This is a genomic window from Labilibaculum manganireducens (assembly GCF_002843385.1).
GTDB lineage: Bacteria > Bacteroidota > Bacteroidia > Bacteroidales > Marinifilaceae > Labilibaculum > Labilibaculum manganireducens.
On record NZ_MVDE01000037.1, the window covers coordinates 1 to 48,756 of the forward strand.

The window sequence follows — 48,756 nt, forward strand, 5'->3', positions numbered from 1 at the left end:
TACACCAGACATTTTGTCTAAAATATTTTTTATATGATATTTGCTATTGGATTTTCCTTTGAGAGTCATACTTAATAATTGCTTCGAAAACAAACATTAAGATACTGATTCTTAAGGGATTATCCAAGCTTAAACACTGCTTATTCTTCTCATTTTCAACATTATAAGTCAAAACTTAACGAACTATTGTAATAGTAGATATGAAAAAATATAAATCATCCGTGATAAGGCTTTGCCGCTTCTCTTTTTATGCCCTGTTTTTTGTCTTTGCCGCATGTCAAAAAAATGACAAGGCTGTAGAAATGGATTCGTTTGTCAGTTCATTACTAAATAAAATGACATTGAAAGAGAAGCTGGGGCAGCTTAATCTGGTTACTCCGGTAGCAGTAACAGGCCCACTATCTTCAAAAAATGTAAAAGAAAAGTTAATGGATGGCACCGGGGGCAATGTCTATGCAGTGATGCAAGACCCTGAATTTGTTCATTCATATGTTGTGTTAGCTGATAGCTCAAGGCTTAAAATCCCCTTATTGAATGGTTTGGATATTATTCATGGTTACAAAACGGTTTTCCCTATTCCTTTGGGCTTATCATGTTCGTGGGATACTGTTTTAATTGAAAAAACTGCAAGAGTAGCCGCTATCGAAGGTTCTGCCGAAGGGTATAACTGGACATTCTCGCCCATGGTTGACATTACACGCGACCCACGTTGGGGAAGGGTTATGGAAGGTTCAGGTGAAGACCCTTACCTGGGTTCTGTAATTGCACGTGCCATGGTTAAAGGTTACCAGGGATCAGATTTAACAAATGAGACATCACTTATGTCCTGTGTCAAACATATTGGGATGTATGGTGCTGCCGAAGCTGGAAAAGATTACAATATCACCGATATGAGTCGACTAACCATGTATCAAAATTATTTGCCTCCTTATAAAGCAGCCATTGATGCGGGTGCCGGAAGTGTTATGACTTCCTTTAATGAAGTAGACGGAGTGCCGGCAACAGCGAATCAATGGTTGTTAACTGATTTACTAAGAAGTGAATGGGGGTTTGATGGATTTGTAGTTTCTGATGCCAATGCAGTAGCAGAATTAGAGGCTCATGGGGTGGCAGGAGATTATAAGCAAGCAGCAGTATTGGCTCTAAATGCAGGCGTTGATATGGATATGGCCAGTGAAAGTATGATGGCTTCATTGGAGCAAAGCTTAAATGAAGGTAAGGCTGATATAAAGCAGATTGACGATGCTTGCCGCCGGGTGCTGGAAGCAAAATATAAATTAGGGCTTTTTAAAGATCCGTATCGAAATTATTCGCCAGGAAAAGCGGAAAATATTGTTTTATGCCAAGCGCATCGCCATTTATCAAAAAAAGCTGCTATAAAATCTATGGTTTTGTTGAAAAATGCCAATCAGGTATTACCCTTAAAAAAGGATGCTAAAATTGCCCTTGTAGGCCCATTTGCTAACGATAAAGGCGAGATGTTTAGTATGTGGGCACTTAGAGGCGAAAAGGATAGTGTAATAACTATTTTAGAAGGCATCAAAAACCTAAATACTAACGTTCAATATGCAAAAGGAACTCAAGTGATAGATGATAAAAAGTACAACTATAAAACTCGCTTCTATTTTGATGAAGATGAACAGCAAAAAATGGTGGCAGAGGCTTTAGAAATATCAAAAGGTGCGGATGTTATTGTTGCAGTATTAGGTGAGTCACGCAGAATGTTTGGCGAAGCAAGAAGCATGACTAATATTGAACTTCAGCATTGTCAGTTGGCGTTCTTAAAAGCACTCAAAGCAACCGAAAAACCTGTTGTGTTGTTGCTCTCAAATGGTCGCCCGTTAGTTATTAGCGAAGCCTATCAATATGCTGATGCCATTTTAGAAACATGGAAATTAGGTACCGAAGCCGGAAACGCAGTGGCCGATGTATTGTTTGGCAACTATAATCCATCAGGTAAGTTAACGATGACTTTTCCTGCTTCATTGGGGCAAATACCAATTTATTATAATCATAAAAATACAGGAAGACCTTATCCTTCAAAAAAACGGGGTATGGGTTATTTCTCAAATTATATGGACGAATATAATGCACCATCATTTCCTTTTGGGTTTGGATTAAGTTATACTTCGTTTGACTACGGAAACATTGTATTGAGTGATACAATCATTACCGGAGTTGAAAACAAACTGACTGCTACAATTAGAATTAAAAATACAGGCAAATATGCAGGAGAGGAAACAGCACAGTTGTATTTGAATGATCCTGTGGCATCAGTAACGAGACCTGTTAAAGAGTTAAAAAAATTTCAAAAAGTGTTCTTACAACCGCAAGAAACGAAGCAACTGACATTTGAGCTCACAAGTGAAGATCTTAAGTTTTATAATAGTAAGCTAGAATGGGATTGGGAACCTGGGGAGTTTGTAGTTTATATTGGAACAAATTCTCAAGAGGTTGAAAAGGTTGGATTTGTTTGGAAGAGATAAGTATATAAAAAGCAACAATGAAATAGGCTTAATCCTAGTGAATTAAGTTTAAGTAGATAAGAGCTGTTTTTTGTGGTGAGTAGAAAGTTAGACTAAATTAGAATAGTTTAAATTGTAAAATTATGAAAAAATTATGCTTATTATTAGTTTTTAGGTAGAAAATATTAGTAAAAAAATAGAAGCCCCTTAAAATAAACTATTTAATGATGAAAAAGAAGAAAACCATAGCGTTGGTGGCTCATGATAACAGGAAAAAAGATTTAATGGACTGGGTTGCATACAACTGGAAAGAATTGGTATTACATGATCTGGTATGTACCGGAACAACAGGTTCGTTAGTCGGTGAAGTGCTGGAAAAAAAATGTGAGGAAAATAATGTAGTTCCCCCGATAATAACCAGGCTTAAATCCGGGCCATTAGGGGGAGATCAGCAACTAGGTTCATTAATAGCAGAACAAAAAGTAAATATCTTGATCTTCTTTTGGGATCCGATGCAGCCACAGCCGCATGATGTAGATGTAAAGGCCTTGTTAAGAATATGCGCACTCTATAATATTGTAACAGCAACCAACAGATCAACAGCAGATTTTGTTGTTTCAAGTCTATTATTTCATCAGGACTATAAACCTATGTTGAAAGATTATACTGCCTATATAAAACGGCAAATTGATCCGTCTTCTTAAAACCGGTTTGCAGGATAAAAAGTCATTCCTGCAAATAATGAATTTTGTTGTGCCATGAAAAATTACATTTGGATTACTGATGATTTGGAAAATTCCTTGAAACAAAAAGAAAAGGTTTCCAATCAATTAACAGTGCAGTTAGAGTATGCAATTGGCCATTGCAAGATTGCATTGAACAAATTGCGGGAACATGTTATTGAGGAAGGATTCCCGGATAAAGCTTCTGAAATCTACTTTTTCAAGAAAATCAAACCGGGAGTATACAGTAAAATGTTATTCTATCAGGCTGTTTTTGAACTGGAAAGTTTTCGAATGATTGCGAACAAGGATTCTTACAAAAAGCATCTGGATACTGAGATGGATAAGATTACGGAATACTTTGAGAAAAATCATGTCAAGGTTCAGTATTACCAATGTAATTTTGAGCATCTGGATGAAAAATATTTTATCCGCAGTGAACCGGAAATTCCTGTTCAGTTGAAAAATCACTTTTCGCTGATTGACGAAGCCTTTTTTACCTGGCACGATCATACCTTTTCAGTAATTATGGCTTTTTACTTGCTTCTGGAACATATTTGTAATGAGTTGCGAAGCCTGAATTCCGGAAGTGAGTTATTATTATCGGAGAAAAAGTCACAAATGCATTGGACAGGAAGCAAGGTTGCCCTTGTTGAATTAATATATGCCTTGCAGGGAAGCGGAATGATCGATCACGGCAATATTGGCATCAAAGAACTTGCAAATCGGTTTGAATGTCTGTTCAATACAGACTTGAAAGATTATTACCGTTCCTGGATTGAGATCAAACAGCGAAAAATAGAACCAACCAAATTTATCGATCTGTTGCAAACAGTATTGCGTTCGAGGATTGATGAATCGGGGAATTAATTTAAATTATTTTGAAACCCATGTTTAATATTTTTGTAATTGTAGTAATATGAATGAATGAAAATGATCCCGATTGGGATACTCTTAAAATATAAAAAGCGTTAGCTTTTTATTCTTGCTTCTAAAAACGCCAAATAATTAAAATGCAACAAGAATAATGAGATGACGCTCACGTTTGGCGTGGGCTATTCTTATTTGTTGCATGGGTGATTGGCGTTACCTGGGAGCAGTAAGTTATGGTTCCACGCCTCTTTGTTTACATACGCATTGCTGTTTTTAACCCAATAAAATTTATTGAAATGTTATTTAATCATCCAAAGTTTTGTGAGAATGCCGATTTGGTATCCGTAATTTCCCAATGTCCTTTTGATTCTCCCGTAGATAATTGTCCTTTTAGACAGTATTATATGCTTCAAAACGAGATTTTACAAATTCAGGAATTACTCTATGTTCCAGAAAATCAACTTGATAAAATGAGGGATTTTCACCGGGAGTGTTTTAAAAAACAAATTCATAAAAAGAAGGTTAGGTTGGATAAAGACTGGAAGTATGCAGCATCCATATTGGAAAAGTAATTCCTGTTCATCAATAAATAGTTCCCAGCATGGGAAAGAACTGTGAACTAATCAGTTTAAAGAGTTGCAATTTGTGGTCAAAGTCATATTGTTTCATTTAAACAAGAATCTTATGCCAACAGAAATTGTGACCACCGATGATTTACGGGAATTCAAAATCGAATTACTCGACGAACTCAAAAAAATCTTAAAAGAACACCACGGACAGCCCTCTAAAAAGTGGCTGAAAACCTGTGAAGTACGTGAATTGCTGGGGATCTCCCCCGGAACCCTTCAAAACATGAGAACAAATGGGACACTTCCTTATGCTAAAGTAGGAGGCGTAATGTTCTATGACTATGAAAACATCAAAAAGATGTTGGATAAAAACCAGGTGAAAAGCCGTTTTCCCTCTGAGAGCCTTAAATGAATTACATTCGCCATTTGAATGGGTTTTTTCAACGCTTGGAGCAGGATGAAAGAATGACAGCATATCACATCAGCCTGTACCTGTCCTGTTTTCAGCTATGGAACCTGAACCGGTTTAAAAATCCCATTTCCATTTGTCGCTTTGAAATGATGAGACTCTCCAGAATTGGCTCAGTAAATACCTATGCCCGTTGCATGAAGCAACTCAGTCAGTGGGGGTATCTTGAGTATTCTCCTTCCGCCAATTTGCATTCTGGCAGTATGCTTAGCTGTATCAGATTTGATATTAGTGTCGAGACCACAGGAGATACAGCAAGTGATACACTTTTAATAAACAATACAAACAATAAAAAGGAGAGTAAACAAGACGAATCTAAAAAGAGACAGGGAAAAACAGCCAAAACCAGATTAAATGTCAGCACCGACAAAGATTACTCCGAACCCCTATAGTGAGGCAGCCAGTTTCAGAGATGGAAATTACCAGTTTAATTTTTCAAGCTGTTTGAAATGGCTGGAAAAAAATGGTCAAAATGCCTTTGGTTCTCACTTTACAATCAGCAGGGAAGATCATGAATTGATTTTCAAACTACTGGTTTATGCAATAGGGGATAAAGACTGTTGCAAACAATGGGGAATAAGCCTTTGCAAGGGGATTCTATTGATTGGTCCAATCGGCTGTGGTAAAACCTCTTTGATCAGCTTGGTGAATAACTTCTTTCCTGTTGAAAAACAATTTCAAATGAAATCATCCCGGGAAATCAGTTTTGAATTTGAAAAGGAAGGTTACAGGGTGATCAACCGTTACGGCAGCGGGTTTGTACATTCCCTTGGAGGACGAATCCGATCCGGAATTATCTGCTTCGATGACCTGGGGATAGAACAATCACAAAAATACTACGGCAATGAATGCAATGTTCTGGCTGAGATACTATTGAGCCGTTATGATCTTTTTGTGCAGAGAAAGATTCTAACCCATGCAACCACCAATCTTTCTGCCTCGGAGCTGGAAACACTTTATGGAAATCGCGTTCGCAGCAGGATGCGGGAAATGTTTAACCTGATCGCTTTTGATAAGCATTCCAGAGACAAAAGAAATTGAAGGTTTTCCCTTGTGTTACAGCATATTCACTTCATCTGTTCAATCGCTGTTTTTCCCTGTTCGTTCCTCCCTGGGACTACCGCTTTCTTTCACAGGTTCAGTAAAAAAGAAGTATCACACCCTACAGCAAAAGCTTCCTTTCAGTCAGGCTTTTCTACTAATTTTTGTGTTGAAACATGAATTGAAGGGAAGAAGAAAATGAGCAGGTATGCCCCGTGCAGACCCATTCAGCTCATTCATTCATTCTTACCGTAAAATACACCACTGCTTTCTTTTTGGAATTTTATCCGGTATTCATTACTTCCCTAAAAGCGTCTTTCACTCCCCGGATCAAGAGTATGCTTTCACCTTAATTATACCGTTTAAAAAATCAAATATCTATCGTTATTACAAGCATACACCTGATTTTTCCACCGCATAGCATCCTTTTGCCTGATTGAATAAAAACAATCAAAGAAAGCAAAAAGAAAGCCCAATGTAGCCCGGAGTCCCGCAGGCTTCCGCATTTTAAAATACAAGGCCGGGCAGGGTACCCCTTAGATTTACAAGAGCCTGTTTTAAGCAGGCATAGTTTCGGGCAGCCTTGTATTTTATCCCACTCCAGGCTCTGTAATGACTTTCTTTTCTTTTTTTGTGTCTTTTTTCTCTTCTTTTAATGTAATCAGGCAACAAATAAAACCAAAGAGGTTCATCTGGTAACCCAATTGGAGGTGAAATGGATTGGCACCTGTCAATTGGTTTAAAAAGAGGTTATTTTCCTTTAAATAAACTGATTTTAATTGATCAATAAAAAACACCCAGCTTGTTCCCAAGCTGTGAAATCAGCCCATTTCAATTTCAGAGCTTTGTTTCATCGAATCCGAAATGATCCGGTTCGAAAATTAGTAATTCATAAACGAAATACAATAGCTAATGTTTGGATTGGAACAAATTGCCTGGTCTGATTTTCTTAGCCTGATTGCTTTGCTGTTTCTGTTTTGGTACCTGTTTTTGCTTCAGCTTGCCTGGAGAAAAGACAAGACAAATCAAAAGCAAGCCCTTTTTGAAAATGATGCCGGGCTGGACTCTTCAGGAAAAGAACTTTCCCTTTTAAAAGTTTCAGCAGGTGATTTTACATCACAGCTGAAAGCTCCTGTTTCCGAAGAGAAACTTTCATTGGTTTCCTCTTTCTATGAAGAAACCGGCATGGATGAAGGCTATGAACTGGATTATTTCCTGGGAGGGCATGACGCTTCCCTGTTTACCATTCTGAGCTAGGTACAATGTGAATAATAACCATTAAAATACATTTCTTATGAAACGAATGACCCGAAAGATTTTTCAAAACCTGTCCAGCCTGCTGCTAGGGCTGTATGGTTCCCTTTCCCTGCTGATGGCACAAAGTTCAACCGGGATTGACCAGGCCACCACGGAGATCAGTTCCTATGTCGATCCGGTTTCCAACCTGATCATTGCCATAGGCGCAGTGGTTGGGCTCATTGGCGGAGTGCGGGTGTACATCAAATGGCAAAGCGGCGACCAGGACACCCAAAAAGCCATCATGGGATGGTTTGGTGCCTGTTTGTTCTTAATCCTTGTGGGAGTTGTCATCAAAGCATTCTTCTCCTGATGGAAAGCTATCACATTCAAAAGACAGACACCAGCCTCTACGTCAAAGGCTTTTCAGGGAACCTGGTTTATCTGGCACTGTACAGCATCATCGGAACATTTATTCTGTTTGTCTTGCTCTACATCCTGGCTGGAGTCTTTACCGCCCTTGTTGTGTGTACCCCCTGCTTTTTTACCCTTCTCTACCGGCTCAGCAGAATTCAAAAGAAATACGGACACAATGGATGGAGCAAAAAAAGACATGCCGGGAAACTCCCTCAGTTTATCACAGTCAAAACAAGAATCTGTCAAAGTTAAATCATGAAACGAACATGAATTTTAACATTCTAAAATACTCACAAAAGAATGATTAAAATTCATCGGGAGTTCCATGTGGCAAATGAAAGTAAATTTTAAACACATGAAAGTAAAATCTATTGATAAAACCCTGGCCCTGCTTGGATTCAACGGGAATTTTCTGGTTTCCAATAACCTTGATTTAAGTTTTGGACTGAAACTAAGCCTGCCGGAGCTGCTGTCCTGCAGTCAGGAAAAGCTTTATGCATTGCACGATACTTTTAAGCGTATTGTCAATTTGCTGCCTCAGAATACTTTGTTTCACAAACAGGATTTTTTCTTTGTGGAAAATTTCGAATCTGCCCGTGCAGGCAGGAGAAAAGACGGAACCTCAAATCTGGACAGCAGCTACACACAACACTTCGAAGGAAGAGAATTTTTGAAACACGAATGTTACCTCTATTTCAGTTTGCTGAACAAAGGCCTTTTGAAAAATTATCTGAACTCATCACTTCTTTTTTCACAGAAAGCAAAGAACTCAGAGCTGAAAATGAACGAAAGAGCCCTTGAGTTCCGATCCGGTTTGATTGCTTTGCTCCAACAAAGCGGGATCAGCTGTCAGGTCATAAGCAAAGAAGAAGCAGTGGGAACAGAAGCCTCACCCGGACTAATCGAGAGGTACCTGACGCTCAACTTTGGAAAAGGAAAACCATTGCTGGGAGGAATCGATTTCAGGGACCGCCTGCGGGTGATGGATCAGTTTGTGGAAATCCTGAGCCTGAGTGATTATTCCCATGTTCCTTCCCGGGTGAAGCCGGCCGGAGAACACCCCGGGACGGGACTTCCCTGTTCCTTTGTTTATCCGGTCACCCATCACCTTCCTTTTTCCCATATCACCAACCAGTTTATTTACATGCCCGGACAACAGGAAGTAAAATCCATGCTGGAAAGCAATTACAAAAAAATCTACAGCCTTTCCCGCTTTTCTTCGGAAAACAAGATCAATGCAGGACTCATCGAAAATTTTCTGGATACTGTTCAGACCACAGGAGAAAAGATTGTAAAAACCCATTTCAATGTCATGCTGATGGATGAGTCCATCGGGAAACTAAAGCAAAACAAAAGTGAATGCTCTTCCGCATTTTCACTGATGAACTGTTTCCCCTACCAGCATACCTTTGACTTGCCATTTCTGTTTTTTTCCTGTGTTCCCTTTTCCACCCAGTTACCCGAAACAGAACTGTTCATTACACAAGTACCACAAGCCTGTTGCCTGACCAATTTTGAAGGAGAGATCAGAAACTCGGATTCGGATTTTACCATTCAATTGTCCAACCGTCAGGAAGGCTGTCCGGTTCGTATTGACCTTTCCGATGAGCCCATGGAGAAGCATTTGATCCACAACCGAAACAAACTCATCATTGGCGGATCAGGCTCGGGAAAGTCCTTTTTTACCAATCATCTTTTGCGGCAGTATGCAGAAAGCGGCAACTGTCATGTGGTCCTGCTGGACGTTGGGCGAAGCTATGAAATGCTGACCCGTTACCTTGGTGAAAGTTTAAAAGATCAGGGCGGTGCCATGATGGTGGAATTCACAACAGAAAATCCCATTTCATTTAACCCTTTTGTCATTGAAGGAGAGCTAAACGTAGAACGGAAACAAACCATTCTTTCGGTGATCTATACCATATACAAGGAAGATCTATCGGATATGGAAAAAGATGTGATTGCCCATTCGGTAACTGACTTTCTGAATACCCCGCAGCTGGAACGGTCTTTCAACGGCTACTACCGTTTCTGTATGGATTACATTCCTGATCTGGTGGAACGGCAGTCTCTGGACTTCAACAGCAATGAATACTTTTTTATCCTGAGCAAATATTTTGAAGGAGGAGAGTACGCTTACCTGCTGAACAAACCCATGCAGACCGATGAATTCTTTGCCTGTCCCTTTCTGGTCTTTGAGTTGGATAACATCAAGGATCATCCCGTGATTTTTCCGGTGGCAACCCTGATTATCATGGACATTTTCCTGCAAAAAATGAGAAAACTAAAAGGAGTCCGAAAGGTGATCTGCATAGAAGAAGCCTGGAAAGCCATTGCCACACCACAAATGGCCGCATACCTGAAATACTTTTTCAAGACCATCCGGAAATTCTTTGGAGAAGCCATGGTGGTGACCCAGGAGGTCGATGATATTATTTCATCTCCTATCATCCGGGATGCCATCATCAACAATGCAGACACCAGAATCCTGCTGGACATGAGCAAGTTCAAAAATAAATTTGATCAAATCAGCCGGTATCTGGGGCTTACGGATTTTCAGAAAGAACAGATCCTTTCCATCAACAAGAACCTGCCCGGAGACAGGAAATTAAAAGAAGTATTCATCGCACTGGGATCCTATTCAAGGGTATTTGCCCTGGAAGTGAGCCGTGCAGAGTATTTCTGTTACACTACGGAGCAGAAAGAAAAGGAAATGATCCTCAACAAACTCTCCGGGGAGAAATCCCTGATAGAAATTTTAACAAACATGTAGTATAACCATTAAAAATAAGTGGCATGAAAACAACAATTATCGCATTTGGAATAACAATACTGCTGTGTGGAGTCAAACTTCAGGGCATGGCCCAAACACCAGTCACCGATGTAGGAGCAGGAATACAAAGAGAAGCCTTATGGACACAGGAAAAAGGCATCCTTTCCAAAATCAACTGGTACAATGTTCTGATCAAAGCACTCAGCGGGGACATCAGGGGATTGACAGGAGAAATTCTGGGCATTGACCAGAAGATGATGGAAAGCCTGGAGAAAGTATCCGCCCTGATCAAAGACTACAAAAGAGTACAGGAAACCCGGAAGATGCTGGATAAGGTGATGGACATCTACACAGAAAAGTTGCCAAAACTGGTTCAGGATGGAAACTTTACCAATCAGCAGGCGGTAGTCATCGTTCAATCCTTTGATTTGATACTGGATGACAGCAGGCAGCTGGTCAACACCATCCTGAACACCATCCTGAAAGACAACCTGCTCATGATGGATGACAAGCAGCGTTACGATACCATCAACGAAGTTTACCTGAGTGTCAGACGGCATTACGGAACCATCTGTTACCTCTACAACAAATTGTTGTACGCCTCCTATTTGAGAAGCTATGAAAGCAAAAACCTGGAAGGCTTTGCCCTGTATTATTCTTTGTATCAATAATTCTCAGACCATGAAAAGATTCAAATTGATAAGTATCCTTTGCCTGACTTTCCTCTTGCTGCAATCAGCAGGCATGGCAAATGCCCAGGCCGTTGCCATCAAAAAATGGAAGGGGAGGTACCCCAGGATGAACAACAACTATCCGCAATCCTTTATTGCCTTTCGGGGATGGCTGCCCCCCAAACCCCATTTGTTCATTAAAACACCACTCACTCATTACTATTGGAAAGTCAAGTCCATGCCGGTAACAGATTCCGGGGAGGTTTTGGGAAAGACAAAAACAGGATTGCTGCGCATCTTTTCCAAACTCATGGAACGCACTCAATTCAAAGGAAGGTACGAAGAAACCGAAATGATCAGTCTCATGACTGAATCGCAAAAACAGATCGGACGAAAGCTGTCTGACAGCAGGAAGGATCAACTGGCAGACATCTACGGGCTCACAGCTTCCTTTCTGGAGCTTTACCAAAGGCTGGATGATTTCAAGCAGGTAGATCAGGGGAAGGAGGTCAAAAAGATATTGCAAAAAGAGACTGATGAGCTTGTACAGCAATTTTTAATGGTCAATCTTTTGGCAACCGACCATGGAGAGAAATTCAAAGCCTTTTCAAAAATAGAAAGATCGCTGATTCTGCTTTCAGGCGAGGTAGATTATAGTCATAATAAAATGAACTTTTTTAATTCCTACGGAAAATATCATAACAATCATTACGCTTTTTTAACCCAATAAGACATCGACATGTTATTACAAGTCCTCACAACAAATGAATTTTTTACTTTCACAGACAGTTTGGTGGAATCTGGAATTGATCATGCCCGGATCCTAGTGGACATGGCAAGAGCCATAGGAGGAATCGCAGCCTTTTTCTACATTTCCAAACGAATCTATGAAGAGCTGATTGCTGACAATCCAATCTCCCTGCTGCCCTTGCTTCGTCCCTTTGCCTTTGTGTTGGTGTTGAGCTTCTGGGGCGTGTTTGTGAACCTCCTGATGGTACCCACCAAAGGACTGGCTTCCCTTTCAGAATCCATATATGCCGACAAAAAACACATTGTCGCACAACGCCTGGAGGAGAAACAAAATGCCATGCTCGCGTCAGACCTTCCGATTTTCTATGAGAACCAGGAAAAAGAAGCCGCCTTATGGGACAAGGGAATCAACCTGTTGCTGACGAGCTATAACATCATGACCGGAAGAGCCATTCAAAACCAAATCAATTTTTACATCATGGATGCCATCCGTCAGGTTCTGGAATCCATATTTGAAGCCATTGTTTACCTGATTGCTTTTTTACGAACCATTTTTTGCGTTTTGCTTGTGATCTTTGGACCACTGGTTTTTGCCCTCTCCATTTTTGATGGCTTTCAGGACAACTACCTGCAGTGGATCGCCAGGTTCATCAATGTAAATCTCTATCTGCCCATCGCACTCTTAATTCTCTCACTGGTACAGGAAATACTCATTTACATGCTGGAATGGGAGATCCTGAAAATCAACAGCATGCTGATCTATCAACCACAACTGTTCTATGTGACCAATTTGGTCGTACCCATCTGTGGCATAGTCGGAATGAGCCTGGTTCCCAAGATTTCCTCATGGATTGTTCAGGCCTCAGGCACAAATTCCGGAGGAGGAAGAATGTTCAGAACAGCAGCCACCATGGCCGTTACAAAAGGAATGATGAAATAAAAACAGAAAACATCATGAGAAAACAATTCGACATCCAAAGAAAATTCCGCTTTACAGTTTACGTACTGCTGATTACAGCTTTATCAATGATGGGAGTCAGCGTATATACCTTTACAATCTCATCAAAGCTGGTAGAGCGCTCCCGACAGAAGATTTATGTGCTGGACAATGGAAAGTCCCTTTTGGTAGCCCTAAGAGAAGACATCACGGAAAACAGAAATGCCGAAGCCAGGGATCATGTAAAGCGCTTTCATGAACTGTTTTTCACTATGGAGCCAGACAAAGACTACATCGAAAACAATGTCAGGGAAGCTTTGCATTTGGCAGATCGTTCTGCCATGGAGCAATACCAGTCCTACAAAGAGAACAATCTGTACAACCAGGTGATTGCTTCCGACATCAGCATGACCCTTCAGACAGATTCTGTCCGGCTGGACTTTTCCGCTTATCCCTATCGTTTTCATTTCTACGGTAAACAGAAGATTGTACGCAAATCCAACATCACCATTCGCAGTTTAGATACATCCGGAACATTAAGAAACATCTCCAGAACGGACAACAACCCACATGGCTTTTTGATCGAAAACTGGCGCATTGTTGACAATAAGGATTTGGAAAGCATCAAAAGGAAAATTTTTTAAAACAATAGATTCTTAGATTTTAGAAATGAGATATTAGACTGACTTACAAGATGCTTATTTTCAGACTTTTATGACGGGTGTCTTTTAGGTGAATCATGCTAAAAAACAGATACTTACAAGAGTTTAACGAACTATCGTTAAAAGAAGAAGGAAATATGAAAAATAAGACAGAAATAACTAAAGAAAGAAGCTTCAAAGGCCGGTTAAGAAAGTGGATTAATCGAGCAGATACCCGGGACAGGTCTCTTGATTCCAAAATCCGCATAAGAAAATGGATACTCATCCTTGGTGTATTGTTTGTCCTGTTTGCAGCCTCTTTTTTTCAAAACCCTGTGATTGACCTGTCACAAAACAGCTTTGCACCGGGAGGAATGGAAACAACAGAAAACGAAGCTGTCATCCCCTCTTTTGAAATGCCTGTCGATTCATTTGAACTGTATCTAAAACAACACATTCATGAAAACTTATCTGAAAAAGAATAAAGCCCTATTGATACTGCCTTTGGTGTTGCTTCCTTTTGTCGTTCTGATCTTTTATATTCTGGGAGGAGGAGAGAAGGCAAGCCAAAATCAAAACCAGACAGGGCACAGCAGTAATGAAAAAGGAGCCAATTACCTGCTTCCGGAAGCTGAAAAGAGCATTGAGATTTTTGATAAAATGGAAGCTTATCAAAAACAGAATTTGGCTGTCAGAAGCGGCACTCAAAATCCTTCCGTTGAAAGCAGCGAATCATCTAACGATACTGACCTGGACTTAACAGATGTGAATACCGATAGTTTAAAAGCATTGCTCCAACACCAGGTCAAAGCTGATGTGTCCGGTCAGTTGCTGGCCCACATCAAGCAAAAAGAGGAATTGGTACGGGAAGATCTGGAAAAAGAATTGTCTGAAAAAGAAAGCTCTTCCAACAGGAAAATAAAAAAGGACAAAGCACCTGTACTGCATAAAAAAGAGAAAAAAAGCTTACAAAGGATGATGGAAGATCAACAATCCGGATTTGAAGAACTGGAACAGGTCATTGATGAAAACAGCAGTCTGAACCGGGAAAATGATTCTTTGAAGTATTACCTCCAACAGGCACAGGAAAAGCTGTCAGACTTGAATCAGAAAAAACGGATGAGTTTTTCTTTGGAAAAGAAACAGCGGGTTGGGTTCAATGGAAAAACGCCATCCAATTCTATGATCAAAGCAGAAATCTATGAAACAACAACAGTCCTGAACGGGAACCGCATTAAAATGCGCTTGCTGGAAGATGCCTGGATAGATGGCAAAAAAGCCGGAAAAAACACCTTCTTCTATGGAATCTGTAAGATTAATAACGAGAGACTTAATATAGAGGTTCTCAGCTTTCCGTTGGCGCAAAATTTTCTTCCTGTCGAATTGCAGGTTCATGACCTGGACGGGCTTCCCGGCCTGTACATACCCGGTAATGCCGCAAGAAAAGTCAGCAAGGAAATAGGCAGCCGCACCAACACTTCAGCCCTTTGGAGTATGAGTACCGATCCTCTTACCGGTATCGGAATCAATACCGCAGACCGTACCGCACAGGCACTCATCAAAAGAGTAAGACTAAAGAAAATCACCATCAAAAAGAACAGCCTGGTCTATTTAATCAATCAAAATCAGCAGCCATGAAACATATTTTAATCAGCCTGTTTTGTCTTTTTGCAAGCATTGGTTTGGCAGGACAAAACAGGATCACCATCAATGTAAACAAAGTTGTTCACCTGATCTCAAAAGAGAAGGTCACTTACCTGCAGACAGGGAATCCAAATTTTGTGCTGGCAGAAATAGTACCGGAACACCCAAATCTTGTTCGAATCAAGGCAGTGGAAGTCTGTGAAGGAGAATCTTCAATAAGCCTGGTATCAGATGGCAAATTGTACTCCATTAGCTTAAACTATGGCGAACCCGGAGAGATTTCCTACCCGCTGGATGGCTTTGATGCCATGAAGGCTGATCTTTATCAGGGAACCTTGATGAGCCTGGAAACCCTGAAGAAAAACTGCAGATACCTTCTCTCTCAAAAGAAGAAACACATTCGAAAAAGTAAATCCGGAAAAGATGGAATCAACATTCAGATCAGAAACATCTTTCTGTTGAATGAAGCCCTGTTTTTTGAGCTGGAGATTGAGAACAAAACCAATATGGGCTATGATGTGGAAAGCTTCCAATGGTGGATCGATGACAAAAAAAGGCTGAAAGCAAGCAATACACAGGAATACCGGATTCAACCCAAATTTCAATACCGTGGATTACAACGAATCCCTGCCAAAACCAAAGTGCGGGAGATCTTTGTCTTGCCAAAATTCACCATTCCCGGGAAACGTATTCTGCGAATTGAAATGCTTGAAAAGGCACTGGGCAATACCGGAAGAAAGCTTTCTGTGGAGCTTAAAAACAAACACATCCGAAGGGCTGAACGTTTATAATATCCAACAAAAGAAAGGAGTAAAGATGACTGGTGAATCAAGAGAACTGGTGAGACTGCATGAAGGATTTCGGTTCTTCTCTTATCTCTTGCTGATCATATCCCTGTATTTGAATCAAATCCTGTTTTTCAAAACCCTGGGAATATACATGATCGAATTGGAAGGGCTGATCACAAAACTGAAAAGCCTTGATTTTTTATCCCATCCTGTCTGTTCAAAGACGGTTTGTATGGGCTTTTTGATGGTCACCTGTATCGGAACAAAAGCCAAAAAGGACAGGGACCTGAAAATTTCCGCTTTGCTGTATCAACTCCTGTTTGGCCTTTTGCTTTACTGGGGAAGTCTGCTGATTGCAAAATGGCAGGCAGGCCTGTATTTGCTTTTCTCCTTTTGGGGCTTTGTAGTACTGAACATCGCTTTTGACAATATTTCCAAACTAATCAATGTAAACCTGATGAAAGACCGTTTTAATCACGAAAATGAAAGCTTTGCCCAGGAAGAGGAATTGAAGGAAAACGAGTACTCCGTGAACCTGAAAAGCAAATATCAGCTTCAGGGCAAGGAACATGACGGCTGGATCAATGTGATCAATCCCTTTCGGGGAAGCATGGTGATTGGAACCCCCGGATCAGGAAAATCCTTTTCCGTAGTCCTTCCCTTTATCAGACAACACCTGGGAAAAGGCTTTTCCATGTGCATTTATGATTTTAAGTTTCCCGATCTCTCGGAAGTCACCTACAATCATTTTCTGAAAGCCAAAAAGAGAGGAAGACTGCCTGAAAAGTCTGCCTTTTACATCATCAATTTTGATGACATCACCAAATCATACCGATGCAATCCACTGGCACCTGAATTTTTGGAAAGCCCCATTGATGCCTTTGAATCTTCCCGGACGGTGTTGTATAACCTGAACCGGGAATGGATCCGCAAACAGGGAGAGTTCTTTTCCGAATCCGCAGTCTCCTTTTTTGCAGCCGTCATCTGGTTTTTGAAGCGATATAAAAACGGAGAGTATTGCACCTTGCCTCATGCCATAGAACTCCTGCAACTGGATTACGAGGATCTCTTTGAAGTACTTTCCCGGGAAAAGGATGTGGTCAACATCATCAACCCTTTTATCAATGCACATCAAAGAGGAGCCCATGAGCAGCTGGAAGGTCAGTTGGGTAGTCTGAAAATTGCCATTTCCAAGATCATCAGCAAGGAAATCTACTGGATCTGTTCCGGTAACGACTTTTCACTGGACATAAACAATCCCAGTCAGCCCAAAGTGCTTTGCCTGGCCAACAATCCCCTTCGCATTGAAATGTATGGAGTGGTTTTGTCCCTTTTTATCACCAGGATGCTTAAAGTAATCAACCGCAAAGGACAGCACAAATCATCATTGATTTTTGATGAGCTGCCTACTATCTATTTCCGGGGACTGGATACCCTGATTGCCACAGCGAGAAGCAACAGGATTTCAACCTTACTTGGTATTCAAACCATCGATCAGTTGATCCGGGACTATGGCAAGGAGCAGGCCAATGCCATTCTGACCAACATCGGAAACATCTTTGCCGGTCAGTCTGTTGGGGAAACGGCTAAATTCATACAAAACAGGATGGGTAAAATCCTGCAGGAACGGCAATCCGTCAATATCAACCAGAATTCCCAATCCACCTCCTTTTCCACACAAATGGATTTTCTGGTGCCGGAAGGAAAGGTTGCCATACTGCCACAGGGCTGTATGGTGGGGCAGGTCGCTGATAATTTTGGACAGCAGATCAGGCAAAAGAATTTCAACAGCCTGATTCATGTGGATACAGAGCAGGTGGAGAGAGAAGAAAAGAACCACAAGAAGATACCAAATATTTACCAGTTTGATGACCTGGACAAAGTTATGGAAAACAACCGCACCGGAATCTGTAACGACATTCAAAAGATTCTGATTGAATGCAAGATCAACAACAAACAGCAATTGTAATAATCATTAAAATTTTAAGACAATGGAAATGGAACAAACAACACGGATTGCCAAAGATGAAATCCCTTTTGAAAAATTGGAGAAGGTAGGCATCAAAAGAGATTTTGTAGACCGAATGGAAAGTCAGGAATTGAAAGATTTTTTAAATGGTTTTCGATCAGCTAAACTCTATACGGTAAATGCTAAAATCAATGAGGAAAACTTTCGGATTCCCACGAAAATTCGCCTGCAAAAACTGGAGAATGGAAGCGTGAACATTAAAGTGCATCCCATTCAAAGATTACATATCCCGGAGGAATATATGCAGCACAAATTTACCAAGCAGGAAAAAACAGCCTTACTTGAAAACAGGAATCTGGGTAAAACTTTAGAATTAAAAGGAAGAGATGGAAAGAAGGATCATTATTATCTGTCCATAGATCCCAAAACCAATGAACTGATTCCACTTCGGACAAAACACATTCGGGTACCGGAGAAAATAAAAGGAGCTTCTTTATCAGAAGAGCAAAAACAGAAACTGGCAGCAGGAAAGAAAATCACTTTGGATGGGATGACCGGGAAGAATGGCAAAAAGTTTTCAGCATCTCTCCAGGTAGATGCCGCCAACCGAAGCATTAATTTTTCCGGATTCAAGCAGGAGAAAGAACTGGAGCAAAAAGCCGAAAAGAAGAAAGGAGCCAAACAGAAAGTTGGTTAGAAAAATGAAGGTACTTGAGTTCGTTTGAGGAAGATCGTTCCAACGAATGGGAGGCCTTCCTTTTTTTAAGAATATAAAACCACAAAACAGACTTAAAAAGAATCTGTAAAGAGAGGCATGCAAGATGTGTTTTTGTAATACAAAAACTCTTGTGCCTTCTGGCAGGAACCTTTCATCTCAGATGAAAAGCTTGATTCTGCGAAGGCTAATAAATGAAAAGATATGAGACCCAAAACAGCAGATCATGATAAATTGGGTGAAGGGGTTCGGATTCGATTGACGGAACTGGAAAAGAGATTGCTGTTGAAAAGATCTCAGAAGGAAGGCTATCGGACCATTAGTGATTTTTGCAGGGCAAAGCTGGTTAAGAAACGGGAAATCAAAAAAATAGAGGTCAGCAAAGAATTTGTGATGATTACCAAAAAGCTGGACTATGATCTCAATAAAATTGGCGTGAATCTTAACCAGGTTTCCAGAAACATTAACGCTCAACATGTTTATCAATTCACAGCTTCAGATCGAGACGTTTTTATGAAGGTTTTGCAAGAACTTCGAAATTGTTTTTCAGTTTTGCAGAATTACATGGATATGATAGAATAAAGCTAAAAGTCTTTCACATGGTCATTGTGATCCATCAAACCGCAAGTACTGATAATGCTTTTCTTTATAATGAGAAGAAAGTGGAGGAGAAGCATGCTACATTTTTCCATAGTCGAAACACCAAAGCTATTAACCCCTTTTTATACGATAAAAAGCACCGTTTAAAAGAGTTTACAGATATTGAAAAGCTAAATCCTCGGGTTAAGAATAAATGTCTTCATATCTCCTTTAATCCATCTACAGATGATTATCTAAAATTAGGTGATAAGATAATTCGGGAGGAGATGGATAAGCTGATGCAGCATATGGGCTATGGTAATCAGCCTTACTTTATCTACAAGCATAAAGATTTGGATAGAGTCCATTTTCATATCGTTTCATCAAGAATTGATCGTCATACAGGCAAGAAAATCAAAGATAATCATGAGAGACAAAAGGTTCAAAACTTCATAAAGGAATTAGAGCTTAGACATCAGTTGGATAATAAAAATATGATTGAGAAAGCGGTATTCAAGTTCTCAGCACGAAGTAGAAATATCAAGCAAAGCCTAGAACATCTTTTTTATCATTTGAATCAACTGGACATGTTGCAATCTAAAGAGCAGTATGAGCAGTATCTGAAGCTCTTCAATGTAGAAATTAGAAAATCGGGAAGAGGGCATATCGTTGTCGTTACTGATGGGAATGGTAAAGTGATTCGTTATCCGATTCGATTGTCAAAATTCAAAGAACAACCCAAATTCTATCAGAAACAAAAAGAAAAGGTTGATAAGAATGAGCACATATCAGAAGAAAGAAAGCTCAGAAAGGCCGGCTTCAAAACAGATTTTTTGAAAGAACTGCTTTGGCAGATTAGAAAGAGAGATCAAAATCAAGAGCTAAAGAAAGAGTATCGTGTGAGAAGCAAGAGAAAGAAGAAGAGGTAGAAAATGGTATTTTTCTATACTATCTTGCAAAGAGAAAAAGTTATTTCCGATTTTTCTTTTGAGCTAAATAATGGCTCCAAAAAAATCAGAATAACTTTACTTACACACGTTATGCGATACTGCTTAAAATTCCTTTAAGAGCATTTCAAGACGCTTGAATTGCTCTTGATAAATCGTAAACTTATCATAAATATAGACATTAGGGTTATTATCTTGAGCAACTCGCCTTTTTGTTTTTTGGCTTAAAAAATATTCACAGATATATTTCAATCGTCCTAGTTTTTCTTTATCAGAGATTTCTTCAATCATATCTAATGCGAGAGTGTTCATATCTTCTGCTAATTGTTTTGGAATACCTCTAACAAACCCTGTAGGGTTGACCATTATATCAACTTTACTTTTTTTCAAACATTTATTCAAATAACTTTGATACATTAGTATTTCAAACTTTTCTTTTTCTTCTTTTGTCAGAATCATATCTTTTACTATTTATGGATACTATGCTTAATGCTTGTATATCTGAACAGTAATAAAATCAAACTAGTATTTTGCCTCCTTCCTATAATATATACTGTCCTAAAACAAGTGCTCTTTTCTAAATACCTCTAATTATTGAGAATTGGATTGTGAGATACCGATCATTGTATAAGAGCTTTAAAATTATTCCAAAGAATTGTTTGCATTGCTATATAATCTTGATTCAAAACAATTGCTAACTCTTTGACGATATTATTAATGTTTATAGGAGTAAAAGGTTTATCATTATACTTTACAAATGGAGCGTCAGTTTCCAATAGTAATCTTTCTAAAGGAATCATTTTAATTAATTCTTTGCCAGAATTAGAATTTACCATTGAGTAGTTTATAGAAAAGTAATACCCATTTTCAATAGCTTGTTCAAGTATTGTTTTATTACCTGAATACCAATGCAAAATTATTTTACCATTAAAATTTCCACCAATAATAGATACGACTTCTTTAGAACTCATTCTTGAATGAATAGTCAATATCTTATTCCCTATAATATTACAGCGATCAATGAGTTCTGTAAAAAAAGAAATTTGCAAATCTTTAGACCCCTTACTAGTTTTAAAATCCAAACCTACCTCACCTATATATTTTGCCTCATTAAGTAATGTCCACATTTGAGGAATATGATGCTCATATTGAGATAACAATTCAGGATGAAAGCCCAATGCAGGTCTAATATACTTACTTGATAAACTGTTCTTTAGTTTAGTATATAGAATAGGTAAGTTAGTAACTGCTATTGTGTAAATTTCATTTTGATCAATCTCTCTGATAATTTCTTTCGATGATTTGAATAAATCTAAATGAAAATGAGTGTCGTATAAATGATTAGCCATTGTACTTATCTAATAATGTAGTTAGTTCATTCATGCCTCTTCTATACAACTTTTTAAAATTATCTTGATTTGAGGCTATGGGACCAGATTCTTGAATTTTAAAAGAAGTATTAGAATTGGTTGTTTTATAATCAAGGATTCCAATTTTGTAAGAATTTAACTCAGTAACTGCTTTACCAATATTAAAGTCTTTATCTCGATAAACAGAACTATCTGCTCCATAGGCTTTTTCAATTGATGCCCTTCTAATAATACAAGGCAAACAAGTACCACAATGAGATGGTGCATTCTCCCTTTGGTAACGACCTAAATCAGGATGTGAACAAGACATAGTTTTAGTAATATTCCTTTTAATGAAAGCTGGCACTTTACAATTTTGAATCATCTCTCCTTTAGTAAAGAATTGATATGGGTTTACTAATTCAATCTTAATATCCATATTTGTAAGCAATAGTTGTAATAGATTCATATAATATGGGTGAGTTGTTCTAGTACTACTACTACCTAGTCGAGTATTTGTAAGTGGTATATTTAACGAAATCAATCCGTTTTCAGGAATATAAAGTTTTATATCTTTATCAACTGCTGAAGCTAGAATAATAGCATGTGCAAAAAACATAAAGGAGCGGGTTCTTGTTGAATCCTCAATACCTTTTATTGGAGCTGCAAAGAAGTTGAAAAATTGCTTTTCATCTAAGTCAAATTCTTTTGTAAGTTCTGACTTTACATTGTTTTGATATTCAAGTACACCTTTGCCACCACCATAGTGTCCTACGAAGGCAATGTTTTTATTTTCACTCAATAAATCTATTGCACCGATAAAAGAGTCGAGTCCGCCAGATAGCATACAAAAAGCATCAGGAGAATACTTCTTTTTTGTTTTTATAATACCAGCTGATACCTTTTTCTCTTTTTCATTTAATTCTCTTTTTCTAAATTCAAATTGCCATATATCACCACTTAAAAAAGAAATCATTTTTTCAAGTAAAAACTTGTTTTCATTCCATTTATCGAGCTCTAATACAGGCATGTAAATTTTCATTTCTCTGGTCCAAGCATCATAAGTACCACTTCTTAATACTTTACGGTCAGCATAATATACCATTAAAGAAATGTAAAATAAATCGAGAGCCTCATTTGAAAAGAATTTAGGAAATTGAAAAAGCCTTCTATAATATTGATAAAATGTCCAATGGTATGATTTTTTATCTGTTAGGTTGACTTCAAAGACAGATCTATCCACAGAAAAGTCATCACTATTATTCAATTTGCAAACCATATGATTCATAGCATATCCTCCATTACTTTATAGCATTGATTATATAGGCTTTCCACCTCTTTACTTACATTTCCATTAAAATCAATTTGTGAGAAATCATTACCTTTTAGGGTCGTTTCCACTTTAGAATTAATATATTCTTTTAGTTCCTTTTCTTTGCTAATTGCATCTGCTGGAGAAGATGATTTAGTTTCAATTCGACTGCCTAAATCATTAATTATACGCTCATATATGTATGATTCTATTTGAATTGGAATCATATCATTCAATAGCTCTTTATCAATTTTATCTAATGTAGAAATATCTTTGTTTTCATCATCAATTCTTTCGTAAAGAACCTCCATTGTTCTAATTATAGCTTTTCTCGCAACAGAGTCTTCTTTAGTTACAGGTACTGGTGCTAAACGGTTAATTACATCATTCAGAATATCCTTTGCAGCCCTTCCTTCATAATCAATTTTATATTGAGATAATGTTTCTCTAATTCCTTGATTAGAACTATTGATTAAGAACTGTCCGAAACTTGCAGTTGATTTAATACCACTCGAAGCTGATTTTGCTGCTCTTTTCGCACCACCATGAGCTTTTACGTAAGTTGCAACTGCTCTCTTATAGTTGTTTGAAGTTCCTGATGCGTATCGAGACATATTTTTCTTAGCTGTACTCCAGCTAGAATCAATATTATTTGAGTTTTGTTGATTCTCTTGGCCATCATCACCATTATCAGATTCATCATTCCCGTTTTGAGTTTCTTCATTTGATTCTTGTGGATTATCACTTTCCGGTGAATCAGGGAATGAAGTATCTTCAAAATCATCTGGTAATAGAGGATTGCCAGAGGGACCATTGTACATGCTTGAGGTTCCCATATTATAATTATTTTAATTCAATACTAATAGCGTTTTTCAATCTAGGATTATCTTTCTTCCATTTTCCAAGTAGCTCATTTATTTCTGTTGTTTTATTTGCGATAGTAGCAAACTCTTTAATACGCGGAATAAATGAGGCCTTAACAATATTACTCGGTATAGCATTTAAACAGACTACCGTTTCCGTATAGATTTCCTCTCGACTCCCCCCCCAAGAAATAAACGACTTAAACAAATCGGCAGAAATATCTGAGGCAATTTCTATTTCTGAAATAATTGCTTTAAGAACTTGTATTGCCTCAAAATCACTAATCTGTTTAGCTTTCTTAAGAGATTCTCCTCTTGCAGAATCACTACCCGATAATAATCCTTTCAATATGTTTTCGGCTTCAAAGCTTAGTTGTTGAATTTCTGAAGTACTCCTTAATTGAAGACTTTCTCGTGAAAAATAAAAGTATGGTTGCAAATTGATTCCACTCAACTTTGGTTCTATTTTTATCCAATTGATAAACCAATCATCATCTTTCCACAGCTTAAGTTTGTCGACCACATCCCATTCATCATTTTCAATTGATTTTATTTCTCCTGGCAACCCCTTTTCAATTGATTGCATTTCACCTAGCTCTTTGAATACATTATCTTTGAAATATTCAAGCAGCATCAGTTTCGATAAAACTCTCTTATCCAAATCTATCCCTTTTATTCTTGCCATTGTAATTCGCATAGAAAGTGAATTCAAAAAGCGTTTACAATGCCTAGGATTGCCATTCAATCCCTTTGAGAGTACCCCTGATAATTGGTTAGATAAAGCAATTACCTCTTTTAGTTTTTCTTCAATTACAGGGAATTTACCTTCAATTAAGCTAAATGACATTGAAAAGTTTAAGAAATCTTTTTGCCTTTCTTCTTGAATAAATTTCAAAACATCAACATGTTTTTCTTTTAATTCGAACTTTAATAAAAGACACATAATATAAAACTGTACTTCTTTATATCCAAGCTGTGGTATTTTAACAGGATATTGAATTATTTTCTCCAAGTATTCTTTACTTATGTCTATGTGATTTCCTTTTATTTCAGGGAACTTTTTACGAACAGCATACATTACTTGACGCTCATCAGAACCAATTATAAATGAAGTCCCTTTGGCAAAAAGGAATAGACGAATAGCTTCGAAAGTTTCAAGTATTGTATCTGGATTACATCTATCTAATTCGTCAATGAATACAACTAACCTTTTAATCTCTGTTTTCTCGAGTAATTCAGCGAAATCACTATGAAATGATTTCAGGTTCTTTCTTATTTCATCACTTTTAAGAGTTTTTCCAAGAACTCCTTTTATATCTTCTTCGGAAATATCTCCTGCTTTTTCTTTTGCTTTGGATAAAACTGATTGCAAGGTTATATCTGCAATGGTTCCAATACCTCCAGTCAACATAAAATCTAGCCCATATTTAGCCCCCTTGCTAGCGAGTTTAAAAAAATCAATGTTTTTGTATAACCTTTCAATAATATCTTTCGCGTTATTAGCAGTAGTTACCTTTTTGTTTATTTCATCTAATATTGTACCAATTAAAGCTGTTTTTGCATCCTCATATCCTTCAAATAACCAACCATTAAATTTTAAACACAAATAATCCTCGTTGCTTGATAATTCTTTTAAAGTCATCTCTATAAGACTTGATTTACCACTACCCCAATCTCCATAGACTCCAATACTTGAAGGAGATAAATCATCGTTTTCAATGATATCTTTTGTTACACCTATTAAATAATCAAAATCTAATAGATCTATATTGGTTTCACTATCTTTCCACATAAGGTTATTTTTGAATAAAGTCTCTGTCGTTTGCTTTGTATGTTGGCAGAGATAGTTTCACAAAACTCAATTCTCTTAGGTTAAACTCCCATCAGATTATCTTTTTTATTATCAAGGATCTATTCTTAGTAATCATAGGTATGAGAATTTGTATACTATAACATACAGAAGTCAAGTAAAGTTATTAAATATAATCTAAGATTAATACTGTCAAGTCTGTCAACTTTATTATATAGATAAATTATATTTAAAAGAGATCAGTATTTCTATAATGAATACCATATTTTATGGTGATGTTTTTTTTTCATAAGTAGTATACTTTCGTAGTAAACAGCGATCTAGTAAATACAGTAATATTGTATATGAGATAGTTTTTTTATACATTTGTTCACAAATATTAAACGTTCACGTTTCGTGAACACTATAAAATTGTGAACATGGAATTTATTATCCAACAATTAACTCAGAATCTCATTGATAATAATGGGATTCAAGCCTATTGGGAAAGTGGGAGGGACTTGGATGGGATATTATTTCTCAATACTCAAGGACATGAACTAAGTTGTATCATCGAAATAAAACAAGAAATTCGACAGTATCAACTTGAAAGTATTCGATTAAACAATCAGAAATATGAGAACTATATGATTGTGGCTCACAGAATATTTCCGGAAGTAAAGAAGCAGCTGAGAAAACAGAATATTGCCTATCTGGAAGAATCTGGTAATCTATATTTGAGCAGAGGGGAAAAGCTGATTTGGATTGATACCAATAAAGTGAAGCCTGATACAAAATCAACAGGAAACAGAGCTTTTACAAAAACAGGGTTGAAAGTTCTATTTCAATTACTGATAAAAGAAAACTTATTAAACAAGACACATCGTACTATTGCTGAAACCACCAATGTTGCATTAGGTAATATTCCTCAGGTGATAAATGGTTTGAAAGATACCGGTTTTGTTTTAAGACTTAACAAGAGGGAATTAATCTGGGACAATAAAAAAGAGTTGTTGGAGAGATGGATGACTGAATATGAAACTACCTTAAAGCCTATTATCTTTCGAGGAAAATTCAAATTTCGTAAAGATTGGCAAGAAATAGAGTTTGAGGACAATGAAACACTTTGGGGAGGTGAACCAGCAGGTGATATACTAACGCAATATCTGAGACCAGAAAAATTTACGATTTATACTAAAGAAAGCGCTAATAATTTGATACGGAAGTATCATTTAGTTCCAGATAAAAATGGTAACGTAGAGGTATACGATATGTTTTGGGAAAATAAAGAAACGAATAAAACGGTTCCTTACTTATTAGTTTATGCTGATTTGATCAGTCAAGACAATAAACGTTGCCGTGAAACAGCACAAATGATTTTTGATGAATACATCCAACCAAACTTATAAGGAGCTTGCAATACCTTATTTTAAAGAAGTATTTGATATTATTGATGAAGTAATGAGACTTCAAAAGATGCCTTATTACTTGATAGGAGCCAATGCTATGGCTTTAGAGTTGTTAAAAAAAGGAATCCCACCTTGTAGAGGTACCAAGGATATCGATTTTGCTATTATGCTCTCTTCCCTCTCTGATTACGACGATTTAATTAATCTTTTAGAGGAAAGAGGATTTAATAGGGTGAAAGCACCTTGGACCGTTTATTCCGAAAAATTCAATGTTGCAATTGATATTCTTCCTTTTGGTGAAATTGAAGAGCATGATACGCAAGATTTTATTGATCGTAAATCCGATTTACATCTTGTAGGTTTTAAAGAAGTTCTGGCAGCCTCAACTCAAGTATTCATTGAGGATAAAATTGCTCAAATTCCACCATTACCTGGAATGGTAATTCTAAAGCTGGTCGCATGGAGTGATCGCCCTGAAGAAAGGGATAGTGATCTGTATGATATCTTAACGATAATTGAGCATTATTTTGATTTCAATTATGATGAGATCGTAGAGTTTCACAATGATACCTTTCCTGAAGGTGATAATGAATTTGATCAACTAAAAATTTCTGCTAGAATTTTAGGTCGAAAAACAAAGCAATTCCTTCAAAAGTCGGATCCACTTAAGGTAAAAATCATACAATTAATGGATGGGAATTTAATTTCACCCGAATCTTCTGTGATTGCTAGACATTGGACTTATGACCGTGAATGGGACATCGAATACGCCTATCAAATCTTGCAAGAGTTAAAAAGAGGAATTTCAGAATAATATAAAATATTGTCTTTCCAGTAAAGGATCATGTGATATCACAATAGAGTCTTAATAATTCACTTATCTAACACAGGTTTATAGACTATGTGATAATTACTTTTATCGAAGCTTTCTTTTAAGTTTACTCATATCTTTGCTTACTTTTTCATTAACTACTTTTGAATAAATCTGAGTGGTACGAATATTCTTATGACCAAGCATTGAACTGATCGATTCAATGGGGACACCATTGGCAAGAGTAATTGTAGTAGCAAAAGTATGCCTAGCGATATGAAAGGTTAAATTTTTATTAATTGATGCAAGATCCGCTAACTCCTTTAAATAAGCATTTAGTTTTTGGTTGCTAAAACTCGGGAAGATATGATGCTCTGTTTTTTTAGCAGGATGATCGACATATTTCTTAATTAAATCGTGTGCTTGTGGAAGTATAGGGATATTTGATGGTGTTTTTGTTTTTTCGCGTTCCAACAAAATCCATAAATTGCCATCTATTCCAATTCGTATATTTTCCTTGGTAAGGTTTGAAACATCAATATAGGCTAGACCCGTATAGCATGAGAAAACAAAAATGTCTCTGACAACCTCTAATCGAGGAAAGGATAATTTTAGGTTTTCAAGTTTCTGTAATTCATCTTTAGTAAGGTATTCTCTTTTTACCTCTATTAATTTTGTTTGATATTTTGCAAATGGGTCTTTATCCAACCATTCATTTCTAATTGCAAGATTGATAACCTTGCGCATATTTTTCAAATATTTATAGGTGCTGTTATTATTGCATTTTCTAACTGTTTTAAAATAGTGTTCAAAGTCAATGATAAATGAATATTTAAGACGTGTTAATGGGATATCATTTATTTTGTATTGATACTTTAGGAATCTTTTAACATGGTCAAGCGTCGTGATATATCTTTTTACAGTTGCTTCAGCATATGAAATGCCCTGCAATTCTTTTATTTGATTGTTGTGATATTCAAAGACCTGGATTAAGGTTCTTTTGTTTTCCTCAATACCCAAAAAGCGAGCTTTTAACTTCTTTGCAGAGATTAGATCACCATTTTTAACCATCTCTGTGTGGTGGTCATAAATGCTATTTTTTAAGACATCCAAAAATTTATTGAGTTGTCCAGCACCTTTCTTCTTAGTTATAGCTTTACTGAGCTTGCTATCCCAGTCTTGAGGATTAATAGATCTACCTGTAGAGATTTCAACACGTTCATTGTCTATAGAGAAACGGATGTAAATAGGGGCTTCTCCGAGCTTATTAGATCTGTTTTTTCGAATGAGAAAACTAATGTTTAGTGTTGAAAATGTATTCATACTATGATATTATTATTAGATCATTCAGGGCAGTTTTTAGTAGGATTTGTAGGATTAAAGTGGTGATGTTTAGTAAATCTAATGAAAATTCAGCAGTTTTGAAAATATATTTTCAATCCTAATTTTATTTAAGCTGTTTTGATTCAGTTTGTTATGATGAGATTGGTGAACAAAGTGGATTCTGAAATTTGTTCACCGTAGAGTACACCTTCCTATTGACTTTATATGTAATAGAATGAAATGGCTGAAAATAGAAAAGACTGTAAATCAGTGGATTTACAGTCTTTTGGATTAGGATGATTCCTAAATTGCGGAGAGAGAGGGATTCGAACCCCCGGTACGTTGCCGCACAATAGTTTTCAAGACTACCGCATTCGACCACTCTGCCATCTCTCCAATATACTTTGAGCTCTAATTGCTCTGCTATCTCTTGTGATAACGGGTGCAAATGTAGAATAAAAAATACTTGCAGCCAAACATTATTTTACTTCAGAGAGTAATTTATTTGAAATAGCTTGATCTTCAATTCAATTATTTTTAATTACCCATGAATATCCAACTCATTCATCATGTAAAGTGAGTGTTCAATCGTCTTAAAAATCTCCGGGCAGTATTCATTTACGGCTTTTGGACTGCCAGGCATGGTATAAATTAGAGATTTATTCATAACACCTGCAATGCCGCGACTAACCAATGCATTTGGCTTTTCCATTCCATATTTTACCCGAATCAATTCCATAATTCCGGTTATTTCTTTTGTGATGTGTTTTTTTACTACATCAGGCGTAATGTCATTTGGTCCAATCCCGGTACCACCTGTGGTGAAAACAAGATCGAAGTCCTCTTTTTTTGCTTTTTCCAGTAAATTGGTAAGATCAGATTCTTGATCAGGAATAATGAATTTTTCTATTTGATAATGGCGGTTTTTAGATTTGAAAAACTCTTCAGCCATTTTCTCCAGTAACGGACCACTTTTATCTGCATATTCACCTCGGCTGGCTCTGTCGCTAAGAGTGATTACCATGGTTTTTATTACTCTAGGATGATAGCAAAGAACATCACCGGCTTTTAAATTACCTCCGTTTAAAACTCTGCAAAAAATGCCTTCTTTTGGCATTACACAGTTTCCTATTTCGCGAAAAATACTGCAATTGTCACCGTGACATTTTTTTCCAATTTGAGTCACTTCCAAAATTATGTCACCTATATGGAAACGATCAAGCGGAGCAGTCAGATGAAGTAAAAGTCCTTCGGTGGTGATATTCTCGGCAAATTCTCCAAAATTGATATTGCGTTTGGCTTGTACCGAAAATTTGTCGATACTTTCTTTGGCCAGCAAGCTAACCTGACGGTGCCAATTTCCCGAATGAGCATCATTTACAACACCAAGTGAATTCAATTCTATGGAATCAACAGGCTTTTTGATCACGCCTTTTTTTTCAGATATATTTACAGAGAGTACTGATACTTCTTTTGTGCTCATGTTTATCGTGTTTTATTGCTTCAAATTGGTTTTTGTTTTTTCTATAAGCTCAATTTCGCCTAATACCATTGATTTATCAACAGCTTTGCACATATCGTAAATGGTTAGCAGAGCGATGCTGGCAGCGGTTAACGCTTCCATTTCCACTCCTGTTTGGCCAATGCATTTTACCCGGGTAATTACCTGAACGCCCTTTTCAATAATACTGCACTTTACTTCAGCCTTTGTAATCTGAAGCGTATGACAGAGAGGAATCAAATCACTGGTACGTTTGGCCGCCTGAATACCAGCTATTTCGGCAATAGTTAATACATCGCCTTTTTTAAGGGCATTTTCTTTTATTAATTCGATGGTGCGAGCCTCTAAGTGGATGATACCAGCAGCTTTGGCTTCTCGTATTTGCGGAGCTTTATGTCCGACATCAACCATATTGGCTTTTCCATTCTTATCGATATGACTAAAATCTCCCATAAATTAAATGTTGTTTACTGATAACTGCTCTCTGTTTACTGCTCACTGTTTTAACCTCCAATACCGTAAAAACTGCCGTTTTTATTTTTAGTGCCGGCCTCTGGTTTTTGGTTGATCGATTTATCGATTGCCTCTTTATTGCCTAATTCTTTACTATCGAATTCGCTGGCATTAAACAAGCAGGGTTTTACTTTTCCGTTGGCAGTAAGCCTAATCCTGTTGCATTCCAAACAGTTACCGCCTTTTCCACCTTCAACAACAGAGAATTCTCCAGTGGATAAATCCATCTGTTTAATGAATCGTAATTCCAGATTATTACTCTTGCAAAACTGGCGTAAATTTTCCAGATCATCCAAATCTGCATCGAGCATGCGAACACAGTTTATTTTTACGGGATGCAATCCGGCCTTTTGAGCCGCTTTAATTCCTTTAAAAACATCTTCGATATCACCCAAACGGGTTATTTTCTTATATTTTTCAGGATTAAGTGTATCCAAACTAATGTTTACTCTTTGTAAGCCAGCTTTGGCTAATTGATCAGCAAACTGATCAAGTAATATGCCATTTGTTGTCATTGCAATTTCACCAATACCTGGAATATCAGATAACAACTGCACCAAATCAACAATTCCTTTTCTAACCAAAGGTTCGCCACCGGTAAGTCGTATTTTGGTGATTCCACTTGCAACAGCTTCTTTCACAAAATCGGTAATCTGCTCAAAACTCAATATTTCATCGTGAGCCATTAAATCAATACCCTCTTCGGGCATACAATAAGTACATCGAAGATTGCATCGGTCTGTTACCGAAATTCGCAGGTAATTTATATTTCTGTTATAATTGTCTAACATGAACAAATTCTCCTTCCGTAAATTCATCAACCTCTCTTGGAACTGCCATAATTCCATTGGCTAAAGTAAAAGCATTAATGTGTGCTGAACCATGATAGCTAATGGGTACAACCTGATTGTCAGCATTAAAGCGAACGGGCAAAAATTCAAGTCTGTCAGTTCTTTTTCGCTGGTAATCTGATGCAATTGGCATTCGTACCATAGGTGCGTTGTAATCATGCCCCATAAGTCGGTAAAGTAATGGTTTGCCGAGTAATTCGAATTGTACGAAAGAGGAAACCGGATTTCCTGGTAAACCCAAAACATATTTCTCCTTACAGGTTGCAAATACTGTGTGTTTACCGGGTTTAACCATAAGCGTATGAAACCAGATGTTGAAACCCATTTCTTTTAGAATTTGGGGAATGTAATCGAAGTCACCAACCGAAACACCACCCGAAATAATAAGCACATCATTTTCTTCCAAACATTTTACCATTGCTTCTTTAGTAGCCTCTTTCGAGTCAGAAATAATTCCGAGACTATTGCCACGAATGCCCATTTTTTGCAATTGCGCCTGCAACTGCCACGAGTTTACATTGCGAATTTGAGATATTTCCGGTTTTTGGTCTGGTTCAACCAATTCGCTTCCGGTTGCAATTGTCGCAACTTTTGGCTGCCTGAAAACGAGTGGATTTGCGCATCCTACACTTGCCAAAACAGAAATGTGCTGAGCCTTTAATCGGGTTCCTCTCTTTAGAACGACATCATTTTCTAAAATATCTTCCCCTTTAAGGCAAATATTCGATTTTGTTTTGTCTTTCGTAAAACGAATGTGAGTGTTATCAATTTCTTCCGTGTGTTCAATCATGATTACTGTGTCGGCTCCTTCAGGCACCATCGCTCCGGTCATAATTTTGGAACACTGATTGTTCCCGACAGCTTTGCTTGGAGCAGACCCTGCTGCGATAATCTCCAAAACTTCAAGATTGTTTGCCAAATCAGATTGTTTACAAGCATATCCATCCATAGCCGACTTATTAAATGGCGGAATAGACATGTCTGAAAGAACATCTTCTGCAAGAACCCGATTCAAGCAATCTGCAAGATTGATAGTCTCAGTATCTAACTTTTTAGTGGCGTTTTTTACAGTTTTTAAAGCCTCGTGAAACGTAATCATATTGTTAGTTTTTTATTTTCCATTCATTATTAGTAAAAGAAATGTTATCTGCAGTAAAATTGAAATTCTCACCATTAAATTCAATCCATTTATCTGCTAATTTTCCATAACCAACAGCTCTGGTTTTTATATTTTTATTGTCTTCTTTGTTGATCATTAGAAACAAACCTGGTTCAATCAAATCCCGCATGCCTCCCGATTCACAAATTACAGGAGTTTCTGCCGAAAGTATTTTCTCGAAAAAGGAGAGAACCTCAGGCAAATGATCATCTTTAGCCTGCACGTAATAAACCTTTTTGCTTCCTGCCTGAAACAAGCGATTGCTATCCTTACTGCCTGTTTTACTAGTTTCTTTTGCAATTACAAAATTATCAGTTTCGCTGATAATTTCTAATTCTTTGTTTAATTCATGAAAGTGAGGAGATATTTTAATACAAACCAACTCATTTTCACATTTCAATTTTTCTATCAATCGACATGCAAATAGGGTTTTCCCAACGTTTCTGCCGGTTCCTGCAATTAATAATATGTTCCTTTTACTACTTATCATTTCTTAAATATAAGAAACCTCCAATTCAATTCAGAATCGGAGGCTTATGTTTTTAGTTTCAACAGTATATAAATTGCTAAGGCAAAGCACATTTACTTAACTATCGGGATCACACTAAATCACAAAAACACTCCTTTCCAATTTTAGGGTTTAAGCCCAGCGGGAGGCAAATTCGTTTCCCAATTTACCCATCGGTTTATAATTCGTTCCGTTTTGTTGTGGTTTAGAAATTATAAACTCGGAGATCACTTTATTTCAACGGTAAAGATATAAATATTAATGAATCTACAAATGTGTATGTGTGATGACAAAAAAAATGATGCAAAGCTTCATTATTCTATTAAGAATGGGGTTTCTATAGAAAGCCTGCGGTCTTATAGTATTTAAAATGGAAACGATTGTGTTCTAAATGAAAAGAGAACTGAATTTATTTTGTAATTTATAATTAGTTTGATTAAAAAAAAGAATTCCTTGCTATATTTATAAGCTTATTAAATGAGGCTAATATGGGAAAAGGGAATCATGGACATGCGCATCACGATCATAGTGATTTAAAAGGGCGAAATTTGGGAATTGCAATTCTACTGAATATAGGAATTACAGTTGCTCAGGTTATAGGAGGATTTATGTCGGGCAGCTTGGCTCTTTTGTCTGATGCCATGCATAATTTTAGTGATGTTCTTGCTTTAATCATAAGTTGGTTTGCAAGTAAATTATCGAGTCGTAAACAAACCGCAAAACAAACATTCGGATATAAAAGGGCTGAGATATTAGCCGCTTTGTTTAATTCAATATCTTTAGCTGTAATCGCATTTTTTCTTTTAAAGGAAGCTGTCCAGCGGATTTCAGAACCTCAGGAAATTGAATCAGGATTGGTGATGATTCTGGGAGGATTGTCAATTCTATTGAATTTGCTTAGCATGTTATTGGTAAAGAAGGATGCTAAGGATAATATTAATATGCGATCGGCTTATTTGCATTTGTTATCGGATATGATATCATCGGTTGCAGTGGTATTGGGAGGATTGGCAATGTATCTTTGGGAAATTTCGTGGATCGATAGTGTACTTTCAATACTCATTGCGCTCTATTTGGTTTATTCGAGTTGGGGCTTGGTAAAGGAAAGTATCCGTATCCTTATGCAGTTTGCTCCTGTGCATCTCAATCTGGACAAAATTCTTCTGAAAGTTAAAGAGCTGGAGGAAATTGAAAATATGCATCATGTGCACCTATGGCAACTGGATGATAAACAGATTAATCTTGAAGCTCACATTAGTTTTAGAAACGATATCAATTTGAGTGAAGTAAGTGAGGTGCTGCATAAATTGGAACATATGTTTCAAGACGAATTTGAAATTAATCATGTTACACTTCAGCCGGAAATAAATGGTTTTTGCGAAGATGAGAGTGTTGTAAGTCAGGAAAGAAAACATACGCATTAGCCTATTTTCTTTCCCGATTTAATATCTTAATTGAATGAATTAAGCAAGTCCATTGGGTTTTCGACAAGGATTTTTGCTCCGTTTTCAAGTAATTCTTCCATGTCGCGGAAACCCCATAAAACGCCTGCTGCGTACATTCCCGAGTTTTCTGCTGTCTGCATATCAACGCCCGAATCACCGACATACATCATTTCTTCAGGAGCAATGCGCATTCTTGTACTAATAAGTATTGCTCCTTTAGGATTTGGTTTTCTTGGAATATCACCACCTGCACCAATTACCATTTCGAGTGTCCAGTCAGCGAGTAAAACATTCACTACTTTCTGAGTTAACTCATTGGCTTTGTTCGAGAATATGCCAATTTTAATATCTCTTTTCTGCAGTTCGGTAAGAAGTTCTGCAATACCGGGATACAAACAAGTTTTAGTAATGCAGTTTTCATCATAAACAATCATCATCCTGTTAAAGCAGGCTTCTAATATAGATTCATCATTTACAGAATCGGGCAGGGCATTTTCAACCAGAGCTTTCAGTCCGCGGCCAACAAATGTTTTGTACGTATCATAGTCATGTGTTGGAAATCCTTTTTCTGCTAAAACAACATTCATTGAATCGGCAATGTCTTCAATTGAATTGGCCAGTGTGCCATCAAGGTCAAAAACTACTCCTTTTATCATTACAATCTGTATTAAGTTTAAGAAGTACAAATATTGTAAACTCAGGTTAAGTATGCAAAGGGAATCTAATAAAAATTGAGCATAAAAAAAGCAGTTAATTAGAATTCCAATTAACTACTTAAGCTCTAAAGTTTTATTTATCTAATGATGGTTCTTAATTCAGCATTGTAATCATTGGTAATATCCATCCATTCATTGAACATGTTTTGCCATGATCCTTCTCCGTATAGTTTTTCAAACTCTTTTTTAAATCCACTATCCGAAGACCAATCGGCATAGCTTTTAAAATCCCATATCATTCCAACATCCGCACTTTCGCTTGTATGTAATGGGTTGTTGAAAATTAGAAATGCAAATCCTAATTTCTCCGATGTTTTCATTAATTTTTCAGCAAGTGCTTCAAAACGGTAATACTGTCCTCTTTTCAGATCGATTGCCCAGGCTTCATAATACTTGGCATTCATTAAAATTTCTTTTCCAAAAGATAATTTCGGGTTGTAATTCCAAAGATTGATTGGACCATATTTTTGAACCAGAGGTTCTACTGTTTTATCCCAATCGTCCTCATGACCATTTTCTTTTGCCGGGCGGGTATCCAGAGCAGCATATGTTGTGGGACCCATAATCCAAACATACCAGCCGGCTTTATCACCGTATTCAACTTTTCGTAAACCTGCCACATAATCACCTTTTGGATGAAATTTTTCATTGTGAGCTTTAATTGCTTTTTCGAACTCATCAGCCATTCCTTTTTTTGGCAGAATGTAAACACTTTCAACAACTGTTTTCTCTGCTTTCTCATTGGTTTGTGCTGTAACAGCAAAACTGAAACATAAAGCAATTGCTAAACCAATTATTCTCTTTCTCATGATAATATTGTTTTGGTGAATAAAGACTTAATTTACAATTTTATTTAGAATAATTCTAATTAAAATTTATTAAACATCTAATATTGAGGGTGTAATGGGTATTTTGTTTTTAGTTCTAATTGAGGAGGAATCACAATGAAAATTGTTGGAATTGTATTTCTGCAAAAGCAAAAAAAGGAAGAATAATATCGTTTGCATTGGGTTGCAGCATTATTATTGGGCAATAAAATTTGAAAGAATCCTTTTGAAATGATACAGATAAGAAAAAAAAAAGCATATATTTGAAACTCTTAAAGATGAGGAATAGCTTTTTTGAAACAGATAAATAACATAGCGATTGAAATGAACATGTTGGGAACCAGCATGGGAATGTCTATGTCTGAAACTTCTATTTGTACTATTCCTACGATAATCACAACTACAACCACAACCCTTTAGGGGGTTGAATTTTTACATATCGCCACAGGTGAGTAGTTGATTGCTCAAAAACCATAGGGTATTTTGTACCTTGTATAATAACTGATTATTCAATAGTTAGTGTTATCGGAGCATTCTTAATAATAAAGCAGAATAACTATTTAACCAAAATTTATATCAACCGATGGACAACCGGACATTTGTACGGAAGGGAATCTATCTTAAGAAATTAATCAATGAAGGTTTTAAAATTTGGAGGGAGCTCAGTTTCTAATTCAGAAAATTGTAAGCGCGTTCAGGAGATTATTAAAAGGAATTATGCCAACTGTAAGCAAGTTGTAGTTGTTTCAGCTTTTGGCGGAGTTACCGACGAGCTGGAAAGATGTATTAATCTGGCCAGCAATAGGAATAAAGAATATGAAAATTCCCTTTTTAAAGTAAAGGAAAGGCATTTTCAAGTAATTAATGAACTTAATTTACCAGCAGAAATAGAATTGGGTACATCAAAGAAATTTGATGAGATAGCAGAACTACTTCAAGGGGTTTATCTTTTGGAAGAAATCTCGCAAAAGGTGAAAAATTCCGTAATGGGATCAGGTGAGATATTATCATCTTTAATTTTTTCAGCCTATTTAAATCAATGTGGGATGAATACTGTGCTTTTCGATTCCAGAGACTTTATCAGAACACAGAATGGCAAAGGAGTATTTCTAAATAGCGAGCAGACCAATAAGAATTTGGAAGCCGTTAAGGATGTAGAATTTCAAGTTGCTTTGTTTCCCGGTTTTATAGCTTCCGGTCAAAAAGGTGAAATGACATTGCTTGGGCGTGGCGGATCGGATTACACAGCTTCTATTTTGGCGGCAGGATTAAAATGCAGCGAGTTGGAAATTTGGACTGATGTCAGTGGTATGTTTACTGCCGATCCAAGATTGGTATCGCAGGCTTTGCCGATTGAGCAAATGTCTTTTCAGGAAGCAATGGAACTTTCTCATTTTGGTGCTAAAGTCATTTATCCTCCAACCTTAATTCCGGTATTGCAGAACAAAATAAATGTTCGCATTAAAAATACGTTTGCTCCCGACGAAAAGGGAACTCTGATCACTTCTGCACCTAAAAGTGAACGTTCAATAGTTCGAGGACTTTCTTCAATCAACAACATTAATTTATTTACTCTTTCGGGCAGTGGAATGGTTGGTATAAGCGGATTTGCATCTCGCTTTTTCACTTGTTTGGCTCAGAATAAAATTAATGTTGTTCTAATTACTCAGGCTTCATCGGAGCAGAGTATGAGTGTTGGGATTAATGAGGGTGATAGGGCGTTGGCTATTGAAGCGGTTCGTTCCGAGTTCGAAATGGAAATTAGAATGAACTTGGTAAATGAACCGGCTGTTGAGCAGGATTTGTCAATTGTAGCCGTTGTTGGTGAGGACATGGGATATACTCCTGGGATTTCAGGAAAAGTATTTAGTGTACTTGGAAGAAACGGAGTGAACATTAGGGCTATGGCTCAGGGCGGTAATGAATTAAACATTACTTTCATGGTTCCAACCTTTGATGTAAAAAAAGTATTAAATGTTATTCATGAGGATTTTTTCATCTCAACTCATAAGAAAGTGAACCTGTACATTGCAGGAGTAGGTAATGTAGGGGGGAAATTATTGGAATTCATTAAAAATCAATACGATTACCTTCTTGAAGAGAAAGGTTTGCAATTGATTGTTCGTGCAGTGACCAACAGTCGGAAAATGTGCTTTGCAAAGGATGAAAATATGCTTCAGAATTGGAAGCAGAAATTGGAGGAAGAATCAGAGGTGGCCAATTTGCAGGAATTTGTAAAGCGGATGGATCAGGCAAACCTCAGAAATTCTGTGTTTGTAGATATCACCGCAAGCGAAGCTGTAAGTAAGGTGTATCAGCAGGTTTTGAACTCCACTGTTTCTATTGTGGCATGCAATAAAATTGCAGCTTCATCCGAATTTGATAATTACCTGAGAATTAAGGCGGCTGCAAAAAAGCACAATGTGGAATTCATGTTCGAAAGCAATGTTGGAGCTGGATTGCCGGTGATTAGCACAATTAACAGTCTGATTCATACCGGCGACAAAATTGTTGGAATTGATGCTGTTGTATCTGGCAGCTTAAACTTTATAATGAATGAGTTTAATAATGGTAAATCGTTTGTTGAAGCGGTGAAAATGGCAATGGAGCAAGGATTTACTGAACCGGATCCGAAAATCGACCTGAGCGGAATGGATGTATTAAGAAAACTTTTAATATTATCTCGTGAAGCTGGCTACAAGTTAGAGGTGAAGGATGTAGAGCATGAGCCTATGATCCCATTATCTTGTTTGAATGGAGAGACAGCAGCTGATTTGATCCGCGCTCTCGAAGCTCACAATGATCATTTTGAGGCATGGAGAACTGTGATGGCTGAAAAAAATATCAGGTACCGTTACATTGCTTCTTTTGCAAATGGCAAAGCCAATGTAAGCCTTAAAGAGGTTACACCCGATCATCCATTTTACGATATACATGGTAAGGATAATGTGATTTCGTTAAAAACGAAGTGGTACAGCGATCAGCCATTGATTATTAAAGGCGCCGGAGCCGGAGCAGAAGTTACAGCTTCGGGAATTTTTGGCGATATCATTAGAATAACCAGCAATTAATTACCAACAAAGAAAATTGAATAACATGTCAGATAGTGTGAAAGTTTTTGCTCCGGGTAGCGTTTCCAACGTTGGTTGTGGGTTCGATATATTAGGATTTGCCATCGATGGGGTGGGCGATGAAATGATTCTTACCAAAAATGACCAGAATAAAATAATTATACAAACAGTAAAGGATTATGAGGATCTTCCTACTGATCCAAAGAAAAATGTTGCAGGTGTCGCCATTCAGGCTTTATTGGATGATTTGGAAAGCAATCAGGGGTTTGATGTTGAGATGATTAAAAATATTAAGCCCGGAAGTGGAATCGGATCTAGTGCGGCAAGTGCGGCAGGTGCGGTTGTTGCAGTAAATGAATTGTTGGGTAAGCCATATACAAGAATGCAACTGGTTGATTTTGCCATGAAAGGTGAGGAGGTTGCTTCGGGTGATGTTCATGCTGACAATGTTGCTCCTGCAACACTTGGTGGTTTTTGTCTGATTCGAGGATACAATCCTCTGGATGTAATTCATATTCAGCCACCGGCAGATTTATGGTGTGCTGTTATTCATCCACAAATTGAAATCAAGACCAAAGAAGCGCGGGAAATATTGTCTCCCCAAATTCCTCTAAAAAAGGCAATTCGTCAGTGGGGAAATGTGGCAGGCTTAATGGCCGGACTTTATACCGCAGATTATGATTTGATCGGACGTTCTCTTGAAGATCATATAGTAGAGCCGCAAAGGAAGGTGCTGATACCTGAATTTGATGAATTGAAACTGTCCGTAATGGAAGCAGGAGCATTGGGTTGCAGTATTTCCGGATCAGGACCATCGGTATTTGCATTGGCAAATGGAAAGGAGTCTGCAGATGTTATTGCTGCTGCTATGGATACAGTCTATAAACGTACCGGTTTGGATTACAAAATATACGTGTCCAAAGTAAGTGAAGGTGGAGTGAAAATTCTGTAACAGGAAGTAATTAGTTAAAAAATCGAATAGATTTTGATTCAGGAACTTGAAGAAAGGATAGACTTGTGAAATACTTTAGTACAAATAATAAAGATATACGTTATAGCTTTAAGGAAGCTGTAATAAAAGGGCTTGCGCCGGATAACGGTTTGTTTTTCCCGGTTTCAATACCAAAGTTGGAAGATGAATTCTTTCAACGATTGACAGAATTAAGTTTGCCTGAAATTGGATATGAAGTGGCTAAACACTTCGTTGGTGACGACATTTCCGATTCTGATTTGAGGGAAATTACCGAAGAGGTACTTAATTTCCCGATCCCAGTTGTGCCGATAGAAGATGGTGTTAACACTTTAGAGCTGTTTCACGGACCAACTTGCGCATTTAAAGATGTAGGTGCCAGGTTCATGTCCCGATGTCTGAGTGCTTTCGCAAAGCAGAATCAGGAAGAGGTAACCATTTTGGTTGCAACATCAGGAGATACGGGCAGTGCAGTTGCCAATGGGTTTTTAGGTGTCGAGGGTGTAAAGGTGATTATATTATATCCTGCCGGAAAGGTGAGTAAGATTCAAGAGCAGCAATTAACCACTATGGGACAAAACATCACAGCTCTTGAGGTTGACGGCACTTTTGATGATTGTCAGGCATTGGTAAAAACCGCTTTTGGAGATGCTGATTTGAATGCAGAATTGAGTTTGACTTCGGCAAATTCTATAAATATTGCTCGCTTGTTACCGCAAAGTTTTTACTATTTCTACGCTTGGGCACAATTGCAGCCAACAGATAAAAAAGTTGTGTTTTCAGTTCCCAGCGGGAATTATGGAAATCTTACAGGAGGATTGCTGGCAAAACAAATGGGATTGCCAATCGATTCATTTATTGCATCAGCAAATACAAACAAGGTTGTACCGGATTATTTAAGTTCCGGGAAATATGAGCCTAAAGCTTCTGTTCAAACCATATCAAATGCTATGGATGTTGGAGCTCCAAGTAATTTTGCTCGTATGATGGAATTGTATCAGGAGAAACATTTTGACATTGTTAAGGATGTAAAGGGAGCGTGGTTTTCAGATGAGGAAACTCAAGAGGCAATAGCAGATGTATATAGTAGGAATAAGTACATTCTTGATCCACATGGTGCCGTTGGATATCTGGGTTTGAAAAGATACTTAAATACGGATAGTGAGGTAGGTGTTTTTTTGGAAACAGCGCACCCGGCAAAATTTAAGGATACAGTTGAAAAGGTACTTAATACTGAAATAAGAGTTCCGGATTATCTTCAGCAGTGTTTGGGAAAAGAAAAAAAGAGTATTTTAATAAGTAAGGATTTTTCAGAGTTTAAAAGCTTCCTTTTGCTTAAATAGGATCTCCCGAAAGGCTGTCATTATTTATGAACAGCCTTTTGTTTCCAATCATCTTATAATGATGCATATCATTGTGTAATACATTTTAATGAAATATACAGGAGATTGTGATGATGGTTTTATATTCTTTAAATCTAATTATAGTGCTGAATATTAGTTGTTTGTGTGTGTGATGTTGAGGTTTAGGTTTATTGTTGGCATGTCATATTAAATGTTAGTGAATAAAGCATTTTAGTAAATCAGTTAAATAAGAAAGACCTTTAAATAGAGTTATGATTTAATTCACATTCTTCTCTTTATTGTTTACGGGGAATAGCTTGAAAATTTATAGTTTTATTATGTTTCGATCTTTGAAAGGTTAAATTTCTTATTTTTTCTTATCGGAAATTTGCAAACCATCAGAAATCCTTTATATTTGTATATGATTCAAATTTAAAAGCAATTTTTAACCCTAAAATTTTATAAAGTTATGAACAAAGCTCAATTAATTGATGCAATTGCAAGCAAAGCTGGTTTGACTAAAGCTGATTCTAAAAAAGCATTAGATGCTTTCATTGAAACTACTACTGAGGCATTAAAAAGTGATGATAGAGTAGCACTAGTAGGATTTGGTTCATTTTCTGTTTCTAAGCGTGATGCTAGAACCGGTAGAAATCCTCAAACTGGTAAACCAATCAATATTCCAGCAAAAAAAGTTATCAAATTTAAGGCTGGTTCTGAATTAGCAGACTCTGTACAATAGATAATTGTTGTCAAAAGATGTTAGAGGGGGTGTATCAATAATACCTCCTTTTTTTTATTCCTAATTTTTTGTGGATGGAGAAGAAGTTATTGCAGGAATCGATTCATTTTTTGGAAGGTTTTACCAGTGAAAAGCGCATCGGACTACTGGATAAAAATATTGAAAACAGAACAAGATATATAACCTTGGTTTTGGAGGATATTTTTCAAGCTCAAAATGCCAGTGCCGTAATTCGTTCATGCGATTGTTTTGGTGTTCAGGATTTGCATGTTATTGAAAATCACAATGAATATCATTTAAATCCTGATGTTGTAATGGGAGCGTCAAAGTGGATGAATTTGCACAGATACAATAAAGAAGAAAGAAATACCTTAAGTACAATTACGAAATTAAAAAATCAGGGATATAGAATTATTGCAACAAGTCCTCATTCAAATGATATTCTTTTACCCGATTTTGATCTGACTAAGGGGAAAGCTGCATTTTTCTTTGGAACGGAACTGACTGGATTGTCGGATGAAGTAATGAATAATGCCGATGAATTTGTGAAAATTCCAATGTATGGTTTTACGGAAAGTTTTAATATATCGGTTTCTGCGGCTATAGTACTAAATCATCTTGCTACGGAGCTTCGGCGATCGGATATTTATTGGCAATTGTCTGAGTATGAAAAGCTGGAGTTGAAATTAGATTGGTTGGTGCGATCTGTAAGATCGGGGGATGAGCTTCTCGGTAAATTTCTAAAAAAGAAGCAATAAAATAACCAATTTGAAAAAAAATTATATTAAGTTAAGTTTTGTGAAAGGGAATATTTTGGTTAAATATTTCGGAAATGGTAAAAAGATTGTTATTTTTGATGAAAACTACCTTGCCATAGATAAATATGATTTATTTACCTATTTTTGAATAAAAATTAACTACCACTATATGAATTGTGTTGTAATTGACGATGATAAGCTTTCGAGAAAAGTTGTTGAAAGTTATATTGAAAGAACAGACTTCCTAACATTTGGAGCATCCTACCCAAGTGCAATTGAAGCGATAAATAATATCAAAAAAAACGAACCTGTTGATTTGATATTTTTAGATATTGAAATGCCGGAAATGAGTGGCATGGAATTTTTAAATAGCTTAAGTACTACACCGCAAATTATTATTATCTCTTCAAAAGAACAGTATGCTTTGGAAGCTTTTGAGTATGATGTTACTGATTATTTATTAAAACCTATTAGTTACAGTCGGTTTTTTAAAGCGGTTAGTAAGGCAAACCGTCGCTATAAAAACAGCGAAAGTTTTATGCAGGATAAGAATGAGATTTTTATAAAAAGTAATTCGGCATTGGTTCGTTTGAATTACGATGATATTTTATGGATTGAAGCTCTTGAAAATTATGTTGTTGTAAATTCTTATCATGAAAAATATACAATACATTTTACCATGAAGGCCATCGAAGAAAAGATGCCCTCTACTCGTTTTTCAAGAATCCACCGTTCATATATCGTTAATTTGAGCAAAATTGGAGTGATTGAAGATAATTCAGTTGTGATTGAAACCGAAAGTGGGTCTAAAGCAATTCCTATCGGAAAATCATATCGTGATAAATTATTAGGAGATATTAATTTAATGACACGATAGTTTTTTTATGGCAGGATTTTTATTGAATTTTGTATTTAAATAAAAATTCTGTTTATGATTACAAATCGACAATTATTTCTGCAGCATGTAGCTACAACCTCTGATTTTCCTATTGCATTGGAAATAGAGAGGGCAGAAGGTATATATATGTACAGCCCGGATGGAAAGCCATATTTGGATCTCGTATCGGGCGTTTCTGTTAGTAACCTTGGGCACGGGCATCCTCGTGTTCGTCAGGCCATTAAAGATCAGGTTGATAAATATATGCACTTAATGGTATATGGTGAGTTCATTGAATCTCCTCAGGTTCAATTGGCCAAGCTCTTATCCGATAATCTGCCAGAGAGTTTAAATTCGGTTTACTTTGTGAATTCGGGGAGTGAAGCTAATGAGGGAGCTTTAAAATTGGCTAAGAGATATACCGGTAGGTCTGAAATAATTACTTTTAGAAATGCATATCACGGAAGTACTCATGGAGCTTTAAGTGTATTGGGCGACGAGGAATTGAAAAATGCCTTTCGTCCATTATTGCCGGACATTCGAATTATTGAATTTGGAAATATTTTGAATTTAGAGCAAATAACCAATAAAACAGCCTGTGTTATTTTGGAGCCCATCCAGTCCGAAGGGGGAATGATTATTCCAACCAAAGAATTTATTCAGGCTTTGCGGGCAAGGTGTACCGAAAAAGGGGCTTTACTGATTTTTGATGAGGTTCAAATGGGATTTGGACGAACAGGAAAACTTTTTGCATTTGAGCATTTCGATGTTGTTCCCGATATTCTTTGTCTGGCGAAGGCAATGGGAGGCGGAATGCCAATTGGAGCTTTTATATCGGATAAAAAGATACTAGACACGTTCAAGAGCAATCCAATGTTGGGACACATTACCACTTTTGGAGGACATCCGGTTTGTTGTGCAGCTGCTAAGGCTGCTTTGGAAGTACTTTTGGAGGAAAATATTGTTGATGATGTTCAGCGCAAAGGAGAACTTTTTGTGACTTTGCTAAAAGATCATCCAATGGTGAAAGGATTTCGACAGTTGGGACTGTTTATTGCTGTAATTGTAGAATCTCAGGAGATCATGCTTGCTATTATGAAAGAAGCATATGAGTTGGGTGTTATTATGGATCCTTTCTTATTTTGTGCCGGAGCTTTTCGAATTGCACCCCCCTTAAATATTACTGATGAGGAAATTCATCATGCCTCGGATTTACTAATTGAGGCAATGAATAAGGTGAAAAAATAATATTTCACGGAATTGATGCTGTTCCTGTAAGAATATTCAAAAATAGATGGATGAGAAAATTATTACTTGTGTTTTTTGTCTTACTCGGGTCTTCGAGTCTTTTTTCGCAGATTAGTTTATTGGAGAAGGAACAAAAAATAAAATCTGAGTTTGATAGTTTAATTCTGGCTGATACTGATTCTTTAAAATTGAGTATCTGTTCTGAAATCGAAAAAATATTTTCGGATGTATTGGTTGAAGAACAGAGTTTTGATTATCCGTTTTTAGAACTATCAAAAATGGGTAAGTTGATTTCTCCCGATCAGAAATTTCGGATTTTTAATTGGAATTGTGTTTTGGATGATGGGACTTACCAATATTTTGGGCTGTTGCAAATTAAACTGAAGAAATCAATTCAGGTTGAGGTTTTGCATGATTCGAAGCTTGTCGCTGATATGTTTCATCAATACCCGGCAGTAAATTGGCCGGGAGCGCTTTACTATCAGATTATACCGTTTAAGGCAAAATCTGGTAATTCTTATTTCCTGTTGGGATGGGATGGAAATGATTTCCGAACCAACAAGAAGCTTGTTGAAGTGCTCAGTTTTGATGAGAAAGGACAAGTTACTTTTGGTATGCCGGTGATTATCTGGAAAGGAAAAACTTTAGACAGAATAGTTTTCGAATACGCCAAACAGGCAAGAATGACTATTCAATACAACGAAAAAGATAAAAGAATTGTATTTGATCATTTGGCACCGTCATTGCCAGTTTATCAGAATCAATTTGAATATTACGGACCTGATTTTTCTTACGATGCACTCGAGTATCAGAAAGGTAAATGGGTATTGGTTGAAAATATTGATGTAAGAAATAAGTAATAGAAATGAGTGAAATATTCCAATATCAAACAGAGCAGTTTGCTGATATAAAGATATTAAGATACCAGGTTCCCGGATTCGGGGAACTAAGTTTGAGTCAGAAAGAATTGATTTATTATCTGGCGGAAGCAGCGCGTTGTGGCCGCGATATTCTGTTCGATCAAAACAATAAAAATAACCTTAGCATTCGCCGTACTTTGGAGGCTATTGCTAGATCATACGATGGCGATCGGGAATCGGATGAATTCAAAAGCTTTTTGGTTTATGCCAAGAGAGTTTGGTTCTCAAACGGAATTCATCATCATTATTCGATGGATAAGTTCATGCCTGAATTCTCTGAAGAGTACTTTGGAGAGTTGCTGAGCAATACAAATTATGAATTACTGCCTTTGTTGGAAGGAGAAGATGTTGTTGGTTTGCTGACCAGATTGGTTCCTGTTTTGTTCGATGAAGATGTAGATGCAAAACGTGTGGTTTTGAGTCCTGAACTGGATTTAATAAAGGATTCTGCAAATAACTATTATGAGGGAGTTTGTGAGAAGGAGGCGGAAGATTTTTATGCCAAAATGGAAAAGGGAGATCCGGAAAGACCAATTTCTGCAGGTTTGAATTCCAAGTTGGTGAAGGAGAATGGGGAGCTGATTGAAAAAACATGGAAAGTGGGAGGAATGTATTCCGAGGCCATCGAAAAAATTGTGTTTTGGCTGGAGAAAGCAATTCCTGTTGCGGATAGTGAACTTCAAAGAGAATCCTTGGTGAAACTGGTGGAATTTTATAAAACCGGCGATTTAAAAGCCTTCGATGAATATTCAATTTTATGGGTGAAAGATTTAGATGCTCATGTGGATGTAGTGAACGGTTTTATTGAAGTGTATGGTGATGCTTTGGCGATTAAAGGCAGTTGGGAATCTATCGTTAATTTTAAAGATATTGAAGCCACCAAAAGAGCTGTGATTATTTCCGATAATGCACAATGGTTTGAGAATCACTCTCCTGTTGATGAACGATTCAAGAAAAAAGAGGTGAAAGGAGTGAGTGCAAAGGTAATTATCGTTGCGATGTTGGGTGGCGATTGTCATCCGGCAACGCCTATTGGGGTTAATTTACCAAATGCAGAATGGATTCGTAAAGAGCATGGAAGTAAGTCTGTTACCATTGATAATATTACGCATGCCTACCATCAGTCGTCTTTAAAAAGCGGAATGATTGACGAATTCGCCTATAGCAAAGAGGAAGTTGCACGTGCGAAAGAGCATGGATATTTGGGAGGAAACCTGCATACCGACTTGCACGAATGTCTTGGACACGGTTCGGGACAGTTGTTGCCTGGTGTGGGGATGGATGCATTGAAAAATTACCATTCTACTTTGGAAGAGGCCCGTGCTGATTTATTTGCTTTGTATTACATGATGGATCCTAAAATGGTAGACTTGGGATTAATGCCAGGTTTGGAGGTTGCCAAAGCTGAATACGACGGGTACATTCGCAATGGATTAATTACTCAGCTGACCAGAATTGAGTTGGGAAAAGAGATTGAGGAATCGCACATGAGAAATCGTCAGTTAATTGCCAAGTGGGTTTTTGAAAAAGGAGAAGCTGATAAAGTGATTGAGAAGATTCATGAAGCTGGGAAGACCTACTATGTAGTGAATGACTATCAGAAACTGAGAACACTATTCGGAGATTTATTGAAAGAAGTACAACGAATAAAATCGGAAGGGGATTTTAAGGCTGGTAAACGTCTGGTTGAAGATTACGCCGTGAAGGTAGATTCCGAATTGCATAAAGAAGTAAAGGCACGATTTGAAAAACTGAATCTGGCTGCTTATGCCGGTTTTATTAATCCAGATTATCATCCTGTTTACGAAGACGACAAAATTGTTGATGTGAAGATATCATATCCAATGGATTTTATGGAGCAGATGCTTCAATATGGAGAGAGATATTCTTTTCTGCCTAATATAAATTAAGATTGAGGAGATGATTTTTTCATCTCCTTTTTTTAGTATGTCGGGCATGGTAACGTGCTATCAAGATGAAACGTTCTTGAGTTCGCCGAGTTGACAGGAAGAACTAGCAATTGGCAAGGGTGTTGGGGGCGACCCCAAATCTGAAGGAAGCCATCAGCAAAGTCATCGTTCTAACGAACAGAAACTTGATATAAGGCTTATTAGTGTGGGTAACCGAGCTATGGATTGGGAAAACCCAAAAGTCAACCGTAACCACTAAGAGTAAATCAAGTAGGACGTGACGAAAGTACGTTATCTTATCCCGAGAGATCTCATAACCTGTTGTCCAAAACAACAAA

47 protein-coding genes, 1 tRNA gene and 1 riboswitch are annotated in these 48,756 nt (G+C 37.2%); of the genes, 34 read left to right on the plus strand and 14 right to left on the minus strand.

Going from position 1 to position 48,756, the window contains the following annotated elements; translation table 11 throughout:
* Positions 1-200: 200 nt before the first annotated feature.
* From bglX to BZG01_RS17850, 22 genes are all read left to right on the plus strand, one after another.
* Complete coding sequence (gene bglX, locus BZG01_RS17745) at positions 201-2,486, plus strand: beta-glucosidase BglX (protein ID WP_101311187.1); 2,286 nt, start codon at positions 201-203, stop codon at positions 2,484-2,486.
* A gap of 206 nt (positions 2,487-2,692) precedes the next feature.
* On the plus strand, positions 2,693-3,169 hold the full coding sequence (locus BZG01_RS17750) for a methylglyoxal synthase (RefSeq protein ID WP_101311188.1): 477 nt from the start codon (positions 2,693-2,695) through the stop codon (positions 3,167-3,169).
* A gap of 54 nt (positions 3,170-3,223) precedes the next feature.
* Positions 3,224-4,057 (plus strand): RteC domain-containing protein, encoded by an 834-nt coding sequence (locus tag BZG01_RS17755; RefSeq protein ID WP_101311189.1) that lies wholly within the window; start codon positions 3,224-3,226, stop codon positions 4,055-4,057.
* 299 nt (positions 4,058-4,356) lie between these two features.
* Entirely contained in the window at positions 4,357-4,632 is a 276-nt protein-coding gene (locus BZG01_RS17760; RefSeq protein ID WP_143470940.1) for a hypothetical protein, read from the plus strand.
* 112 nt (positions 4,633-4,744) lie between these two features.
* Positions 4,745-5,041, plus strand: a complete 297-nt coding sequence (locus BZG01_RS17765; RefSeq protein ID WP_101311191.1) for a helix-turn-helix domain-containing protein — start codon at positions 4,745-4,747, stop codon at positions 5,039-5,041.
* A complete protein-coding gene (locus BZG01_RS17770; protein ID WP_101311192.1) occupies positions 5,038-5,490 on the plus strand; it encodes a hypothetical protein in 453 nt (150 codons plus the stop codon). The genes BZG01_RS17765 and BZG01_RS17770 overlap by 4 nt, the downstream gene beginning before the upstream one ends.
* A complete protein-coding gene (locus BZG01_RS17775) occupies positions 5,453-6,139 on the plus strand; it encodes an AAA family ATPase (protein ID WP_143470941.1) in 687 nt (228 codons plus the stop codon). The genes BZG01_RS17770 and BZG01_RS17775 overlap by 38 nt, the downstream gene beginning before the upstream one ends.
* A gap of 912 nt (positions 6,140-7,051) precedes the next feature.
* Positions 7,052-7,396, plus strand: a complete 345-nt coding sequence (locus BZG01_RS17785) for a hypothetical protein (protein ID WP_101311194.1) — start codon at positions 7,052-7,054, stop codon at positions 7,394-7,396.
* Between the two features lie 37 nt (positions 7,397-7,433).
* On the plus strand, positions 7,434-7,748 hold the full coding sequence (locus BZG01_RS17790; RefSeq protein WP_245870416.1) for a DUF4134 domain-containing protein: 315 nt from the start codon (positions 7,434-7,436) through the stop codon (positions 7,746-7,748).
* Positions 7,748-8,044, plus strand: a complete 297-nt coding sequence (locus BZG01_RS22160) for a DUF4133 domain-containing protein (RefSeq protein WP_180327379.1) — start codon at positions 7,748-7,750, stop codon at positions 8,042-8,044. The genes BZG01_RS17790 and BZG01_RS22160 overlap by 1 nt, the downstream gene beginning before the upstream one ends.
* 103 nt (positions 8,045-8,147) lie before the next feature.
* A complete protein-coding gene (locus BZG01_RS17800; RefSeq protein WP_180327380.1) occupies positions 8,148-10,562 on the plus strand; it encodes a TraG family conjugative transposon ATPase in 2,415 nt (804 codons plus the stop codon).
* A gap of 23 nt (positions 10,563-10,585) precedes the next feature.
* Positions 10,586-11,233: a hypothetical protein gene (locus BZG01_RS17805; RefSeq protein WP_101311197.1), complete on the plus strand. Its 648-nt coding sequence runs from the start codon at positions 10,586-10,588 to the stop codon at positions 11,231-11,233.
* A 10-nt stretch (positions 11,234-11,243) separates the two neighbouring features.
* A complete protein-coding gene (locus BZG01_RS17810; protein WP_101311198.1) occupies positions 11,244-11,963 on the plus strand; it encodes a hypothetical protein in 720 nt (239 codons plus the stop codon).
* A 9-nt stretch (positions 11,964-11,972) separates the two neighbouring features.
* Positions 11,973-12,923, plus strand: a complete 951-nt coding sequence (locus BZG01_RS21635; protein ID WP_180327381.1) for a TraJ family protein — start codon at positions 11,973-11,975, stop codon at positions 12,921-12,923.
* A gap of 14 nt (positions 12,924-12,937) precedes the next feature.
* Positions 12,938-13,564, plus strand: coding sequence for a conjugative transposon protein TraK (gene traK, locus BZG01_RS17815; protein WP_180327382.1), 627 nt, complete (start codon positions 12,938-12,940; stop codon positions 13,562-13,564).
* Positions 13,565-13,719: 155 nt separating this feature from the next.
* The gene (locus BZG01_RS17820) at positions 13,720-14,046 is read left to right on the plus strand and encodes a hypothetical protein (protein ID WP_143470942.1); all 327 of its coding nucleotides are present in this window, start codon (positions 13,720-13,722) and stop codon (positions 14,044-14,046) included.
* Complete coding sequence (traM, locus tag BZG01_RS17825; RefSeq protein ID WP_101311201.1) at positions 14,021-15,199, plus strand: conjugative transposon protein TraM; 1,179 nt, start codon at positions 14,021-14,023, stop codon at positions 15,197-15,199. The genes BZG01_RS17820 and traM overlap by 26 nt, the downstream gene beginning before the upstream one ends.
* Complete coding sequence (locus BZG01_RS17830; RefSeq protein ID WP_101311202.1) at positions 15,196-15,996, plus strand: DUF4138 domain-containing protein; 801 nt, start codon at positions 15,196-15,198, stop codon at positions 15,994-15,996. The genes traM and BZG01_RS17830 overlap by 4 nt, the downstream gene beginning before the upstream one ends.
* A 25-nt stretch (positions 15,997-16,021) precedes the next feature.
* Positions 16,022-17,962, plus strand: coding sequence for a type IV secretory system conjugative DNA transfer family protein (locus tag BZG01_RS17835; RefSeq protein WP_101311203.1), 1,941 nt, complete (start codon positions 16,022-16,024; stop codon positions 17,960-17,962).
* A 28-nt stretch (positions 17,963-17,990) separates the two neighbouring features.
* A complete protein-coding gene (locus BZG01_RS17840; RefSeq protein WP_180327383.1) occupies positions 17,991-18,659 on the plus strand; it encodes a DUF3945 domain-containing protein in 669 nt (222 codons plus the stop codon).
* A 222-nt stretch (positions 18,660-18,881) separates the two neighbouring features.
* Positions 18,882-19,259 (plus strand): plasmid mobilization relaxosome protein MobC, encoded by a 378-nt coding sequence (locus tag BZG01_RS17845; RefSeq protein ID WP_101311205.1) that lies wholly within the window; start codon positions 18,882-18,884, stop codon positions 19,257-19,259.
* Positions 19,260-19,276: 17 nt separating this feature from the next.
* A complete protein-coding gene (locus BZG01_RS17850) occupies positions 19,277-20,185 on the plus strand; it encodes a relaxase/mobilization nuclease domain-containing protein (RefSeq protein ID WP_143470943.1) in 909 nt (302 codons plus the stop codon).
* Positions 20,186-20,308: 123 nt separating this feature from the next.
* Here BZG01_RS17850 and BZG01_RS17855 read toward each other — a convergent pair whose 3' ends face one another.
* The 5 genes from BZG01_RS17855 to BZG01_RS17875 all read right to left on the minus strand — a co-directional run bounded on the left by BZG01_RS17855 (position 20,309) and on the right by BZG01_RS17875 (position 25,519).
* Complete coding sequence (locus BZG01_RS17855; RefSeq protein WP_101311207.1) at positions 20,309-20,662, minus strand: hypothetical protein; 354 nt, start codon at positions 20,660-20,662, stop codon at positions 20,309-20,311.
* Positions 20,663-20,823: 161 nt separating this feature from the next.
* A complete protein-coding gene (gene qatD / locus BZG01_RS17860) occupies positions 20,824-21,552 on the minus strand; it encodes a Qat anti-phage system TatD family nuclease QatD (RefSeq protein WP_101311208.1) in 729 nt (242 codons plus the stop codon).
* Complete coding sequence (qatC, locus tag BZG01_RS17865) at positions 21,545-22,819, minus strand: Qat anti-phage system QueC-like protein QatC (RefSeq protein ID WP_218973157.1); 1,275 nt, start codon at positions 22,817-22,819, stop codon at positions 21,545-21,547. Before qatC ends, qatD begins: the two co-directional genes overlap by 8 nt.
* Before the next feature lie 17 nt (positions 22,820-22,836).
* Positions 22,837-23,700, minus strand: a complete 864-nt coding sequence (gene qatB, locus BZG01_RS17870; protein WP_101311210.1) for a Qat anti-phage system associated protein QatB — start codon at positions 23,698-23,700, stop codon at positions 22,837-22,839.
* A gap of 7 nt (positions 23,701-23,707) precedes the next feature.
* Complete coding sequence (locus BZG01_RS17875; protein ID WP_101311211.1) at positions 23,708-25,519, minus strand: KAP family P-loop NTPase fold protein; 1,812 nt, start codon at positions 25,517-25,519, stop codon at positions 23,708-23,710.
* A gap of 437 nt (positions 25,520-25,956) precedes the next feature.
* On the opposite strand from BZG01_RS17875, the gene BZG01_RS17880 reads away from it, so the two are divergent.
* Together BZG01_RS17880 and BZG01_RS17885 are read left to right on the plus strand one after the other, a co-directional pair.
* Positions 25,957-26,925: a type IV toxin-antitoxin system AbiEi family antitoxin gene (locus tag BZG01_RS17880; protein ID WP_101311212.1), complete on the plus strand. Its 969-nt coding sequence runs from the start codon at positions 25,957-25,959 to the stop codon at positions 26,923-26,925.
* A complete protein-coding gene (locus BZG01_RS17885; RefSeq protein ID WP_101311213.1) occupies positions 26,900-27,739 on the plus strand; it encodes a hypothetical protein in 840 nt (279 codons plus the stop codon). Before BZG01_RS17880 ends, BZG01_RS17885 begins: the two co-directional genes overlap by 26 nt.
* A gap of 102 nt (positions 27,740-27,841) precedes the next feature.
* Here BZG01_RS17885 and BZG01_RS17890 read toward each other — a convergent pair whose 3' ends face one another.
* From BZG01_RS17890 to BZG01_RS17920, 7 genes are all read right to left on the minus strand, one after another.
* Entirely contained in the window at positions 27,842-29,059 is a 1,218-nt protein-coding gene (locus BZG01_RS17890; protein ID WP_101311214.1) for a site-specific integrase, read from the minus strand.
* A 311-nt stretch (positions 29,060-29,370) separates the two neighbouring features.
* Positions 29,371-29,455: transfer RNA gene (locus BZG01_RS17895), tRNA-Ser, on the minus strand.
* 145 nt (positions 29,456-29,600) lie between these two features.
* A complete protein-coding gene (locus tag BZG01_RS17900; protein WP_101311215.1) occupies positions 29,601-30,542 on the minus strand; it encodes an MOSC domain-containing protein in 942 nt (313 codons plus the stop codon).
* 12 nt (positions 30,543-30,554) lie between these two features.
* Positions 30,555-31,013 carry a cyclic pyranopterin monophosphate synthase MoaC gene (gene moaC, locus BZG01_RS17905; RefSeq protein WP_101311216.1) on the minus strand — a complete coding sequence of 153 codons (459 nt, stop codon included), beginning with the start codon at positions 31,011-31,013 and terminating at the stop codon, positions 30,555-30,557.
* Between the two features lie 50 nt (positions 31,014-31,063).
* On the minus strand, positions 31,064-31,891 hold the full coding sequence (locus BZG01_RS17910; RefSeq protein ID WP_218973158.1) for a GTP 3',8-cyclase MoaA: 828 nt from the start codon (positions 31,889-31,891) through the stop codon (positions 31,064-31,066).
* Positions 31,848-33,023, minus strand: a complete 1,176-nt coding sequence (locus BZG01_RS17915) for a molybdopterin molybdotransferase MoeA (RefSeq protein WP_101311218.1) — start codon at positions 33,021-33,023, stop codon at positions 31,848-31,850. Before BZG01_RS17915 ends, BZG01_RS17910 begins: the two co-directional genes overlap by 44 nt.
* Before the next feature lie 4 nt (positions 33,024-33,027).
* Entirely contained in the window at positions 33,028-33,573 is a 546-nt protein-coding gene (locus BZG01_RS17920; RefSeq protein ID WP_101311219.1) for a hypothetical protein, read from the minus strand.
* A gap of 114 nt (positions 33,574-33,687) precedes the next feature.
* A riboswitch (molybdenum cofactor riboswitch) is annotated at positions 33,688-33,829 on the minus strand.
* 250 nt (positions 33,830-34,079) lie between these two features.
* On the opposite strand from BZG01_RS17920, the gene BZG01_RS17925 reads away from it, so the two are divergent.
* Positions 34,080-35,015, plus strand: a complete 936-nt coding sequence (locus BZG01_RS17925; protein ID WP_101311220.1) for a cation diffusion facilitator family transporter — start codon at positions 34,080-34,082, stop codon at positions 35,013-35,015.
* A 26-nt stretch (positions 35,016-35,041) separates the two neighbouring features.
* Here the strand turns inward: BZG01_RS17925 and BZG01_RS17930 are convergent, their stop codons facing one another.
* Complete coding sequence (locus tag BZG01_RS17930; RefSeq protein ID WP_101311221.1) at positions 35,042-35,692, minus strand: HAD family hydrolase; 651 nt, start codon at positions 35,690-35,692, stop codon at positions 35,042-35,044.
* A 137-nt stretch (positions 35,693-35,829) separates the two neighbouring features.
* Positions 35,830-36,561: a hypothetical protein gene (locus BZG01_RS17935; RefSeq protein WP_101311222.1), complete on the minus strand. Its 732-nt coding sequence runs from the start codon at positions 36,559-36,561 to the stop codon at positions 35,830-35,832.
* Positions 36,562-37,214: 653 nt separating this feature from the next.
* On the opposite strand from BZG01_RS17935, the gene thrA reads away from it, so the two are divergent.
* The 9 genes from thrA to BZG01_RS17980 all read left to right on the plus strand — a co-directional run bounded on the left by thrA (position 37,215) and on the right by BZG01_RS17980 (position 48,418).
* The gene (gene thrA, locus BZG01_RS17940) at positions 37,215-39,650 is read left to right on the plus strand and encodes a bifunctional aspartate kinase/homoserine dehydrogenase I (RefSeq protein WP_101311223.1); all 2,436 of its coding nucleotides are present in this window, start codon (positions 37,215-37,217) and stop codon (positions 39,648-39,650) included.
* Positions 39,651-39,675: 25 nt separating this feature from the next.
* The gene (locus BZG01_RS17945) at positions 39,676-40,602 is read left to right on the plus strand and encodes a homoserine kinase (RefSeq protein ID WP_101311224.1); all 927 of its coding nucleotides are present in this window, start codon (positions 39,676-39,678) and stop codon (positions 40,600-40,602) included.
* A 65-nt stretch (positions 40,603-40,667) separates the two neighbouring features.
* On the plus strand, positions 40,668-41,963 hold the full coding sequence (thrC, locus tag BZG01_RS17950; protein WP_101311225.1) for a threonine synthase: 1,296 nt from the start codon (positions 40,668-40,670) through the stop codon (positions 41,961-41,963).
* 469 nt (positions 41,964-42,432) lie between these two features.
* The gene (locus BZG01_RS17955) at positions 42,433-42,705 is read left to right on the plus strand and encodes an HU family DNA-binding protein (RefSeq protein WP_101311226.1); all 273 of its coding nucleotides are present in this window, start codon (positions 42,433-42,435) and stop codon (positions 42,703-42,705) included.
* Between the two features lie 74 nt (positions 42,706-42,779).
* Positions 42,780-43,463 carry a TrmH family RNA methyltransferase gene (locus tag BZG01_RS17960; RefSeq protein WP_101311227.1) on the plus strand — a complete coding sequence of 228 codons (684 nt, stop codon included), beginning with the start codon at positions 42,780-42,782 and terminating at the stop codon, positions 43,461-43,463.
* Positions 43,464-43,632: 169 nt separating this feature from the next.
* On the plus strand, positions 43,633-44,340 hold the full coding sequence (locus tag BZG01_RS17965; protein ID WP_101311228.1) for a LytR/AlgR family response regulator transcription factor: 708 nt from the start codon (positions 43,633-43,635) through the stop codon (positions 44,338-44,340).
* Positions 44,341-44,394: 54 nt separating this feature from the next.
* On the plus strand, positions 44,395-45,588 hold the full coding sequence (locus tag BZG01_RS17970; protein ID WP_245870418.1) for an aspartate aminotransferase family protein: 1,194 nt from the start codon (positions 44,395-44,397) through the stop codon (positions 45,586-45,588).
* A 50-nt stretch (positions 45,589-45,638) separates the two neighbouring features.
* Positions 45,639-46,448: a hypothetical protein gene (locus BZG01_RS17975; RefSeq protein WP_101311229.1), complete on the plus strand. Its 810-nt coding sequence runs from the start codon at positions 45,639-45,641 to the stop codon at positions 46,446-46,448.
* Positions 46,449-46,453: 5 nt separating this feature from the next.
* The gene (locus BZG01_RS17980; protein ID WP_101311230.1) at positions 46,454-48,418 is read left to right on the plus strand and encodes a dipeptidyl-peptidase 3 family protein; all 1,965 of its coding nucleotides are present in this window, start codon (positions 46,454-46,456) and stop codon (positions 48,416-48,418) included.
* Positions 48,419-48,756 lie beyond the last annotated feature (338 nt).

Coding starts and splice junctions, on each gene's coding strand:
- BZG01_RS17850 (WP_143470943.1), top strand. CDS start 19,277: ATGGTCATTGTGATCCATCAAACCGCAAGTACTGATAATGCTTTTCTT.
- BZG01_RS22160 (WP_180327379.1), top strand. CDS start 7,748: ATGGAAAGCTATCACATTCAAAAGACAGACACCAGCCTCTACGTCAAA.
- BZG01_RS17830 (WP_101311202.1), top strand. CDS start 15,196: ATGAAACATATTTTAATCAGCCTGTTTTGTCTTTTTGCAAGCATTGGT.
- BZG01_RS17880 (WP_101311212.1), top strand. CDS start 25,957: ATGGAATTTATTATCCAACAATTAACTCAGAATCTCATTGATAATAAT.
- BZG01_RS17840 (WP_180327383.1), top strand. CDS start 17,991: ATGGAACAAACAACACGGATTGCCAAAGATGAAATCCCTTTTGAAAAA.
- BZG01_RS17765 (WP_101311191.1), top strand. CDS start 4,745: ATGCCAACAGAAATTGTGACCACCGATGATTTACGGGAATTCAAAATC.
- BZG01_RS17810 (WP_101311198.1), top strand. CDS start 11,244: ATGAAAAGATTCAAATTGATAAGTATCCTTTGCCTGACTTTCCTCTTG.
- BZG01_RS17960 (WP_101311227.1), top strand. CDS start 42,780: ATGGAGAAGAAGTTATTGCAGGAATCGATTCATTTTTTGGAAGGTTTT.
- BZG01_RS17975 (WP_101311229.1), top strand. CDS start 45,639: ATGAGAAAATTATTACTTGTGTTTTTTGTCTTACTCGGGTCTTCGAGT.
- BZG01_RS17890 (WP_101311214.1), bottom strand. CDS start 29,059: ATGAATACATTTTCAACACTAAACATTAGTTTTCTCATTCGAAAAAAC.
- BZG01_RS17920 (WP_101311219.1), bottom strand. CDS start 33,573: ATGATAAGTAGTAAAAGGAACATATTATTAATTGCAGGAACCGGCAGA.
- BZG01_RS17805 (WP_101311197.1), top strand. CDS start 10,586: ATGAAAACAACAATTATCGCATTTGGAATAACAATACTGCTGTGTGGA.
- BZG01_RS17755 (WP_101311189.1), top strand. CDS start 3,224: ATGAAAAATTACATTTGGATTACTGATGATTTGGAAAATTCCTTGAAA.
- BZG01_RS17855 (WP_101311207.1), bottom strand. CDS start 20,662: ATGATTCTGACAAAAGAAGAAAAAGAAAAGTTTGAAATACTAATGTAT.
- BZG01_RS17820 (WP_143470942.1), top strand. CDS start 13,720: ATGAAAAATAAGACAGAAATAACTAAAGAAAGAAGCTTCAAAGGCCGG.
- traK (WP_180327382.1), top strand. CDS start 12,938: ATGAGAAAACAATTCGACATCCAAAGAAAATTCCGCTTTACAGTTTAC.
- BZG01_RS17750 (WP_101311188.1), top strand. CDS start 2,693: ATGAAAAAGAAGAAAACCATAGCGTTGGTGGCTCATGATAACAGGAAA.
- BZG01_RS17785 (WP_101311194.1), top strand. CDS start 7,052: ATGTTTGGATTGGAACAAATTGCCTGGTCTGATTTTCTTAGCCTGATT.
- BZG01_RS17885 (WP_101311213.1), top strand. CDS start 26,900: ATGAATACATCCAACCAAACTTATAAGGAGCTTGCAATACCTTATTTT.
- BZG01_RS17915 (WP_101311218.1), bottom strand. CDS start 33,023: ATGATTACGTTTCACGAGGCTTTAAAAACTGTAAAAAACGCCACTAAA.
- bglX (WP_101311187.1), top strand. CDS start 201: ATGAAAAAATATAAATCATCCGTGATAAGGCTTTGCCGCTTCTCTTTT.
- BZG01_RS17845 (WP_101311205.1), top strand. CDS start 18,882: ATGAGACCCAAAACAGCAGATCATGATAAATTGGGTGAAGGGGTTCGG.
- qatB (WP_101311210.1), bottom strand. CDS start 23,700: ATGGGAACCTCAAGCATGTACAATGGTCCCTCTGGCAATCCTCTATTA.
- BZG01_RS17760 (WP_143470940.1), top strand. CDS start 4,357: ATGTTATTTAATCATCCAAAGTTTTGTGAGAATGCCGATTTGGTATCC.
- BZG01_RS17980 (WP_101311230.1), top strand. CDS start 46,454: ATGAGTGAAATATTCCAATATCAAACAGAGCAGTTTGCTGATATAAAG.
- BZG01_RS17965 (WP_101311228.1), top strand. CDS start 43,633: ATGAATTGTGTTGTAATTGACGATGATAAGCTTTCGAGAAAAGTTGTT.
- BZG01_RS17970 (WP_245870418.1), top strand. CDS start 44,395: ATGATTACAAATCGACAATTATTTCTGCAGCATGTAGCTACAACCTCT.
- BZG01_RS17875 (WP_101311211.1), bottom strand. CDS start 25,519: ATGTGGAAAGATAGTGAAACCAATATAGATCTATTAGATTTTGATTAT.
- BZG01_RS17945 (WP_101311224.1), top strand. CDS start 39,676: ATGTCAGATAGTGTGAAAGTTTTTGCTCCGGGTAGCGTTTCCAACGTT.
- BZG01_RS17910 (WP_218973158.1), bottom strand. CDS start 31,891: ATGAATTTACGGAAGGAGAATTTGTTCATGTTAGACAATTATAACAGA.
- BZG01_RS17900 (WP_101311215.1), bottom strand. CDS start 30,542: ATGAGCACAAAAGAAGTATCAGTACTCTCTGTAAATATATCTGAAAAA.
- thrA (WP_101311223.1), top strand. CDS start 37,215: ATGAAGGTTTTAAAATTTGGAGGGAGCTCAGTTTCTAATTCAGAAAAT.
- BZG01_RS17775 (WP_143470941.1), top strand. CDS start 5,453: ATGTCAGCACCGACAAAGATTACTCCGAACCCCTATAGTGAGGCAGCC.
- BZG01_RS17790 (WP_245870416.1), top strand. CDS start 7,434: ATGAAACGAATGACCCGAAAGATTTTTCAAAACCTGTCCAGCCTGCTG.
- BZG01_RS21635 (WP_180327381.1), top strand. CDS start 11,973: ATGTTATTACAAGTCCTCACAACAAATGAATTTTTTACTTTCACAGAC.
- BZG01_RS17925 (WP_101311220.1), top strand. CDS start 34,080: ATGGGAAAAGGGAATCATGGACATGCGCATCACGATCATAGTGATTTA.
- qatD (WP_101311208.1), bottom strand. CDS start 21,552: ATGGCTAATCATTTATACGACACTCATTTTCATTTAGATTTATTCAAA.
- BZG01_RS17955 (WP_101311226.1), top strand. CDS start 42,433: ATGAACAAAGCTCAATTAATTGATGCAATTGCAAGCAAAGCTGGTTTG.
- BZG01_RS17835 (WP_101311203.1), top strand. CDS start 16,022: ATGACTGGTGAATCAAGAGAACTGGTGAGACTGCATGAAGGATTTCGG.
- traM (WP_101311201.1), top strand. CDS start 14,021: ATGAAAACTTATCTGAAAAAGAATAAAGCCCTATTGATACTGCCTTTG.
- moaC (WP_101311216.1), bottom strand. CDS start 31,013: ATGGGAGATTTTAGTCATATCGATAAGAATGGAAAAGCCAATATGGTT.
- BZG01_RS17770 (WP_101311192.1), top strand. CDS start 5,038: ATGAATTACATTCGCCATTTGAATGGGTTTTTTCAACGCTTGGAGCAG.
- BZG01_RS17800 (WP_180327380.1), top strand. CDS start 8,148: ATGAAAGTAAAATCTATTGATAAAACCCTGGCCCTGCTTGGATTCAAC.
- BZG01_RS17935 (WP_101311222.1), bottom strand. CDS start 36,561: ATGAGAAAGAGAATAATTGGTTTAGCAATTGCTTTATGTTTCAGTTTT.
- BZG01_RS17930 (WP_101311221.1), bottom strand. CDS start 35,692: ATGATAAAAGGAGTAGTTTTTGACCTTGATGGCACACTGGCCAATTCA.